This is a genomic window from Paenibacillus alba (genome assembly GCF_013204855.1).
Classification (GTDB): domain Bacteria; phylum Bacillota; class Bacilli; order Paenibacillales; family NBRC-103111; genus Paenibacillus_E; species Paenibacillus_E alba.
Genome location: NZ_JABMKZ010000032.1, coordinates 1 through 56540, shown reverse-complemented (window position 1 = coordinate 56540; position 56540 = coordinate 1). Strand labels below are relative to the sequence as shown.

General features: G+C 48.6%; 60 protein-coding genes and 1 riboswitch (1 of these 61 running past the window's edge). Of the genes, 39 read left to right on the top strand and 21 right to left on the bottom strand.

The features are described from left to right. Positions 1-514: the beginning of an NO-inducible flavohemoprotein gene (hmpA, locus tag HQN90_RS28750; RefSeq protein ID WP_173225405.1), read on the bottom strand. It extends 701 nt beyond the left edge of the window; only the first 514 of its 1215 coding nucleotides appear in the window; its start codon is at positions 512-514; the stop codon falls past the left edge of the window. A 182-nt stretch (positions 515-696) separates the two neighbouring features. Here hmpA and HQN90_RS28745 point away from each other — a divergent pair, with 182 nt between their 5' ends. Both HQN90_RS28745 and HQN90_RS28740 read left to right on the top strand, forming a co-directional pair. Beyond that, positions 697-2658, top strand: a complete 1962-nt coding sequence (locus HQN90_RS28745) for a dihydroorotate dehydrogenase (protein ID WP_173225402.1) — start codon at positions 697-699, stop codon at positions 2656-2658. A 20-nt stretch (positions 2659-2678) separates the two neighbouring features. Then, a complete protein-coding gene (locus tag HQN90_RS28740) occupies positions 2679-3413 on the top strand; it encodes a metallophosphoesterase family protein (protein ID WP_173225399.1) in 735 nt (244 codons plus the stop codon). A gap of 626 nt (positions 3414-4039) precedes the next feature. On the opposite strand, the gene HQN90_RS28735 is transcribed toward HQN90_RS28740, so the two are convergent. Further along, positions 4040-4675, bottom strand: coding sequence for an FMN-dependent NADH-azoreductase (locus HQN90_RS28735; protein ID WP_173225396.1), 636 nt, complete (start codon positions 4673-4675; stop codon positions 4040-4042). 233 nt (positions 4676-4908) lie between these two features. Here HQN90_RS28735 and HQN90_RS28730 point away from each other — a divergent pair, with 233 nt between their 5' ends. The 5 genes from HQN90_RS28730 (at position 4909) to HQN90_RS28710 (ending at position 8646) form a co-directional block, all read left to right on the top strand. Further along, a complete protein-coding gene (locus HQN90_RS28730; protein ID WP_173225510.1) occupies positions 4909-5943 on the top strand; it encodes an agmatine deiminase family protein in 1035 nt (344 codons plus the stop codon). A 10-nt stretch (positions 5944-5953) separates the two neighbouring features. Further along, complete coding sequence (gene aguB / locus HQN90_RS28725) at positions 5954-6829, top strand: N-carbamoylputrescine amidase (protein WP_079411061.1); 876 nt, start codon at positions 5954-5956, stop codon at positions 6827-6829. A 600-nt stretch (positions 6830-7429) separates the two neighbouring features. Next, positions 7430-7684, top strand: a complete 255-nt coding sequence (locus HQN90_RS28720; protein ID WP_173225393.1) for a hypothetical protein — start codon at positions 7430-7432, stop codon at positions 7682-7684. Positions 7685-7701: 17 nt separating this feature from the next. Continuing rightward, positions 7702-8070 carry a hypothetical protein gene (locus tag HQN90_RS28715; RefSeq protein ID WP_173225390.1) on the top strand — a complete coding sequence of 123 codons (369 nt, stop codon included), beginning with the start codon at positions 7702-7704 and terminating at the stop codon, positions 8068-8070. Positions 8071-8202: 132 nt separating this feature from the next. Further along, positions 8203-8646, top strand: coding sequence for a YkvA family protein (locus HQN90_RS28710; protein WP_173225387.1), 444 nt, complete (start codon positions 8203-8205; stop codon positions 8644-8646). A 98-nt stretch (positions 8647-8744) separates the two neighbouring features. Here the strand turns inward: HQN90_RS28710 and HQN90_RS28705 are convergent, their stop codons facing one another. Then, positions 8745-9815, bottom strand: coding sequence for a branched-chain amino acid aminotransferase (locus HQN90_RS28705; RefSeq protein WP_173225384.1), 1071 nt, complete (start codon positions 9813-9815; stop codon positions 8745-8747). Between the two features lie 115 nt (positions 9816-9930). Here HQN90_RS28705 and HQN90_RS28700 point away from each other — a divergent pair, with 115 nt between their 5' ends. Both HQN90_RS28700 and HQN90_RS28695 read left to right on the top strand, forming a co-directional pair. Next, positions 9931-10878 carry a LysR family transcriptional regulator gene (locus HQN90_RS28700; RefSeq protein WP_338042401.1) on the top strand — a complete coding sequence of 316 codons (948 nt, stop codon included), beginning with the start codon at positions 9931-9933 and terminating at the stop codon, positions 10876-10878. A gap of 10 nt (positions 10879-10888) precedes the next feature. Further along, complete coding sequence (locus tag HQN90_RS28695; RefSeq protein ID WP_173225377.1) at positions 10889-11914, top strand: TRM11 family SAM-dependent methyltransferase; 1026 nt, start codon at positions 10889-10891, stop codon at positions 11912-11914. On the opposite strand, the gene HQN90_RS28690 is transcribed toward HQN90_RS28695, so the two are convergent. Both HQN90_RS28690 and HQN90_RS28685 read right to left on the bottom strand, forming a co-directional pair. Continuing rightward, positions 11911-12519, bottom strand: coding sequence for a DUF3298 and DUF4163 domain-containing protein (locus tag HQN90_RS28690; protein ID WP_173225374.1), 609 nt, complete (start codon positions 12517-12519; stop codon positions 11911-11913). The genes HQN90_RS28695 and HQN90_RS28690 overlap by 4 nt on opposite strands. A 213-nt stretch (positions 12520-12732) precedes the next feature. Then, positions 12733-12897, bottom strand: coding sequence for a hypothetical protein (locus tag HQN90_RS28685; protein ID WP_173225371.1), 165 nt, complete (start codon positions 12895-12897; stop codon positions 12733-12735). 194 nt (positions 12898-13091) lie between these two features. On the opposite strand from HQN90_RS28685, the gene HQN90_RS28680 reads away from it, so the two are divergent. Next, complete coding sequence (locus tag HQN90_RS28680) at positions 13092-13667, top strand: pyridoxamine 5'-phosphate oxidase family protein (RefSeq protein WP_173225368.1); 576 nt, start codon at positions 13092-13094, stop codon at positions 13665-13667. Positions 13668-13679: 12 nt separating this feature from the next. Here the strand turns inward: HQN90_RS28680 and HQN90_RS28675 are convergent, their stop codons facing one another. After that, positions 13680-14072: an acyl-CoA thioesterase gene (locus HQN90_RS28675; protein WP_246362893.1), complete on the bottom strand. Its 393-nt coding sequence runs from the start codon at positions 14070-14072 to the stop codon at positions 13680-13682. Between the two features lie 195 nt (positions 14073-14267). Here HQN90_RS28675 and fumC point away from each other — a divergent pair, with 195 nt between their 5' ends. Next, complete coding sequence (fumC, locus tag HQN90_RS28670) at positions 14268-15653, top strand: class II fumarate hydratase (protein ID WP_338042399.1); 1386 nt, start codon at positions 14268-14270, stop codon at positions 15651-15653. A 653-nt stretch (positions 15654-16306) separates the two neighbouring features. Here the strand turns inward: fumC and HQN90_RS28665 are convergent. Both HQN90_RS28665 and HQN90_RS28660 read right to left on the bottom strand, forming a co-directional pair. After that, entirely contained in the window at positions 16307-16720 is a 414-nt protein-coding gene (locus tag HQN90_RS28665) for a hypothetical protein (protein ID WP_173225261.1), read from the bottom strand. A gap of 102 nt (positions 16721-16822) precedes the next feature. Continuing rightward, positions 16823-17239: a YtxH domain-containing protein gene (locus HQN90_RS28660; protein ID WP_173225361.1), complete on the bottom strand. Its 417-nt coding sequence runs from the start codon at positions 17237-17239 to the stop codon at positions 16823-16825. 258 nt (positions 17240-17497) lie between these two features. On the opposite strand from HQN90_RS28660, the gene HQN90_RS28655 reads away from it, so the two are divergent. From HQN90_RS28655 to rsbW (HQN90_RS28625), 7 genes are all read left to right on the top strand, one after another. Continuing rightward, a complete protein-coding gene (locus tag HQN90_RS28655) occupies positions 17498-18634 on the top strand; it encodes a SpoIIE family protein phosphatase (protein ID WP_173225358.1) in 1137 nt (378 codons plus the stop codon). Between the two features lie 139 nt (positions 18635-18773). Further along, a complete protein-coding gene (gene glgB / locus HQN90_RS28650) occupies positions 18774-20675 on the top strand; it encodes a 1,4-alpha-glucan branching protein GlgB (protein ID WP_246362892.1) in 1902 nt (633 codons plus the stop codon). Positions 20676-20682: 7 nt separating this feature from the next. Continuing rightward, positions 20683-21867 carry a glucose-1-phosphate adenylyltransferase gene (locus tag HQN90_RS28645; protein WP_173225352.1) on the top strand — a complete coding sequence of 395 codons (1185 nt, stop codon included), beginning with the start codon at positions 20683-20685 and terminating at the stop codon, positions 21865-21867. A 57-nt stretch (positions 21868-21924) separates the two neighbouring features. Then, positions 21925-23076, top strand: coding sequence for a glucose-1-phosphate adenylyltransferase subunit GlgD (gene glgD / locus HQN90_RS28640; RefSeq protein ID WP_173225349.1), 1152 nt, complete (start codon positions 21925-21927; stop codon positions 23074-23076). Between the two features lie 29 nt (positions 23077-23105). After that, complete coding sequence (locus HQN90_RS28635) at positions 23106-23792, top strand: hypothetical protein (protein ID WP_173225346.1); 687 nt, start codon at positions 23106-23108, stop codon at positions 23790-23792. Positions 23793-23922: 130 nt separating this feature from the next. Next, on the top strand, positions 23923-24255 hold the full coding sequence (locus HQN90_RS28630; RefSeq protein ID WP_173225343.1) for an STAS domain-containing protein: 333 nt from the start codon (positions 23923-23925) through the stop codon (positions 24253-24255). After that, positions 24252-24689 carry an anti-sigma B factor RsbW gene (gene rsbW, locus HQN90_RS28625; protein WP_173225340.1) on the top strand — a complete coding sequence of 146 codons (438 nt, stop codon included), beginning with the start codon at positions 24252-24254 and terminating at the stop codon, positions 24687-24689. Before HQN90_RS28630 ends, rsbW (HQN90_RS28625) begins: the two co-directional genes overlap by 4 nt. 34 nt (positions 24690-24723) lie before the next feature. Here rsbW (HQN90_RS28625) and HQN90_RS28620 read toward each other — a convergent pair whose 3' ends face one another. Continuing rightward, positions 24724-25182, bottom strand: a complete 459-nt coding sequence (locus tag HQN90_RS28620; RefSeq protein WP_246362891.1) for a Dps family protein — start codon at positions 25180-25182, stop codon at positions 24724-24726. Positions 25183-25348: 166 nt separating this feature from the next. On the opposite strand from HQN90_RS28620, the gene HQN90_RS28615 reads away from it, so the two are divergent. The 10 genes from HQN90_RS28615 (at position 25349) to HQN90_RS28570 (ending at position 33372) form a co-directional block, all read left to right on the top strand. Next, positions 25349-25804: a DUF948 domain-containing protein gene (locus tag HQN90_RS28615; RefSeq protein ID WP_158082025.1), complete on the top strand. Its 456-nt coding sequence runs from the start codon at positions 25349-25351 to the stop codon at positions 25802-25804. Between the two features lie 16 nt (positions 25805-25820). Next, entirely contained in the window at positions 25821-26192 is a 372-nt protein-coding gene (locus tag HQN90_RS28610) for an STAS domain-containing protein (RefSeq protein ID WP_173225335.1), read from the top strand. After that, positions 26189-26647, top strand: coding sequence for an anti-sigma B factor RsbW (rsbW, locus tag HQN90_RS28605; RefSeq protein WP_173225332.1), 459 nt, complete (start codon positions 26189-26191; stop codon positions 26645-26647). The genes HQN90_RS28610 and rsbW (HQN90_RS28605) overlap by 4 nt, the downstream gene beginning before the upstream one ends. Continuing rightward, on the top strand, positions 26644-27411 hold the full coding sequence (locus HQN90_RS28600; protein WP_173225328.1) for a sigma-70 family RNA polymerase sigma factor: 768 nt from the start codon (positions 26644-26646) through the stop codon (positions 27409-27411). Before rsbW (HQN90_RS28605) ends, HQN90_RS28600 begins: the two co-directional genes overlap by 4 nt. Before the next feature lie 12 nt (positions 27412-27423). Next, entirely contained in the window at positions 27424-28239 is an 816-nt protein-coding gene (locus HQN90_RS28595) for a PPK2 family polyphosphate kinase (RefSeq protein WP_173225325.1), read from the top strand. A 95-nt stretch (positions 28240-28334) separates the two neighbouring features. Next, complete coding sequence (locus HQN90_RS28590) at positions 28335-31118, top strand: CHASE3 domain-containing protein (protein WP_173225323.1); 2784 nt, start codon at positions 28335-28337, stop codon at positions 31116-31118. Beyond that, entirely contained in the window at positions 31088-31975 is an 888-nt protein-coding gene (locus HQN90_RS28585; RefSeq protein WP_173225503.1) for a CheR family methyltransferase, read from the top strand. Before HQN90_RS28590 ends, HQN90_RS28585 begins: the two co-directional genes overlap by 31 nt. Positions 31976-32105: 130 nt before the next feature. Beyond that, positions 32106-32669 (top strand): DUF1003 domain-containing protein, encoded by a 564-nt coding sequence (locus HQN90_RS28580; RefSeq protein WP_246362889.1) that lies wholly within the window; start codon positions 32106-32108, stop codon positions 32667-32669. A gap of 101 nt (positions 32670-32770) precedes the next feature. Continuing rightward, positions 32771-32935, top strand: a complete 165-nt coding sequence (locus tag HQN90_RS28575; protein WP_173225321.1) for a DUF1328 domain-containing protein — start codon at positions 32771-32773, stop codon at positions 32933-32935. A gap of 56 nt (positions 32936-32991) precedes the next feature. Next, entirely contained in the window at positions 32992-33372 is a 381-nt protein-coding gene (locus HQN90_RS28570; RefSeq protein ID WP_173225318.1) for a YflT domain-containing protein, read from the top strand. Between the two features lie 103 nt (positions 33373-33475). On the opposite strand, the gene HQN90_RS28565 is transcribed toward HQN90_RS28570, so the two are convergent. Further along, positions 33476-33676, bottom strand: a complete 201-nt coding sequence (locus HQN90_RS28565) for a cold-shock protein (RefSeq protein ID WP_079411000.1) — start codon at positions 33674-33676, stop codon at positions 33476-33478. A gap of 66 nt (positions 33677-33742) precedes the next feature. After that, positions 33743-33943: a cold-shock protein gene (locus tag HQN90_RS28560; protein ID WP_079410998.1), complete on the bottom strand. Its 201-nt coding sequence runs from the start codon at positions 33941-33943 to the stop codon at positions 33743-33745. Positions 33944-34179: 236 nt separating this feature from the next. Beyond that, positions 34180-34276, top strand: a riboswitch (purine riboswitch). A gap of 64 nt (positions 34277-34340) precedes the next feature. On the opposite strand from HQN90_RS28560, the gene HQN90_RS28555 reads away from it, so the two are divergent. Continuing rightward, a complete protein-coding gene (locus tag HQN90_RS28555; protein WP_173225315.1) occupies positions 34341-35696 on the top strand; it encodes an 8-oxoguanine deaminase in 1356 nt (451 codons plus the stop codon). Between the two features lie 61 nt (positions 35697-35757). Here the strand turns inward: HQN90_RS28555 and HQN90_RS28550 are convergent, their stop codons facing one another. From HQN90_RS28550 to HQN90_RS28540, 3 genes are all read right to left on the bottom strand, one after another. After that, positions 35758-37356: a copper amine oxidase N-terminal domain-containing protein gene (locus tag HQN90_RS28550; RefSeq protein WP_173225312.1), complete on the bottom strand. Its 1599-nt coding sequence runs from the start codon at positions 37354-37356 to the stop codon at positions 35758-35760. A gap of 180 nt (positions 37357-37536) precedes the next feature. Continuing rightward, positions 37537-37923, bottom strand: coding sequence for a hypothetical protein (locus tag HQN90_RS28545; RefSeq protein WP_173225309.1), 387 nt, complete (start codon positions 37921-37923; stop codon positions 37537-37539). Between the two features lie 126 nt (positions 37924-38049). Beyond that, entirely contained in the window at positions 38050-39600 is a 1551-nt protein-coding gene (locus tag HQN90_RS28540; protein WP_173225306.1) for a copper amine oxidase N-terminal domain-containing protein, read from the bottom strand. Positions 39601-39791: 191 nt separating this feature from the next. Between HQN90_RS28540 and HQN90_RS28535 the strand changes: the two genes are divergently transcribed. The 4 genes from HQN90_RS28535 to HQN90_RS28520 all read left to right on the top strand — a co-directional run bounded on the left by HQN90_RS28535 (position 39792) and on the right by HQN90_RS28520 (position 44496). Then, positions 39792-40319, top strand: a complete 528-nt coding sequence (locus HQN90_RS28535) for an NfeD family protein (protein ID WP_173225303.1) — start codon at positions 39792-39794, stop codon at positions 40317-40319. 39 nt (positions 40320-40358) lie between these two features. Then, a complete protein-coding gene (locus HQN90_RS28530; RefSeq protein WP_173225300.1) occupies positions 40359-41804 on the top strand; it encodes a flotillin family protein in 1446 nt (481 codons plus the stop codon). 153 nt (positions 41805-41957) lie between these two features. Continuing rightward, a complete protein-coding gene (locus tag HQN90_RS28525) occupies positions 41958-43442 on the top strand; it encodes an HD domain-containing phosphohydrolase (RefSeq protein ID WP_173225298.1) in 1485 nt (494 codons plus the stop codon). Positions 43443-43965: 523 nt separating this feature from the next. Further along, positions 43966-44496, top strand: coding sequence for a YfiT family bacillithiol transferase (locus HQN90_RS28520; protein WP_173225295.1), 531 nt, complete (start codon positions 43966-43968; stop codon positions 44494-44496). 120 nt (positions 44497-44616) lie between these two features. Here the strand turns inward: HQN90_RS28520 and HQN90_RS28515 are convergent, their stop codons facing one another. Beyond that, the gene (locus tag HQN90_RS28515) at positions 44617-45906 is read right to left on the bottom strand and encodes a hypothetical protein (protein ID WP_173225292.1); all 1290 of its coding nucleotides are present in this window, start codon (positions 45904-45906) and stop codon (positions 44617-44619) included. Then, on the bottom strand, positions 45893-46459 hold the full coding sequence (locus HQN90_RS28510; protein WP_079410974.1) for an RNA polymerase sigma factor: 567 nt from the start codon (positions 46457-46459) through the stop codon (positions 45893-45895). Before HQN90_RS28510 ends, HQN90_RS28515 begins: the two co-directional genes overlap by 14 nt. Positions 46460-46714: 255 nt before the next feature. Between HQN90_RS28510 and HQN90_RS28505 the strand changes: the two genes are divergently transcribed. Both HQN90_RS28505 and HQN90_RS28500 read left to right on the top strand, forming a co-directional pair. Continuing rightward, positions 46715-46924 carry a hypothetical protein gene (locus tag HQN90_RS28505; protein WP_173225289.1) on the top strand — a complete coding sequence of 70 codons (210 nt, stop codon included), beginning with the start codon at positions 46715-46717 and terminating at the stop codon, positions 46922-46924. Between the two features lie 178 nt (positions 46925-47102). Next, positions 47103-47552, top strand: a complete 450-nt coding sequence (locus HQN90_RS28500) for a hypothetical protein (RefSeq protein WP_246362888.1) — start codon at positions 47103-47105, stop codon at positions 47550-47552. Between the two features lie 1165 nt (positions 47553-48717). On the opposite strand, the gene HQN90_RS28495 is transcribed toward HQN90_RS28500, so the two are convergent. The 4 genes from HQN90_RS28495 to HQN90_RS28480 all read right to left on the bottom strand — a co-directional run bounded on the left by HQN90_RS28495 (position 48718) and on the right by HQN90_RS28480 (position 52614). Then, a complete protein-coding gene (locus HQN90_RS28495) occupies positions 48718-49653 on the bottom strand; it encodes a FecCD family ABC transporter permease (protein ID WP_420851094.1) in 936 nt (311 codons plus the stop codon). A 59-nt stretch (positions 49654-49712) separates the two neighbouring features. Beyond that, on the bottom strand, positions 49713-50726 hold the full coding sequence (locus HQN90_RS28490) for a FecCD family ABC transporter permease (RefSeq protein WP_173225283.1): 1014 nt from the start codon (positions 50724-50726) through the stop codon (positions 49713-49715). 4 nt (positions 50727-50730) lie between these two features. Continuing rightward, a complete protein-coding gene (locus HQN90_RS28485; protein WP_173225280.1) occupies positions 50731-51705 on the bottom strand; it encodes an ABC transporter substrate-binding protein in 975 nt (324 codons plus the stop codon). A gap of 105 nt (positions 51706-51810) precedes the next feature. Further along, positions 51811-52614, bottom strand: a complete 804-nt coding sequence (locus tag HQN90_RS28480; RefSeq protein WP_173225277.1) for a helix-turn-helix transcriptional regulator — start codon at positions 52612-52614, stop codon at positions 51811-51813. Positions 52615-52863: 249 nt separating this feature from the next. Between HQN90_RS28480 and HQN90_RS28475 the strand changes: the two genes are divergently transcribed. From HQN90_RS28475 to HQN90_RS28465, 3 genes are all read left to right on the top strand, one after another. Then, the gene (locus tag HQN90_RS28475) at positions 52864-54090 is read left to right on the top strand and encodes an S-layer homology domain-containing protein (RefSeq protein WP_173225274.1); all 1227 of its coding nucleotides are present in this window, start codon (positions 52864-52866) and stop codon (positions 54088-54090) included. Between the two features lie 127 nt (positions 54091-54217). Further along, complete coding sequence (araD, locus tag HQN90_RS28470; RefSeq protein WP_338042398.1) at positions 54218-54907, top strand: L-ribulose-5-phosphate 4-epimerase; 690 nt, start codon at positions 54218-54220, stop codon at positions 54905-54907. A 116-nt stretch (positions 54908-55023) separates the two neighbouring features. Further along, entirely contained in the window at positions 55024-55515 is a 492-nt protein-coding gene (locus HQN90_RS28465) for a GAF domain-containing protein (RefSeq protein WP_173225271.1), read from the top strand. On the opposite strand, the gene HQN90_RS28460 is transcribed toward HQN90_RS28465, so the two are convergent. Then, positions 55508-55957 (bottom strand): PilZ domain-containing protein, encoded by a 450-nt coding sequence (locus HQN90_RS28460; protein ID WP_173225267.1) that lies wholly within the window; start codon positions 55955-55957, stop codon positions 55508-55510. The two genes, HQN90_RS28465 and HQN90_RS28460, sit on opposite strands and share 8 nt — an antisense overlap. Positions 55958-55994: 37 nt before the next feature. Between HQN90_RS28460 and HQN90_RS28455 the strand changes: the two genes are divergently transcribed. Continuing rightward, positions 55995-56183 (top strand): hypothetical protein, encoded by a 189-nt coding sequence (locus HQN90_RS28455; protein WP_173225264.1) that lies wholly within the window; start codon positions 55995-55997, stop codon positions 56181-56183. Positions 56184-56540 lie beyond the last annotated feature (357 nt).

The following is a 56540-nucleotide window of genomic DNA, read 5'->3' as shown; positions in this document are numbered from 1 at the left end:
AAGAGGTGATAACATCGCTCTCTTTTACCTTTTGGATTATTCGGAATGGTCTGAAACCGGCCCAGCCTCCTGCCTGTGACTTCGCTTGTTCATACATATCTGCTTCAATACCGATGAAAGCATCTGCAATAACACCGTAAGCTTCTCCCCAAGCTTGTAAAATTTCTTCCGAAGCGGCATCTCCGAGTACATCTTTAATAGCCTCAAGGAGATACTTGCCGACAATCGGATAATGTTCGGCTTGCACGCCCAAGCTGCGATGTTTGTGAGCGATTTGTTTCACCACTGGCAGAATCATCTCTAGTTGATTGACGTGCAGGGCGGCTGCATAAACGGCGTTGGCTAAGGCAGCTTGCTGTTTGCCTTGTTTTTGGTTGGCGTGATTGAAAATATGCAGAAGTTCCGGATGCGCGGTAAAAAGCATGTTATAGAAGCGTGTAGTAATGGCCGTGCCATGGATTTCTAAAACGGGAACCGTAGATTTAATGACTTCAATTGTATGTTGACTCAGCATAGCTATTCGCCTCACTTCTGTACCAGATTCTGTTGATGAGCCAAGTATATCGAAAACAAAGCTTAACCTTTGTGATCGTAATCACAGGAAAAGCCAACAAACTGTGTCTGTTTGCACCTCGCGGTATTCGCGTTATACTAGAATCAAGAAATTTCCATTTTGTCAGGAACGGGAGTGTCTCGATGCCGGATTGGTCTTACCATGCGATATTTCGTCCGCTGCTGTTTCGATTGCCAGGGCGAATAGCTCGAAACTGGACGCTCCATGCCATTGGCGGGTTAAGCCGCATCCCGGGCGGAACGTTCGTGATCAAAACGATGGGGCATATGGAGCTGTCGCCTGTCTTGGAAGATCAACTGGCGGGCGTGCCGATCGCTTGCCCGATCGGCTTAAGCGGTTCCCTCGATCCTCATGGGAGGGCGCACAAGGCGCTGGCCCAATTCGGGATCGGCTTCATTGAGCTCGGACCTGTGACGGTCCGAGCCGTGCACAGCGATGCGCCTATCGTGCGCATCGCGGAAGAAGAAGCCATCGTCTACCCCGATGGCTATGTGAATGACGGCGCGGACGCGATTGTCGCGCGCCTGCGCAAGGGCACGGGGCATCGCCTGCCGCACTTCGTGCGGCTTACGCCGATGCCCGGCAGCTCGCCGCGCGAGGCGCTTCTTCAGCAGCAGGAGCTGCTGGAGAAGCTGGCGCCGTACGCGGCGGGCTTCTACATCGATGGCCTCGCCGAAGGCTGGCCATCGGAAGAGGCGTTGGCGTACCTCGGCGAGGTGCGCCAGCTCGGGCAGGCAGCGGCCCCAGGGAAGCCGCTGCTGCTGTACGTGCCGCAGCAATATCCCATCGGGATGCTGCGTGAACTTGTAGACACCGCTGCCGAAGGCTGCAGCGGTGTTGTCGTGGGCGAAGCGCAGCGCGAGGCGGGCACCGACGGCATGCGCGTCGGAGGTGCGGGCGCGCTCGCCGCGCAGCTCGAGCGGGTTCAGGTGCTCCGCGAGGCGCTTGGCGAGGCGAGCACCATCGTAGCGGCTGGCGGGGTGCACCAGCCGCAGGACGCTCTTGAGCTGTTGGCGGCCGGCGCGAATAGCGTTCAGCTGCACAGTGGGCTAGTCTATGCAGGGCCGGGATTGCCCAAGCGAATTAATGAAGCGATTATATATGATCGCATTCAGCACACAGAGGAGCAGATTCCGCCTTCGTTCTGGGCGAATTGGGGCTGGATGAACCTGCTTGGCATCGGCATGATGGTTGGCGGTGTGCTGGCGTGGCTGATTGCCTCAACGACTGTGCTCTTGCCTTATGATGAAACCTTTCTCGGCGTGAGCCGAAGTGTCATAAACCGATTTAACGGGCATATTATACATTTCATGTCTCATGACCGCATAACGTTGGCGGGGACGATGATCTCGATTGGCATCTTCTATTCGCAGCTGGCTCGGCATGGCTTGCGAAGCGGGCTGCACTGGGCCAGGACAGCGGTTATCACCTCATGCGCGGTGGGATTCAGCAGCTTTTTCCTTTATCTCGGCTATGGCTATTTCGATCCTCTTCATGCCACAGTCGCGGCGATACTTTTGCCGATGCTGCTGCTCACCATGCGCGGCTTGAAGGATTATCCCTCACGCAAGCCGCCTGGCTTGCTCAACGACGCTGTTTGGCGCAGAGCGCAGTGGGGGCAATGCTGCTTCGTTGTACTCGGTTTTGGCCTCGCCATCGGCGGTCTGACGATATCCTTCGTGGGGATTACGAATGTGTTTGTGGACACAGATTTAGTCTATATAGGCCTCACAGCCGAACAGCTAGGGGCTTGGAACAATCAACTTATTCCGCTTATTGCGCATGACAGAGCTGGTTTTGGCGGAGCCCTCTTTTCCCTCGCGGTAGCGATTACAGCCTCTGCGCTTTGGGGAGTAGGGCAAGGCAAAAGCTGGCTCTGGTGGACGTTTCTTTGGGGCGGATTGCCGGGATTTACGGCCGGTCTGCTGATTCATTTTCACATTGGCTATATGGATTTCATTCATTTGCTTCCAGTGTACATAGCTGTCATGCTATACGGGATTGGGTTGTACTTGTTGTATCCGTATCTGGTCAGCAGCGCAGGCCAGTATGCCCGCGTCACGAGAACGAACGAACAATTTTAACATAAAGGCAGGTGTGGCTTGTGGAAAAGCTAGCGATTATTTCCGATATCCATGGCAATATGCCTGCATATGAAGCCGTGATGAAGGATATTCAGCAGCGGGCTGTAACACAAATCATTTGTCTCGGAGACTTGATAGGCAAGGGACCCCATTCCGAAAAGGCCGTGGACCTTGTACGTGAAGATTGCGACGTGGTCATCATGGGGAATTGGGATGATTTCATCGGAAATCCAACGAAAGACGCTATACTCCTGTGGCAGCAGGATAGACTTGGCAAGGAACGGATTGCTTATTTAAAAGGGCTACCTTTCTGCTACGAATTTTGGATGAGCGGGAAATTTGTAAGGCTGTTTCATGCTTCGCCTAGAAGTGTGTATGAACGCATTCAGCCATGGGATTCGATGGAGAGCCGATTGTCGATGTTTGAAGCCTCGGAGTTTTGTGGAGAGCTGCGGCCTGCGGATGTAGCAGGCTATGGGGACGTTCACAACGCTTACCTGCAGATTCTGAATGGCAAAATGCTGTTTAACACAGGAAGCGTAGGTAATCCGTTGGATATTACGCAAGCCTCGTATGTTCTTCTTGAGGGGCATTATCACAGTAAGGAGCCTGGTGCTTTCAACCTTCAGCACGTCCGAATCCCTTATGATATCGAGCTGGCTGTACAGCAGGCTAAGGATGAGGGGATGCCTGATGCAGAAGCTTACATCCTGGAATTGCGCACAGGGCAATATCGCGGCAGGAAAAAAACGTAACCAGTGTTATTTGCCGTCAAACGCCCAAAGATGATATGCCTCAGGTAGAGAATAAGAGCCCCAAAAGACTTCTATCTACTTTAAAAGCGGCCGTATGAGCGAAATAGAAGTCTTTGGGGACCGCTATTTGGAGCTTAGGTGGCAAAATGGAGCTATCGGGGCTGAATAAGAGCCCTTAAAGACTTCTATCTACTCAAAAAGCGGCCGTATGAGCGAAATAGAAGTCTTTGGGGACCGCTATTTGGAGCTTAGGTAGCAAAATGGAGCTATCGGGGCTGGATAAGAGCCCTTAAAGACTGCTATCTACTCAAAAAGCGACCGTATGAGCGAAATAGAAGTCTTTAGGGACCGCTATTTGGAGCTTAGGCGGCAAAATGGAGCTATCGGGGCTGGATAAGAGCCCTTAAAGACTTCTATCTACTCAAAAAGCGGCCGTATGAGCGAAATAGAAGTCTTTGGGGACCGCTATTTAGAGCTTAGGCGGCAAAATGGAGCTATCGGGGCTGAATAAGAGCCTCTCAAATACTCGGAAATCTGCTCCCGTGGAGTGGAACGCATCAAGAAATCCAAAAAAGGGCTATCCCCAAGTAGATTGATCTACTAGGGAACAGCCCTTTTCTTTATGCTTAGAAGTTTTTTGCCAAATTCTTCGCGCGGCCAATGGCTTCTTCTTTAATTTGCGCTGCTTTGTCAGGGAATTGATTATGTCCCTCTACGAATAGTCCTTGGAAATCCGTGATGCCGAAGAATCCCATAATAATACCGATGTAGCGGTGCCCGGATTCCATCGCGGCTGCCGGTCCCTCTGAATAAATACCGCCTCTGGCTTGGATATGCAGTGCTTTTTTACCGGGCAATAGGCCGACTGGGCCTGCTTCCGTGTATTTAAATGTTTTGCCAGCCATGCACAGGGAGTCGAGATAAGCCTTCATAATCGGAGGAAAAGAAAAGTTCCACATCGGTGTGACAAAAACGTATTTATCCGCCGCGACGAATTGATCGGTTAATTCCCCAAGCCGGCTGACTTTGCTTTGTTCATCTTGGCTTAAGGTTGAAAAGTCTTGGCCGCCGCGCAGTTTCCCCCATCCGCTGAACACATCGGCATCAATGTGAGGGACAGCGATGCTGTACAAGTCGAGAGGGATAACTTCGTCGCTCGGATGGGCTTCCCGATAAGCGTCAATAAAAGCTTTACCTACGGCCATACTGTAGGAAGTTTGGTGATCATGCGGATGCGCTGTGATGTATAAAATCGTTGCCAAAGTTGATCTTCCTTTCTTATGGTGGGCTTTTGAACCTCTATAATGTTCATTAAAAGCCGGCAAACTATGCATCAAGACATTCGTCTTGATCCGCACATTTGCTAAATTTGTAAAGGGATTTGCATTGAGCCTAAGCTTCTTTTGGGTTATGATGAAAGACGGTGCATTTGGCACTATTCTTTGATGTCTACGAAAGTCTACCGACAAATTTATATAAAGCGAGATGGATGATGATGAAACCTACAGATGTAAACTATAAAATGCCAGCCGAATGGACAACTCATGAACGAACGTTCATCTCTTGGCCCGTGCAAGATTCCATGGTCTACCCTGAAGATCACGCAGTGGTGACGAAAGGCTATGAGGATTTGGTCAAAGCGATTGCTGAGTTTGAGCCTGTGACCGTGGTTGTGAACCCTGCGGAAGCGGAGCAGGTGAGAGCACGTTTTACCGAGAGCAATGTCGATTTTCTAGAAATCGAGCACAATGATGCTTGGTTCCGCGATAACGGGCCAACGTTCTTGCTGAATGAGCAGCAGGAGATCGCGGCTGTGAACTGGAAATTCAACGCTTGGGGCGGCAAATATGCGCCTTGGGATCTGGATGACAACGTTGCTCCGCAAATCCTTGAGCATCATGGTGTGAAGCGGTTTGACGCTCCGCTGGTCATGGAAGGCGGGTCCATTCATGTGGATGGAGAAGGCACGCTTCTGACGACGGAAGAATGTCTCCTGAACACGAACCGCAATCCGGACTTGAGCCGAGAGCAGATCGAAGCATATGTGAAAGATTTCGTGAACGTAGAGAAGATCATCTGGCTGAACAAAGGGCTGGACGGGGATGAAACAGACGGCCACGTCGATAACATCGCCTGCTTTGCAGCTCCCGGCAAGGTGATTATGCAAGTGTGCAACGACCCGTCGGATGCCAACTATGCGATCACACAGGAAAATTTAGAAATTTTGCGTCATGCGAAGGATGCCAAAGGACGCTCTTTGGAGATTATCCAAATCGAGCAACCCCCTTTAACCTTCTTTGAGGAGCAGCGGTTAACGCTCAGCTATTTAAACTTTTATTTCGTGAACGGCGGCATTATTTTGCCGGTGTTTGGCGGAACAGCGGAAGAAACAGACCGCAAGGCCGAAGAAGTGCTAAGCGCAGCTTTCCCGGATCGCCGAATCCGCAAAATCAACGGCATGTCCATCATCAAAGAGGGCGGCAATGTCCACTGCACAACGCAGCAAATGCCAGCTAGCCAGAAAGGGTAGGTGACTTTCATTGAGAAACGTCAAAGTAGCAGCGACACAAATGAGCTGTTCCGATAACATAGATGAAAACATTCGCAAGGCTGAGGCCTTGGTTCGTCAAGCAGCCGCTAAGGGTGCGCAAATTATTTTGATTCAAGAGCTCTTCGAGACGCCTTATTTCTGCCAAAAAGAGAAGGCCGATTACTACCGCTACGCAACCGAGCTTGAAAACAATAAAGCGATCAACCACTTCCGTGAGATCGCCAAAGAGCTTCAGGTCGTGCTGCCGATCAGCTTCTACGAGAAAAAGAACTATGCGCGCTACAACTCGCTTGCCGTTATTGATGCGGATGGCCAAGTGATGGGCACGTATCGCAAAAGCCATATTCCGGACGGTCCGGGATATGAAGAGAAGTTCTATTTCAATCCTGGTGACACCGGGTTCAAAGTTTGGAAAACCCGTTACGCCAAAATCGGCGTAGGCGTATGCTGGGACCAGTGGTACCCGGAAGCGGCCCGCGTTATGGCGCTTATGGGAGCTGAGCTGCTGTTCTATCCAACCGCAATCGGCTCCGAGCCGCAGGATGGATCGATCGATTCCAAGGATCATTGGCAAATGTGCATGCGCGGCCATGCGGCTTGCAATCTCATGCCGGTCATCGCATCCAACCGCATCGGCAAGGAAGTGGATGAGGATTCCAGCATCGACTTCTATGGTTCATCTTTCATTGCAGGCCCGCAGGGCAATTTGATCGAAGAAGCCGGCCGCGACGAAGAAACGGTACTTGTCGCCGAGTTCGATCTTGATCAGCTGGAAATTCAGCGGATTGAGTGGGGAATTTTCCGCGACCGTCGTCCGGATCTATACAAGAAGATTGGTACCTATGATGGAGATCAGGTGCTGTAATCGGCAATCTGGTGCATTTGCGGAACGATCACGTTAGGCAGGTTACTTGGGTTTCAGGTGTCATAGTAGTATTTTTGGCTTGGTTGTCATAATTGGAGCTGTCCCATAGTAGATCAACCTACTTGAGGCAGCTCTTTTTTACTTTCTCGTTACCTTAAGGCAGTCTTGTTCTAGCTCCAGTTGCTTGCTTGTAATAAACCTGCAAATAAGCATCTTTTTTGCTCTTGGGATAGTCTCTATCATGAAATTCCTGCGATTGTGCATCTTTTTTAGGCTTTTTCTGGATCAAAGGCTGAAAAAGATGAAAATACCTGCACAATTGCAGGAATTTCCACTTTTTAATCGAATTCGCCTGAAAATTCCTGCATATTCGCAGGTTTTTACAGTCAGTCGGTCAGTGCCACAGCCACTTTAACGCCGAAAAATGTGCTTTCAGCCTGGCAGCAGCTAGTAAGCAAGCAAGCTAGCAAGATCATATCTTCGCTAATTCTCTCGCCCTAATAGCAACAGCTCATACACGCGATGATTTAGCTCCTATCCGCTTAAAGTGGTATAATTGGTATATAATTGAAATGCTCGATAAAGGGGCTGCTGCTAATTATGAAGGAAACGGATAATAAGACTCTACACGATGAAATTTGGAATAAGCTCCAACATCATGACGAAGCGTATGTGCATGAATTTTTGCAGGAAAGCTTGCGTAAAGTAGGCAGCCATACAGCTGGGAATAGAGTATCTGATTTCCTAATGGAGCTGCTTCGCGCACCTTTATTTTTGGGAACTCTGTTGGCTATCATAATAGGGATTCCTGCGGTCCTTTTTCTGATTACGTGGATTCTGGGGATGGCGGACTGAGACGGGAGTTTGGTGGGATGAAGATAAGGTTATTGTTTGCTGGATTTGCGCTCTTGTTGTTTCTAACGGGCTGCGCCAAAGATATAGGTCAAGCCATTGAAGCGGATCTGTTAACCATCACGACGGATACCAAGTCGCAGGCTTCGAGCAATCCTGGTGTCTACATGGCCAATCAACAGAAAGCCTATGATGATATAATCAGCTATGGCGATGCTGGGCTTGAATATTTAGTCCAAACGCTTAAGTCTAGCGAAAGCAGCGGACTTAAGGAATGGATCATGGCCTATGCCTGTGCCGAAATTCTAGGCGAACAAAACCCTGTCAAACAGTGGGCGACCAGCGAAGAGTGGCTGTCAGGCTATGAATTAGCGAAATTGCAGAAATAATGAATCTGTCATGATGCATGGATGTATGTTTGCTTTTGGACTCATACTTCCAGTAGGAGTGGTCTAGGGTGCGTGATTTCTGCTGTAAATGGGTTATATATGCTAGCCAATAAAGATTGGAGTGATCGATAGATGGACCCGTCCAAATATGAAAAATATTTCTCGACCGACGGCTTCTGGTCCAAGCTCAAAAAAGGGGCCAAAAAAGCAGGCAGTAAAGTGATCTACAGCGGACTGCTGCTTTTCTATGCGGTGGAGAGTCCGAAAACTCCGCTCAGAGCCAAAGTGCAAGTCTATGGAGCGCTGGGCTATCTCATTCTGCCGCTGGATATCGTGCCTGATTTGCTGCCGATTATTGGCTATGTCGATGACTTAAGCGTGCTTGGGCTAGCTTTAGCTGCGGTTGCCAAAAGCATTGATGACGACGTGAAGCGCAAAGCGAAGAGCAAGCTGCGGGATTTTCTAGGTGATGAAGTGATGAGCAGCAAAGATATTATTGATATCGACGGGCAGCTCGTGACGGACAAAGACAAGGACAAGGACGCCGCGATGTCGGGCGTGGATCTTGGGAAGTAGCATTCACGTGATTTCGACTTCCGTTACAACGCCAAAAAGCTCCGTCTCCACAAGCAGTGGAAATGGAGCTTTTTGTTTATTTATGCTGTTTCGAGCATTTAGCAGGAAACTAACCAATTATGAGTATCTGAAGTACGGCCAAACTGGATGTCCGTAATCGTGTCGTAAAGGCGCTGAACGAGCTCGCCGATGTTCCCCTGATTAATGACCATCGATTTGCCCTGCCACAGCAGACTGCCAATCGGAGAGACAACCGCGGCAGTTCCCGTTCCGAAGGCTTCCTCCAGCGTTCCGTTCTCATAGGCGGCGACGATATCGTCTATGGCGATTTTTTGTTCTTTCACGGGAATGCCCCACTCGTTTAACAGGTGGATGATGCTCTTGCGAGTGATCCCCTCGAGAATGCTGCCGCTAAGGCTAGGGGTCACCACTTCCCCGTTAATTTTGAAAAAGACGTTCATGCTGCCCACTTCTTCGAGATATTTCTTCTCGATGGCATCAAGCCAGAGGACTTGTGCGCAGTTATTTTCCTTGGCAACGGCTTGCGCATTGAGGCTGGCTGCATAGTTTCCTGCTACTTTGGCGTTGCCTGTGCCGCCTTGGACAGCTCGGGCAAAATGGCCCTCGACCAAAATATTAACGGGCTGAAGCCCTTCTTCATAGTAAGCGCCAACGGGCGACATAATGATAATGAACGAGTAGCGTGACGAAGCCCGCACGCCCAATCCTGCTTCAGTCGCCATAACAAAAGGGCGAATATAGAGGGAGGATCCCTCTTTCCGAGGCACCCATTCGGCATCTAGGCGTACAAGATTTTGAATGGCATGAACGACGAATTCTTCATCTAGCGCGGGCATGCTCAGCCGTTCACAGGAACGGTTAAGGCGCTTCGCGTTTTGGTCGGGACGGAAAAGAACGATATCTTCTTGATCTGTGCGAAAAGCTTTGAGCCCCTCGAACACGGCTTGCCCGTAGTGAAAAACCATAGCAGCAGGGTCATGAGACAGGGGACCGTAAGGAATAATACGGGGGTCATGCCAGCCCTGACCTTCCTCGTAATCCATAATAAACATATGATCAGTAAAATGACGTCCGAATCCTAGGTTCTCTTCTTGTCCAGGCTTGGTTTTGCAGGAGGGATTGTGCTCGATCCGAATAGTTCCATACATCGTGAATAACCGCCTTTCGTTCCCATGAGAGTATTCCTTCTACTATAGAAAAATTTCAATCATTGATCAATTCCGATTTATCAATTACCATCATAGGTAATAGCTATGATCGGTGGTGGCAAGGTTGGAGTATCGATTATTAGAATATTTTATCGCAGTTTGCGAGGAATTGCATTTCACAAGAGCAGCGGAGAAATTGGGCATCAGTCAGCCCACGCTCAGCCAACAGATTCGTTTGATTGAGCATCGGGTAGGCTCTCCGCTTTTTCAGCGGATTGGCAAAAAGGTCTATATCACGGAAGCCGGAGAAATTCTCCTGAAGCATAGCAGAAACATCTTTCATGAATTGGATCAAGCACAAGCGGCGTTGAATGAGATTCAGGGGATGCAGCGGGGCAAGCTGCGGATTGGCTGTTCCGGGAATCACTTGCTGACCGCGACCATTATGGCCTTTCATGCCCAGTATCCGAAGATCGAGCTGTCCGTAACCGAGCTTGCCACGGAGGAAACCAAGGATGGTTTGCTGAATAACCAACTGGATATTGGCGTTGTTTTTTTGCCAGATGAAGATGAGCAGTTGGCTTGCATCCCCTTGTATAATGAGAAGCTGCTGTTTGTTGTTTCTGACAAGCATCCGCTTGCGGAGGCGCAAGCTATTCCACTGGAAGAGCTCGTTCAGCTTCCTGTCGCGATGATGCCTGGCAAATTCTATGTGCGGCAATTGATGGATGAATGCTGTAAGAAGAATGGCTTTGAATGGAAGCCGATACTTGAGCTCTCAACGCTGGAGTCTTTGCTTCAGATGGCTAAACAGAATGTGGTCGGGGTGATTTTGCCGGGCTCGTATGTGGATAGCATCCACAGCAGTGAGATCTGCTGCATTCCGATTGTAGATCCTGTTCCGCAGAAAGATGTAGGGATCGTATATCGTAAGGAAATGTACCTATGCAAGACGACGGATACGTTCATGAAGCAGTTGAAGCACCAATTTCTGGACGATGCCAAAATCGACGGAGAAACAAATTCCACTGAGAAACAACCAAGTAAGTCACATGTAAAATGAGGGATATGCCATGGAATATATTTATACCTATGTTTGTCACGAAGACGAGCAGGCGCTGTGTCAATTGGAACTGCGCTCATTATTAGGCGCAGATGCCGTTATCGGTGCGCGCTGCGCCGTTAGCGCGCGCAAGGTGGAGCCAAGCCGCAGCCCGTTCCTGAAGCTGCGGTTGGGTGTCTTGCTTGAGGCCGGCAGCTTATCGGAGCTGGCCTCGCAAGTAGAGACGTTGCCCCCGCAAGGGTCAACGTTCAAGGTCGTGTTCGCGGAGACGGAAGCTGCGGTCCCTACGGACCGCCAGCGTGAAGTCGCACGCGAAATAGGCCGGCAGCTCCGCGGCAAAGCGGAGCTGGAACGGCCGGAGCAGTGGTTCGCCGTGACGGAGCTGGAAGGCCGGTGGTTGTTCGGCGACTGCAGCTACGGCGAAGCCGTTTGGCTTCAGCATCAGCAGAAGCCGCAGAACTACTCCACCGCCCTGAACACGCGCGTAGCGCGGGCGGTGGTCAACATTGCCGTGCCGGATGCAGCCGGCACGAAAGTGATTGACCCGTGCTGCGGCATCGGCACGGTCCTGATCGAGGCGATGTCGATGGGCATCGACATCGTGGGCACAGACCTGAACCCGCTGGCGGTGCGCGGCGCGCGGGTGAATCTCGCCCACTTCGGCATGCCGGATGTGGTGCGCATCGCCGACATGCGGACGCTGGGCTTGGCAACGGCAGACGATCACGAGTCGCTGCCCCCGCTGCCGCACTCCTTCGCGGCTGCCTCTGCTCCTGATCAGGTTCAGGTTCCGCCGAACGACCTGCCAAGCCACTATGACGCGCTTATCCTCGACATGCCGTATAATCTCTGCTCGAAGCTGCCGGAGGATGAGCAGCTCGAAATGCTCCAGTCCGCTCGCCATTTGGCGGACCGCGCCGTAATCATTACGACGGAGCAGATTGATCCGCTTCTTGCGAAAGCAGGCTTCCGCATCGCAGAGCGCTGCCTCGTTCACAAAGGCAAGTTCAATAGGCAAATTATCGTTTGCCTTTAATAAAGCATTTTACCCAGAGGGCTATCCTCTTCAATGATATCTTGCAGGGCATACACGGATATAGGAAAATAAAGAAAACCGTACACATAAGCAGCCAGTTCATAGACCTGGAAGAAAATGACCAAAGACTTATCTGCGATGTAGAAATCCTGATCCGGACGTATGGCTTTGAAATCAACTAACAGGGGGATATCCCGCGTTTTGAGCTCGGCTTGAATAAGGGCACTGAGCTTGCCGATATAATCGCTGTTTGGTTTAAACAATTCTTTCAGAGCGTAGTCCTTGCCAGTTTCTGTATTGAACGTTAACCCGTGTTGAATCGTCAGTCCATGAGCCCCGCCCGAAAAGGCGTAATTCCACAAAGTCAAACTAAGCACATTGCGCTCATTCGTTTTGAGCTCGAAGTAAGCGGTCACGTCTGTTAGCGGGTTTTTCGGGTAGCCTTGCTCGCGGAGCTGCTTGTTGACCGCATTGACGATAGTTGTGTTCATGGCATGTTGCGCTGCTTGAGGTGTGTGGTTTACAACTGCGGGGTATAACAATTTCAATTTATTGCGCTGCACTTGATAGGTTTGTATACTAACGGGGTGATCCAATCCGTCCATGTTATCATCCATCCCAATGTTTTTACTATAATTTATTCGGTGGATGGGCGTTTTGTTCATTATGTGCGAAGTGATTTAGAAGGGGAGCCCCTTACACGAATAAAAAGAGCCTTTCCACGGTCGTTGAAGACCAAGCGGAAAAGCTCTTTTTTTACGCTGGCTTCCACAAAGCTATTGGAGCCGGCGAGGCGATTGTAAAAGGAATAATCCGAATTACGCTTGTTCAGATGAATCTTCATCGACAGCGGAGTTCGTTGTTTCATTCTGAAGCAAGGAACTTAGTTCCTCCACTTGCTGTTTGGACTGGCTGTCTTCTGCATTCGCCTCAGCGGCATTAATGGCATGGCTCACCACATCATCACTGTTGTTCGTTGACATGTAAGATCACCTCCTCTAAGTTTCAACTAACTAAGTATGTCTCGCAATCCCCCAAAGTATGCAGATTATTTTAACGATGGATAAAGCGGAAATCTTCATAGGTAAAAACTATAAGCGAAGTCTGTTTTAGGTATTTCACAAATGTCGTTAGGAAGAGCATAATAGAAGAAATTGGGAATGGAGGCGGATGGCAGATGGGCAAATCTTTCGAGGCGCTATTGCCGGATCATGAGCAGTTTATCGCTAAGCAGCACATTTTTTTCGTAGGCTCTGCCCCCTTGTCGGGGGAAGGTCATGTTAATCTTTCACCGAAGGGTCACGATGTTTTTCGGATTTTATCGAAGAATGAGGTGGCCTATCTCGATTTAACCGGGAGCGGGAATGAGACGAGCGCGCATCTGGAAGAGAGCGGGAATGGACGGATTACCGTGATGTTTATGGCTTTTGAGGGACCGCCCATGATTCTGCGCCTCTATGGAGAAGGGCGGGTTGTGCTGCCAGGTACGCAGGAGTGGGAGGCAATCGCGCCTAGGTTCACACTTTTGCCAGGAGCGCGTCAAATGATTGTTGTTGATGTGCATGAGGTCAAAACTTCCTGCGGCTATAGCGTCCCTTTTTACAATTACGAGGGAGAACGCACGACACTGCAGAAATGGGCGACGCAAAAAGGCGAGCAAGGATTAACGGACTATTGGCAGGAGAAAAATAGGGTCAGCATGGATGGACTGCCAACGCCGCTGGGCCAGAAGTTATCCACAGGGACTGTGTAAATGACTTTTTCTTTAGCTAAAATGCTTTCGTAATGCCTCAGGGGCCTCTACACTTTTGCGTGTTGTACTGTCCATCGTCACACTGGTTACAAGGGCGTCGGCACACAATTCGCCTTGCTGGTTGATAATTTCTTGCTTCAGCACATAGCTGGAGCGTCCCATTTTGTCAGGCCGGCAAGTGACGGTCAGGTGCTCACCTTGTTTGCACTCTTTTTTATAATTAATGTTGATGTTCACTGTAACGGTTTGAATGCCCATCGCGCCAAACGTATCGTAAAACAACTCGGATTGCTCGTACCATTCTTCTCTTCCCCATTCGAGGTATTCCAAATATTTGGCATTGTTGACGTGGCCATTCACATCAATTTCGGTGGATCGGACGATAATGTCTAGTCTAGTTTCCATGAGGCATTGCTCCTTCGGCAGCACCTGCCTTGGCGGGTGTTTTTTGTTCATTATATCTCTTCGCTGGAGGAGAAAACCAGCAAATGGCTCATAGGCTGCCATGATCTGGGTAAAATAAGATTTATGTGTTTGGTGATTGGTTAATACATTCTAGCGGGTTATGTCAGCATAACGAAGCAATAGGAGGTGGTTCGAGTGACGCAAGAGTATCGGATTGAAAAGGATACAATGGGGGAAATCAGAGTACCTGTGGATAAGTTGTGGGGGGCTCAAACACAGCGCAGCTATGAGAATTTCAAAATCGGCACGGAGCGGATGCCGGAACGGTTGATAGGGGCTTTTGCTTTGTTGAAAAAAGCGGCCGCTCAGGTGAACCGCGAGCTTGGCGGGTTGACGCCGGAGAAAGCGGAGGCGATCGCTCAGGCGGCAGACGAAATCGTACAAGGCCGCTGGCACGACGAGTTCCCGCTTGTTGTCTGGCAGACAGGCAGCGGCACGCAGTCAAACATGAACGTGAACGAGGTGATTGCTCACCGAGGCAGCGAGCTGATGGGGGATGGTACTCGCATCCATCCCAATGATGATGTGAATCGTTCGCAGAGCTCGAACGATACATTTCCAACCGCGATGCATGTAGCCGGCGTCATCGCGGTGGAGCAAGAGCTTCTGCCTGCGCTCGAGCTTCTGCAGGCGACACTGCACAGCAAGATGGAGGCTTATGCCTCCATCGTCAAGATCGGCCGCACCCATCTGCAGGATGCTACCCCGCTGACGCTGGGGCAAGAAATCAGCGGCTGGTGGGCCATGCTGGAGCAGACGGCGCGCATGGTGCGCAGCAGCGTCGATACGATGCGCGAGCTGGCTATTGGCGGCACCGCGGTCGGCACGGGGCTGAACGCGCATCCCGAGTTCGGCGCGCGCGTCGCCGAAGCGTTGACTCGCGAGACGGGCACGCGCTTCGTCTCGGCGGCGAACAAGTTTCATGCGCTGACCAGCCATGATCAGATTGTTTACGCCCACGGCGCGCTGAAGGCGCTGGCGGCGAACTTAATGAAGATAGCCAACGATGTGCGCTGGCTATCGAGCGGTCCCCGCTGCGGGATCGGGGAGATCACGATCCCTGAGAACGAGCCCGGCAGCTCGATCATGCCGGGCAAGGTCAACCCCACGCAGAGCGAAGCGATGACGATGGTCGTTTGCCAGGTGATGGGCAACGATGCGGCCATCGGCTTCGCCGCCAGCCAAGGCAACTTCGAGCTGAACGTGTTCAAGCCCGTTATCATTCACAACTTCCTGCAGTCGGTGCGGCTGCTGGCCGATAGTATGCGCTCGTTCAACGACCATTGCCTCGCAGGCATGGAGCCGAATCGCGCTGTCATTCAGCGCAATCTGGAACAATCCCTCATGCTGGTCACGGCGCTCAACCCGTATATCGGGTATGAGAAAGCAGCCAGCATTGCGAAGCAAGCCCACAAAGAAGGGCTGACGCTGAAGGAGTCAGCCCTGCGCAGCGGCTACCTGACGGCTGAGCAGTTCGACAGCTACGTCAAGCCGGAAGACATGGTGCATCCGAAGGCATAAAGACCGAGTCTGTCTCGGTTAAGCAAACAAATAAATCCTACAGAAGCGGCAAGCCGCGAATCTGTAGGATTTTGTATGTTCAAAGTGGTGGAATCCGTCAGTCCACCCAACTGAGCAGCAAATAGCGGTCCCCAAAGACTCCTATTTCGCTTAAACGGCCGCTTTTAAAGTAGATAGAAGTCTTTAGGGGCTCTTAATCAGCCCCGATAGCTCCATTTTGCCGCCTGAGCAGCAAATAGCGGTCCCCAAAGACTTCTATTTCGCTCAAACGGTCGCTTTTAAAGTAGATAGAAGTCTTTAGGAGCTCTTAATCAGCCACGATAGCTACCAGATCCACCAAATCCGCCATCCGTAAGGCTGCATTCCCAGCCCTAAAGTCCCCAACACACACATCTCACCCACCATAAGGTCGAAAAACAAGCTTAAAGTGGTGGAATCCGTCAGAATCCACCGATGCTCTCATCCGTAAGGCTGTTTTCCAGCCCTAAAGTCCCCAAAACACGCCCCCCACCCACCATAAGGCCGAAAAACAACCTTAAACTCGTGGAATCCCCAGGCCCCGCCAATCCGTCCTCGCCTCCCCGTACCCAACCAACATGGAAAAAACCTCCAACCCCACAAAGTGGTGTTAGAGGCTCCTTCTTCATCCTTGCTTACTGAATCGGATCCGGAATCAGATTCTTCTCCAGTAATTCACTGTTTGTTTTCATGTGCTTCATCTCGTTGCCGAGCTTTTTGATTTCGCCCATGTCTTGGGCCATGGAGCTATTGTTGGCTTCTTCCAAGGATTTGCTGGCGGAACCGTTGCATAGCCGCTCGAGCTCGATAAGTTTATCCAGCGCAGCCCGCCGGACTTGAAGAGGAACGAATTCGTTCTCTTGAAAGTCGGCTTCGTGGAAGTGAACGGTGGTGTTCCCATGCTCGGTCGTCAGTGTTGTCAACGTAAGCGGGTATCCGACGGAGGTAGCTTCGTTGTAGATTTTGATTTGGTATACCGATTTCTCTGTATATTCAATACGTTCTAATCCCAAATTGGTGAGTTGTTGATGCAAGGCGTTTTTATCCATAGTCCAAACGCTCCTTTCGAGCTTGCGGCTAAACAAATTTGTTCTACCAGCCCGAAACGGGCTCTCTCTGTTCTAATGTTTGTTCTACCAGCTCTCCCTGTTCTAATGCTGGTTGTTATTGCTGCCATGGGAGCTGTTGCTAGTAGCGGCGTGCAAGGATTCAGCTACCAGTTGTTTGCTCTCTTTGGCTTTATCGATCACGTCGGAAGCTTTGCTGCCGATTTCTTGTGATTTCTCACTGACCGTGGAAACGATGTCTTTGGCTTTTTCGCTGGCTGTTGCCGCGATATCTTGGGTTGTCTCGCAAACACTGGAGACAATTTCTTGTGTTTTTTGACCAACTGTTGAAGCCAATTTGCTTGTTTTATCGTTTAAAGTACGGTACGTATTAGAAAGGTCTTCGCGCAGTTCTGACCCAGCTTTAGGGGCAAATAACAGGGAAGCTACTGCACCAACCGCTCCGCCGATAACTAAACCTAATAATAGTCCGCCTTTGTTTGTTCCGACTGCTTCACTCATGAGTCATCTCTCCTTCAAATTGGGTTATGGTTTGTCTTGCTTCATAGTAGGAAGTAACCGTATTTCACGCATCTGAAACAGCAAAAGTTTATTTAGATTTCCGTTTCATTATATAAACGCGCAAGGAATGCCCGTATTCTGATTGAAATTTTCAAATGCGGGTAGTAAATAGAAGAACTCTAGCGATTTTTATTTTTAAACTATGCTAAACTATGGTGAGGGTTACTGTTTAACTTTTGCCCGAGAGGGGTTTGAACCATGAGTATTGTGATTGTCGACGATAACGCGACGAATTTACTTATAATCGAAAAAATTCTGCTTAAAGCCGGATACACGGATCTGACAATGGTCTCTTCAGCCAAAGAGCTGTATCAATTATTAGAGATGAATTCGCCAACTACGGGAGAAGTACCCGTGGACTTGATCTTGATGGATATGATGATGCCGGAAATTGATGGGGTTGAAGCCTGTCGAACGGTTCAAGCGGATGAACGGTTCCGGGATATCCCGATTATCTTCGTAACGGCTATGGGAGATTCCAATAAATTGGCGGAAGCACTGGATGCAGGGGCGCTGGATTATGTGATGAAGCCTATTAATAAAGTAGAGCTGCTGGCTCGTATACGCTCCACGCTTCGTCTCAAATTCGAGAAGGATTGGCACAAAGAGCGGGATAAGCGAATCAAGTATGAGCTTGATTTGGCCAAACAAGTGCAGCGCAGCGTACTTAGCAGCCCGATTCAGGATGAGCATATCAACATATCGGCTGTCTATAAGCCTTCATCAGAGCTGGCTGGCGACTTCTATGCGTGGTACCCGATCGGACCGAATCGGTATGGCATTATTTTGCTGGATATGATGGGGCACGGTATTTCATCTTCGCTTGTATGTATGTACATTTACTCTGCCTTGAAGGATACGATTACGAATATTTGTGATCCGGAAGGCGTCATCCGAGAATTGAATGGACGTATGAATCAGCTGCATATAGCGGATAATTTGATCAATTATTACTTTACGTCGATTTATATGGTGCTCGATACGGAGCATCGTACGATTGAGTATGTGAATGCCGGGCATCCTACCGGAATTGCCATTTTGGATGGCGAGGTGAAGCTGTTGACGGAAGGCTGCTGCGCTATTGGCTTTTTTGAAGGCATTGAGATTACGAAGGGTGTTATTCCTTATAAGAAGGATGCCCGGATTGTTCTGTTCACGGATGGCCTCTCCGAATGGCTTGATGATGAGCAGGAGGAAGGCATCAGCAAGATCCAAAGGGGTTTGGAGGCTATGCAGACGCATGATCCTGACGGCTTAATCGAACGGATTTATCCATACGCCAAAAGCGGCTCACCCCAAGACGATATGTGCTTGGTTTTGATTACAGCAGAGTAATACGGGCCTTATTATTTATCACATACGAGAGAGCACAAGTTTATCCCAAGTGGGAATAAAACTTGTGCTTTTTTTGTTTCAATAGGCACAAAGAGGTGTAATAAGGAATATCAATCCAAACAGGATGGGAGGAAATGGGATGACGATGGCATCTGCACCGGATTCAGACGCTACCTATTTATTGCATGAGGGCACACAGTATCAAAGCTATCAATTTCTGGGTTCCCACCTGGAAGAACGACATGGCCTGAGGGGGATCAACTTCGCCGTTTGGGCACCAAATGCGAAGCAAGTGAATGTATCGGGCAGCTTCAATGGCTGGGATGGCAGCAATCATAAGATGACGATGTCAGACGGTGTATGGACGCTTTTCATTCCGAAGCTGGAGGAAGGTATTCTGTATAAATACGAGATCATCACTTTGGATGATGAGTGTTATCTGAAATCAGACCCGTACGCTTTTCATACGGAGCTTCGTCCCGGAACGGCATCCATTGTAACCTCTTTGGAAGGTTATGAATGGCAGGATGAGGAATGGCTGGCTACGAAAACCTCGAATCAATTTCTGCAGCAGCCTCTTTTGATCTATGAGGTGCATCTGGGCAGCTGGAAGCGCAAGGAAGATGGAGATTTCTACACGTACTTGGAATTGGCTGATGAGCTGGTTGATTATGTGCTGGAGCGCGGCTATACCCATATCGAGTTGATGCCATTAGAGGAGCACCCGTTGGATGCATCTTGGGGCTATCAGGTGACAAGCTATTTCTCAGTGACGAGCCGATTTGGATCGCCGAAGGACTTCATGGTCTTCGTTGATCGCTGCCATCAGAAGGGGATTGGCGTCATTATGGACTGGGTGCCGGCGCATTTCTGCAAAGATGCTCATGGTTTGACTCGCTTCGATGGGACGCCGCTTTATGAATATGCAGACAGCCGGAAGGGAGAAAATCCGACCTGGGGGACCCAAATCTTCGATTATGGGAAGCCGGAGGTAATGAGCTTCTTAATCTCCAACGCGCTGTTTTGGATGGACGTGTATCATATTGACGGATTAAGAGTGGATGCCGTTTATAGCATTTTGACACTTAATTTCGACAGAGAAGATGGGGACCGTATTACGAACGAATTCGGAGGCGACGAGAATCTGGAAGGCATCGCTTTTCTGCAGAAGCTGAATGCGGTTGTGTTCTCCAGGTATCCGAATGCGCTGATGATGGCGGAGGATTCAAGCTCATATCCTGGCGTAACGGCGTCGGTTGATCATGGCGGACTCGGGTTTAACTATAAATGGAACTTAGGCTATACGTGGAACACCTTGGAATATATGAAGAAAACGCAAGAAGAGCGCGGCGCAGCGGAGGATCAATTAACGAATTCCCTGCTGAACGCTTGGGAAGAGAATTATATTCTGCCTTATGCGCATGATGAAGTGGTTCATTCAACCAAATCGCTTCTGGGTAAAATGTCTGGTGATGATAACTGGCAGCGTTTCGCCAATCTGCGTGTGTTGTATAGCTATATGATCGGGCATCCCGGCAAAAAACTGTTGTTCATGGGCAATGAATTCGGCCAGATGGACGATTGGAATTCGGAAAGTGCTTTGGAATGGAACCTGCTGGAGTTCGAGGAGCATCAGCAATTCGAGAGCTTCGTGAAGACGATGAATCATTTCTATAAAGCAGAGAAAGCGTTATGGGAACTCGACTATGACCCAAGCGGCTTCGAAGCCATTGGCGCTGAGGACCAAAGTGATGGTCTGGTCATGTTCATTCGCAAAGCGGAGAATACGGATGAGCATCTCGTGATTGTTTGCAATTTTAAGACAGAGGTTCATGAAAACTATCGCTTAGGGGTCATGAAGCAGGGCACTTATCAGGAAGTGTTTAACAGCGATAAGCCGGAATTCGGCGGATCGGGTGTAGGGAACGAAAGTCATTTAATTGCAGAGGAATTCGCCTGTCAGGACCGTCCTTATAGCATAACGATTCATATACCACCACTTGCAGCTGTGATCTTCAAATATACCCCTTCGGAAGGATGAGAATGTCATGAAAAAACAAGAATGTGTAGCGATGCTTTTAGCTGGCGGTGAGGGGACTAGACTTAGCCCATTAACGAAAAATATAGCAAAACCAGCCGTTCATTTTGGCGGAAAATATAGAATTATCGATTTTACGTTGAGCAATTGCCGCAATTCCGGCATTGATACGGTGGGTGTGCTCACGCAGTATAAACCAGCCGTTTTGCATGCTCATATCGGCAATGGGGAAGCTTGGGGGATGGAGAGTGAGTCCGGCGGCATTTCTATTCTGGAAAGACAAGTTGGCGCGCCTAACGCTTATTCCGGTACAGCAGATGCCATCTATCAAAATCTATCCTATCTGCGGGCACATAATCCAAGCTATGTGTTGGTTATTTCCGGTGACCACATTTATAACATGGACTATCAAAAGATGCTGGAGCATCACAAAGCCTCGGGCGCCGATGCCACGCTTTCTGTGATTCCCGTGAAATGGGAGGAAGCGAGCCGCTTCGGGATTATGAGCACGGACGACGCTCACCGGGTCACCGGCTTTGCCGAGAAACCGGCTAAACCGACGAGCAACCTGGCTTCCATGGGGATTTATATTTTTAACTGGGAAGTGCTTCGCTCCTCACTGGAGATTGATGCGATGGATGAAGCCTCTACGCATGATTTTGGCAAAGATATTATCCCTGCGCTGCTGGATGCGGGTGCTTATTTGTCTGCATATCCTTTTGAAGGCTATTGGAAGGATGTTGGTACGATCGAGAGTCTCTGGGAGTCTCATATGGATCTGCTTGGCTATACGCCAAGGCTGCAGTTGGATCATGAGAATTGGCCGGTTTTCACCAAGGAACGTGGTGACGCCAAAAGTCATGTATCGCTCAGCGCTAGGGTAAATAACGCAGTTGTTGGCGATGGCACTTCTATTTATGGCAGTGTGAGTCATTCTGTGCTTTTTGATGGCGTGAGAGTGGGAGAGAACAGCAGGGTCTTGAACAGCGTAATTATGCCAGGTGTTCAGATCGGCAAAAATGCTCTTGTTCTGAATGCGATTGTCGGCGAAGGTACGATTATCAAAGATGGGGCCATTGTTGGCAAACCAGGCGGCTCGGAGCTGACTGTCATTGGGGAGAAAGCGATTATTGGTCGTCACTATCCTGCTTCGATTCCTGCGAAGCTGACGGGTACAAGGGTGAATTTCGGATAAGGCGAAATGCTTACGAAGCCAGTTTTGCTAAAGCAAAACTCTTAGGAGGAGTGAATCATGAAAAATGTTCTCGGTATGATCAATCTTATGGATGAACAGGATGATTTGTCGACGCTTACACGTAATCGCTGTGTGGCTGCGGTACCTTTTGCAGGCAAGTATAGGCTCGTTGACTTCGCACTTTCCAATATGAGCAATTCGGGCATTCAGAAGGTCGTTGTGTTGGCGAATTCCAAAGCAGAATCTTTGCTTGAGCATGTTGGCGATGGGCAGGATTGGGGGCTGGATGCGTCGCAGGAAGGGGGAGTATCCATTCTCCCGCCTGTTTCCTTGCGGATTGGTGACGCGGATCATCTACGCACGCTTGAGCATGGTGACCTCCTTCATCTGTACAGTCACTTGGATTATTTGAAGTCCTGTACGGAAACGTATATTTTGCTGGCTCCGAGCAGTGTAATTTACCGTTCTAATTTTGAAAATATGGTTGATTATCACCTCAGCAGCGGAGCGGAAATTACGGTTCTCTACAAAAATTTAACGGAGATCGACCGCCACGCGCATATTGGTCATGCGTACAATTTGGAAATGAATGACCATGGCCGTGTCATCCGGGCTGTTCCGACCTATCATGCCCTGCCAAGCTTAACGCTGCAGAATATTGACCTGGATACGATGGTGATCGAGCGTAAATTATTGATTGATCTTATCGAGAAGAGCATGAAGAGCGGCACGGAAATTTATTTGAAAAATGTGATTTGGGCCCATTTGGATGATATTTATGTGCAGGGCTATGCCAATCATGGCTATGTCGCGATCATGGATTCTGTGGATAGTTATTACGCGCATAGTATGCATCTGCTGCAGCCTCAGGGGTGGAAGCAGTTCATGATTAATCAGGAATCTGTCTACACGCGGAAAGAGGAAGAACAACAAATCGCTTGCCATCATCAAGCATTGGTCCGCAATTCCTTCGTCGCTCCAGGCTGCCGTATTGAAGGGTATGTGGAGAACAGCATCCTGTTCCCCGGTGTGACGATCGGCAGCGGTGCCAGCGTGAAAAATAGCGTGATCATGCACGATTGCACGATCGAAGCCAGCGCGTATTTGGATCGGGTCATTTTGGACAAGCAGGTCATTGTGGAGCGAGGGGCAGTCTTATGCGGACAGTATGCGCATCCCTTCGTGGCGGAGAAAAGCGGAATACTTTAATCCAAAGGTGAGAGTAGGGAGGATCGGATATGAACGTAATGATACGTGAGAAAGAAGCCCAGATGCTGACACACGTAACGGGCTATCACCGCCGCTTTTATAGACTAGCCTTGTTCGCTCTGGTGGTTACATTGATTTTGCTGGTGCTAAAAGGGACAAGCTCAGGGCGTATCGTTGAACCTGAAGCTGTTCTCTCGCCAGCGGTTATCAGCATGCTGCCAGAGGGATCAGACGATTCCTTCCTGCCCGTCTCACCGCCTAAACTTGCTGCGCAAGATGATGCCGGGGCTGGGGCCTATAATCTGAGCCAGGCTGCTAGCAGCAGCTCGATCCTGACGTCTTTGGTTAGTCTGGAAGGCATTTCATTGGAGGATAATACAGCAGATGTGACGGCTAAAAAGGGGGCTCCGCTTACAACAGTTGAGGACCCTCAATTCATAGGAGAAACCATTTATCAATATCCGGATGTCAATGTAGGCTTCTATGAAGATGTCGTTGCTTTTGTGCAAGTACCGGCACGGGCGGGCCGCATTCAAATTAATGATCAAGAAATCCCTTTAACGCTGACTGATGTCAAGCAACTGCTTGGCGAGCCTGATTTTGTAGCGGAGGATGGGGTTGTTTTTCAAAGGAAGGAAGCGCTGATTAAACTTTTTATGCAGCCTGATACGCAGGATCTTATCTCCATTGATTATTATCATCTTTCGAGCACCTAACCGCGACAGCTGGCCACTTTGGCCAGCTTGAACTTGTTTGCGGGAGATCGTGCTGTTGTAAACATAACTTGTGAAACGCCAAGGGTATTGTTACTATTTAGAAGAAGAATAACTTAAAGGAGTGTGGCTCATGTCAGCGGAAAAGTTCCAGGTTGATCAACAAGAATCGGAAGAATCCATACAGCTTCATATCAGAGGGGAGCTGGATTTGGCGGCAGCTCTAACTTTCCGGCATGCACTCGAAGAGGTTGTCCATCGGGCGGATAAAGCGTTAATTCTAGATGTAGGGCAGTTAAGGTATATTGATAGCACAGGCATCGGGATTGTGGTATCAGCGCTGAAAATTAGGGATGAGCTGAAAGCGCCTTTCAGTGTTCGCAATATTCCGGCCAGCATCAGAAAGCTCTTTGATCTGACGGGAATTTCCGGATTCTTAAACGAAGGGATCGAAGGCAGAGCATGAATGTCGTTCGCTTAAAGATACCCGCTACAGCGGAATACTTAGATATCGTCCGACTCAGCCTGTATGGCGTTGCCACTAAATTAGGATTTTCCTATGAAGATATTGAAGATATGAAAGTTGCCGTTTCCGAAGCTTGCAACAATGCGGTGCTGCACGGGGAACCGGAGAGCGGCCATGCCGGGCAAATTGAGATTAGCTATGAGTCCGGTGACGGGAAATTGGTTGTGAAAGTGAAGGATGACGGTACAGGTTTCAATTATCAAGAACACAGTGAGAATGCGGCACCGCTAGCAGGAGCTTCACCCAGTGAACTTCAGCCCGGTGGCCTTGGTATTTATTTGATGCAGGCGTTGATGGACGAAGTTGTCGTCAATACCGATGCGGGTACCGAAGTTACACTCGTGAAATATGTGCAAACACAAATAACGGATTGACGGGAAACCGTCAATCCGTTATTTTGTTCATCTCTTATTTTCCCAGAAAAGCTTCCAGCATCCAGCTGTGTTTCTCCAGGGATGAGCGAATGCCGATGAGGAGATCTGCCGTGGGCTGATCTTTATTCTCTTCAGCGAGCTCAATGCCTTCCGTCAGTTCGGAGCAGACGAGCGAGAAGTCATTGGCCAACTGCTTCACCATCTGTTCAGCCGTCTCATCATTTTTGGCTTCTTTGACGGAAGCCTTCTCCAGATGCTGCGTCAAGGTTGCCGTAGGGATCGCGCGAAGCGACAGCATTCTTTCGGCAATTACATCGAGATGCAAGCCAGCTTCGGTATACAATTCTTCGAATTTGATATGTAAGGTGAAGAAGTTTTCGCCTTTTACGTACCAGTGGTAATTATGAATTTTCATATACAGAACAGAGAAGTTAGCGACTTGCTTGTCCAGAATTTCTGTAATCGGATTAGCTTTGGTTGCGACTTTTACCATGTGAAATCCCTCCATTTAATTCGTATAGGTGTGTATAGAATAACAATACCCAACTATAGAAAGCTTGAAACAAAAGAAAAGTAAAGTGAAATTTTCTTGGCTAACCTGTTTCATTTTTAGACAAGGGGGGTAACTATAAGTAATTAAGCAGACAGGGGTGATGGAAATGTTAATACAAATTAGTGCGATAATTGTTGCCGTTGCGTTTGTATTTCTCGTCTTTTACTTAATACAAACCTTGAAATCACTGAAGCATTCCTTGGATGAGATCACATCCACCATGGGCCAAATGAAAAATGAAGTGACACAAATCAGTTCAGAAGTACAGGATGTTATTCTCAATACGAATGAGATGGCGATAGATGTACGCGTTAAGTTGGCTAAACTTAATCATCTTTTCGGCTCCGTTAACGATGTTGGCCAAGTCATTCATGAATTAACAACGTCCGTGAAACAATCGGCAACAAGCTTGATTTCAGCTGTGAAGCAAACGAGTATAATGAAAGAAGGAGCAAAGCCAAGCCCCAAATGGCAAGCGATTATTCAAGGCGCAGCGATTTCCTTCGATATGTGGCAAAAAATGAAAACCAAAAAATCACCGCATACAGGTGTTATGAAATAGTGAGAGGGGTCATCTTGTGAACGCAATACGGAAATTTACAGTCTACAAACAATCCAATGGCAAAGAGAACATTATTTATTTAAGTGGGGAGTTGGATTTGTCCGCGGCATCCGAGCTGGCGGCGGTGCTTGATTCCGTCGTTAATCAAGAGAATCAGAGTCTTACGCTGGATTTAAGAGAGCTGCGTTATATTGATAGCACCGGGATCGGCATGTTCGTTTCTGTGCTCAAAGTGAGAGCATCCATGAAAGCAGCCTTCCATATTCAGCATATTCCGGCCAAAATTCAGCGGTTGTTTGATTTAACAGGCGTGTCACGATATTTCGTGAATAGCAATTCGCCAACGGCAAATCAGCGTGCGACAGAAAGGAAAGAAGAAATCATATGACGACCCCATACATTGGCCTTACCATACCGGCAAAAGCGGAGTATTTAGATATCGTTCGCTTAACGCTTTACGGCGTTGCCACCAAAGCTGGTTTCTCCTTTGAAGATATTGAAGATATGAAGGTAGCCGTGGCAGAAGCCTGCAATAATGCGATTCTTCATGCTTATGAAGATCAGATTGGGACCGTTGAGGTTCAGTTTGAGCATAGTGAGGGCTATTTGAGAATATCGGTAAAAGACGAGGGCAATAGTTTTAATTATGTCCAAACAGACCCTGATGAAGCTACCCTGCATCACAAGTCAATTAGCGAAGCGACAGTTGGCGGTTTAGGTCTCTTCCTGATGCAAGCCCTGATGGATGATGTTCAGGTTCGTACGAACAGCGGTAAAGGGACTGAGGTTATTTTGTTGAAACATTTGGCAGGGCAGCTGAATAGAAAAGAGGAAATGGTATGAATGCCAATGCATCGTCCTCAAAGCCTATATATGAAATGTATTTGAAAATGAAAATCTACAGAGAAACTGCTTGCCAAGAGACGGCTACGGCACTGCTGCTGCATTATGAACCTATTGTTCGTATGGCAGTCGGCAAGATGTCGCGAAGCCGTCCTGATTTGTATGAAGATCTATTTCAAGTTGGGCAGATGTCGATGCTCCGGCTTTTCGCCAATTACGATAGCTCAATGGAAATTCCATTCGAAGCCTATGCGATGAAAAGCCTGATTGGTCATCTCAAAAATTATTTGCGTGACAAGTCATGGTACATACAGGTTCCAAGGCGCATTAAAGAAAAAGGTTCAATGGTTCAACGGGCATTGGATGAATTGACGGTCAAATTCGAACGTTCGCCAAGCATTGATGAAATTGCTGCTTACTTAGAGCTGAGCTCGGAAGAAACGATTGAGATTCTGGCGGGCCGTGATTATTATAATTATACGTCCCTGGATACGCCGCTCACGAGCGAAGGCGACAGTGCCACGATCGGGGATATGATTGCAGGTCCGACCGACGATTATACCACTTTGGAAAGACGAATGGATCTTGAGGAAGCCATGACGTGCTTGAAGGAAGAAGAGCGCACTGTTATTGGCCTCATCTACCATGAAGGGCAATCGCAGCGGCAAATTGCCGATCAGTTGGGAATTTCTCAGATGAGTGTATCACGTATACAGAAACGGGCAATAGATAAGCTAAAGACAGTTATGATTGAGAACTCATAGGGGGGCACGTTGATGCAAGGCAGCCAATTTCGTTTGGAACACGGGAAAAAAGTGCGTTTAGCCAATATGGATCCGAATGAAACTGGATCGCTTCACGATCGAGAAGAGGCTGAACCCAATATCGAACGGTTGAAGGAACGATTAGAAGGTTTGCAAAATATGCTGTACGCCGAGAAGAAGCAATCTGTTCTCTTTGTGATTCAGGGCATGGACTGCAGCGGCAAAGACGGGGTTGTGAAGCGAGCGCTGGGAGGCTTGCATCCGCAAGGCTTTCAAGTCCATAGCTTCCGGACGCCAACAGAAGAAGAAGAAGCGCATGATTTCTTATGGCGGGCCCACAGAATTGTGCCGGCCAAAGGCATGATAGGTGCATTTATTCGTTCTTATTACGAAGATGTTCTGATCACTAGAACACATAAGTGGATCAGTGAGGCGGAAGTGAAGAAACGGCTCAAACATATCAATCGTTTCGAGAAACTGCTGGAGAGCAGTGGTGTGAAGATCGTGAAGATTTTCTTGCACATCTCCAAGGATTTCCAACTTGCGAAGCTGCGCAACCGCTTAACGGACGAGACGAAGCGATGGAAATTCGATAAGAACGATCTTGTGGAGCGCGAATCATGGAGCGCTTATGAGGAAGCGTATGAAGACGTATTCAAACAATGCAGCACGGAGTCGGCTCCTTGGTATGTTGTGCCGGCCAATCATCGTTGGTACCGAGATCTAGCTGTTTTGCAAATTGCTGTGGAGGCGTTAGAAAGCATGCGATTAGCTTATCCGGTTTCTGATCCCGAGTTGGATCAATTGCTTGAACAACTGCAAGAATAATGGGGAATCTTCTCTATTAGCTCCTTGAATATGGTATAGTGAGAGTAGTAGAATGTTAACATAACATTCGGTGCGAACTATACTAGGAGGCAATCATGCTTAAATCTTTGCAGGTGAATATACGGGCCAAAATTATAGTTGGATATGTATTTATTATCATATGCTTGGGGCTCTCACTTCTTGTTGTAAGTGACCGCGTCAATTCCCTTCAGAAGGAAGTTGATTTCGTATCCAAACATGATATCGAAGTACATGATCTGCTGAATCTAGTTCAGAAAAATATGCTGGATATGGAAACAGGTATGCGCGGTTATATCATTACGGGTGACTCGCAGTATTTAGAGCCTTATGACAGCGGGAGCCGAACATGGCTTGATAACTATAATAAACTTCATCAATTGCTGGATGACAATCCCGCGCAGCAAAAAAACTTAGAGCAGATCAAGCCTACGATTCAAAACTGGGTTAAGAATGCCGGGGAAGCTATGATTAAGGCGAAAACGGATAATAATCAGAAAGCGATCAATGATTTTTTTAGCCAAAACAATGGTAAAAAGGTGATGGATCAACTTCGTACGATGTTTGAGTCCTTTCTAATAACTGAGAATAAATTAACCGTTGCTAGAGTTAACCAATTAGCTGATAGCAATACTAATCTTCGTATTGTTCTTTTTTCCGTTTTGGGCATCATTTCAATTTTTGCTATTGTTGTGGCCTTATTGTTATCTAGTTCGATTACCAATACGATTAAACAAGTCATTCGAACCATTAAAGACATTACGGCCTCAGAAGGCAATTTGAATACTAGAATCGAAGTGAAAACCAATGATGAGATCAAAGAGCTGGCCGAAGCCACCAATGAGTTGTTGGCAAGCTTGGAGAAGCAGAGTTGGGTTCAGATACATTTAACCGAAGTTGCTACCTTGTATCAAGGAATCAACGAAATTAAACTATTGAGCGAAACCTTCGTAAGCAAGCTTGCTCCGCTGCTCAATAGCGTGTATGGCGTTGTTTATTTGCGTGAGAATATCGACGGTCATTCGCATTTTGTGAGAATAGCGAGCTATGCGGCGGCGGGGGAAGACCCGTCGGCGAACAGCTTCCGATTAGGTGAAGGGATCGTTGGCCAATGCGCCTTGGATCAACGAATTTTCCTGATGGATAACCTGCCGGAGAATCATGTGAAAATGACGTCCGGCTTAGGGGTTTCCGTACCGCGTGCTTTGCTTGTCGCGCCCATCATGGTCGATGGTCATACCGAGGCTGTCATTGAATTAGCTTCGATGCAGCCATTTCAATCCCAGCACCTTACCTTGATGGATTCACTTCAAGAAAAATTCGGTTCAGCGATTGTCAACGTTCGCAGCCGAATGGAAGTCGAGCGTTTGCTATCGGAATCACAGATGTTGACCGAAGAGCTTCAAGCGCAGTCTGAGGAGCTTCAGGCGCAGTCGGAAGAGCTTCAGATGCAGCAGGAAGAGCTGCGTATGACCAATGAGTTCTTGGAGGAGCAGAATCATTTCTCTGAGCAAAGAGCGCTGGAGTTGAAGAAAGCCAAGGACGAATTGGAAGAATTCTCACTGAAACTGCAAACGAGCTCGCAGTACAAATCCGATTTCCTCGCCAATATGTCCCACGAGCTTCGCACACCGCTCAACAGCATTATGATTCTATCGCAAATGCTGGCCGAAAATAACGGGGACATGCAAATGTCCGAGGTTGTTGATTATTCGCGTGTTGTTTATGCAGCAGGGAATGATCTGTTGGCGCTCATTGATGATATCCTTGATTTATCCAAGGTAGAAGCGGGCAAAATTGAAATCATGACCGATGAGTTCAATGTGACCGAAATGCCGCAGTTGATGAAATTAATGTTTGATCCTGTAGCGGAAAAGAAAGGCTTGGAATTCGCTGTTCTTTTGGAAGAAGATGTGCCGAACGTCATGCTGACGGATGGCCAGCGATTGCAGCAAATCGTTAAAAATCTGCTTTCCAATGCGTTCAAATTCACGGAGCAAGGCTCCGTAACGATGCGCATTGCGCTGGCTGATCCGTCTCGTGTGCAAGAGCTTCTTCATCGAGATCCGGAAGAGCCAGTACTCGCTATCTCTATTACGGATACAGGCATAGGGATTCCAATCGATAAGCAGCAGGTAATCTTTGAAGCGTTCCGTCAGGTGGATGGCACAACGAACCGTCAATACGGCGGAACTGGACTTGGTTTATCCATTTGCCGTGAATTTACACGACTGTTGGGTGGATCGATTGTTGTCAAAAGCGAAGTGAATAAAGGCAGTACGTTCACGCTTTACATTCCTAACGCTCCGGAATCCGATCAAGAGGAACATATGACGGGATATCCAGCTGGCGAAATTGCCGCGGCAGGCGAACATACCGAAATCGTGACGATAGAGGCGCTATCTTCGGAATTCCTCGATCTGACGGATGAGTCTCCAGTGTCAGAAGCGATTAAATCGGATGCTCAGCTGTTCCAAGGCAAAAAAATCCTGCTGGTAGATGATGATGCGCGCAACGTATTCGCACTGGTCACAGCGCTTGAGATGAAAGGCGTGACCGTGGATGTGGCGGATCACGGCAAACAGGCGCTGGAGATTTTGCAAGGGCAAACGGAATATGATCTCGTGTTGATGGACATCATGATGCCTGTTATGGGCGGTTACGAAGCGATGCAGGCTATTCGAGGTCAATTATTGATGAATGATCTTCCTATTATTGCTTTGACAGCCAAGGCAATGAAAAGTGAGAAGGAGAAATGCCTCGAGGCCGGCGCATCCGACTATATTACGAAACCGTTGAATATGGATCAATTGTTCTCGCTCATGCGGGTATGGTTGACGAAGCAGGTGAAGAAGCGTTGAATCACACGGATGAGCCCGGCGAATTGAACGAGCTGTCTTACAATGAAGAACTGCAAAATGTTGAAATAAACTTGCTGTTGGAAGGCATGTATCAAATGTATGGCTTCGATTTTCGCCATTATGTGCGCTCCTCGCTGCGCAGGCGAATTATCAATCGGATGAGAGCAGAGAAGCTGCCGACGGTTACGGCTGTTTTAGAAAAAATATTGCATGAACCCGGTTTTGTGGATCTGCTGTTGAATGACTTGTCGATCCGAGTGACCGAAATGTTCAGAGATCCTAGCTTCTTTCGTGCTTTCCGTACGTATGTGGTTCCCGAGTTGCGGCAGTATCCCGAGATTCGAATCTGGCATGCTGGCTGCGCAACGGGTGAGGAAGTGTACTCGATGGCCATCCTTATGCAGGAGGAGGGATTGGCGGAGAAAACGCGGATTTATGCGACGGATATGAATGAGAAAGCGATTGAATCCGCGCAAAAGGGAGCTTTCCCGCTGAAGCAGATGCAAGCCTTCACCAAGAATTATCTGGATTCCGGCGGCGAAAAAGCGTTCTCCGAGTACTACATGACGGACCATCAATATGCCTATTTCCAGCCATTGATGAAGGAAAATCTTATTTTTGCTCAGCATAATCTGGTGACAGACGGCTCGTTCAATGAGTTCCATGTCATCCTCTGCCGCAATGTGATGATCTATTTCGACAACAAGCTGCAGAAGAAGGTACACAGCCTCTTCTATGACAGCTTAACGTCGGGAGGCTTTCTGGGATTAGGCAATAAGGAATCCATTCTGTTCATACCGGAAGGCGTGAACTATGATGAGTTCGCCCCTCAGGAACGCATTTATCGGAAGAAATAACGCACCGCTTTTGATGATAGTAATCATCAAAGGCGGTTTTTTGTTCTGAATATAAGGTTGTTTCACAAGCTGGCGGAAGGTTTAAGTAAGAAGTAGCGCGTACCTTGGACATAGAAAGAAGGGAATTGAAATGAGCGAAGAGCTGGATCGAGAGGAAATAAGCGGAGCTTGCACACCGGAGCAGCTGGTGCAGGAATTGGAGCAGGATCAGAGCACCCAGCTGGACATGGAACAGCTAGACCGAATTAAGCTGATGGTTAGAGAGTATCAAGGCAACATCAAATCGCATTTGACGCAGCAGCAAGAGAAGAAAGCATCATGGGCGGATCGTCTAGCTGACAATATCGCGACTTTCGGCGGGAGCTGGACATTTATTGTGCTATTCAGCTTATTCCTACTGGGTTGGATGGCTATTAATCTTACGGCAATCGCTTATGATAAGCCGCCATTCATTCTGCTCAATTTGATTTTGTCCTGTATTGCGGCCTTCCAAGCCCCTGTCATTCTAATGAGCCAGAACCGCCAAGCAGCGAGGGATAAGCAGGAGGCCATCCTTGATTTTGCCATTAACTATCGCGCCGAACAGGAGAATATCGAGTTGAAAACTCTGCTGGAACGTCTCGATCAAAGAATGGAAAGGCTGGAGCAGCAAGGCTTAGAACGAAGTTCAGATAGAAGCCCAGAAGAAGAATAGCCTCATTATTTGAATAAGACATGTTTCACAGCGGGGCCAAGCGGGTAATAAAAGACATAGCAAGATCAACACAAATTGAAAGTAAAGAGAGGGTGTTTCCTATGTTGGGTTGGGCCATTATGTTTCTCATCATTGCGCTCGTAGCTGGTGTTTTCGGATTTTTTGGGATTGTCTCAGCAGCAGTAGGGATTGCCAAAGTTTTATTCTTTGTCTTCTTGATTATGTTCGTGGTATCCCTGATTTTCGGCAGACGCAGCCGTATTTAGTTCCGTTGACCACCGCTTCAACCTTATAAATAAGATGCGAAAGAGGAGGAATAATCATGAATACTTATACTAGAGTGAGTGTGACGGCGAATCTTCAAGAAGCGCAGAGCAAGGTGCAGCAGTTGTACAGGGAAGGCTTTGAACGGGATCACATCTATGTGCTGACGCATAGTGCCGAAGGTACAGACTTCGTAGCGAATTACACAGGTGCCGAGAAGATCACGATGGCTGAGGAAGGTGTGATTACCTCTATCGCGAATCTCTTCCGTTCTCGCGGCGATGAGCTGCGGGCCAAGATGAAAGCACTTGGCGTGCCCGAGGTAGAGGCTAGCCGGCTGGAGGGTGAGCTGGATAAGGGGAAAATCCTTGTGTTGGCTACACCAACAACAGAAGTGAATTCGTACAGCACCGAAGATTTTCAACGGACTATTTTATAAAAGTGAGTAAAAGGACTCCTTCTGGGAGTCCTTTTACGGTTTGCAACCGAAGAGAAGCCCTCACGACTCCATGTAGGAGAAGTAAGGGCTTCGGATACAACGTTCATCGCCTGCTGCTTGTGTTCGATAAGGTTGGGAGCATCTTTAAATCCTTGACCATGGATGAATGACAAATTGGACATTCCGGACTATCCGCGAATGAAAAGTTATCCCTCATCCAACATGAGCACTGTTCCGTGCTGCAGGTCCAGATGCTGGTTTGCTCTTCAGGAACAGGTTCCAACGATTTCTTTGAAAAGTACAATCGAACTCCTCCTTGTCATATTAGACTCAGACTCGCAAGCAGTTTATAGCAATATGTGGTGAAGGACTACAGCTTGACTACATTTTCAGCTTGCGGTCCGCGGTTACCTTGCGTAACTTCAAATTGTACGCGTTCGCCTTCATCCAGGCTCTTGAAGCCTTCTCCCGTAATGGCGCTGAAGTGAACGAATACATCCTTACCGCCTTCCATTTCAATAAAACCAAAACCTTTTTCTGCATTAAACCATTTCACTGTACCTGTTTCCATGTAGACATAAACCTCCAACAATAATTTGTGCCTGCGCGTCTGTTCTTCGGAATCACATGGATCCGGACAGCTTGTTAACGCAGCTTTGTTAATATATCCATTTAGTGGGAAGCTTATTCCATTTTCACCAAAAATTCATTTCTTATCAAAAATGCCGAAGATGAAGCGTTTTTTTGTCATCGGAAACGATTGACGGACAGCCGTTAAATCCTCTATACTGGGGCTACTTATTTGCAGCAAGATATAATTTCATAGTTCGTATAACCTCGATAATTTGGTTCGGGGGCTCTACTGGGAACCTAAATCCTAACTACGAACACAGTATATGTTTTCATATATTGTGTTTGTTGGTTGGGATTTTTTTGGTTCCTTTATTTGTATGAAGGAGGAAGATAGGATGGGTTCATTACTAATACGCAATGCCAAGGCGATTGTAACCGTAGACGCAGAGGACCGGGTGCTGGAAGGGGCTAATATCCTTATTGAGGGGAATCGGATAACGAAGATAGGGCCTGATGCAGATGAGGCCGATCAAGTTATCGATGCCTCTCAGATGTTCGTTTACCCTGGTCTGATTAATGTACATCATCATCTGTACCAAACGTTCACACGCAACCTGCCGCAGGTGCAGAAGCTGGAGCTATTCGACTGGCTCCGTTATCTGTACGAGATATGGAAGGGACTTACGCCGGATGCGGTGTACCACAGCTCACTCACAGGGATTGCCGATCTGATGAAAAACGGCTGTACAACCGTGTTCGACCACCATTATGTGTTTCCTCAGGCAAACAGCGCACATTTCATCGACAGGCAGTTCGAGGCTGCCGAGCGGTTGGGCATTCGATTCATCGCTTCCCGAGGCTCTATGACGCTGGGGAAAGATCATGGAGGGCTGCCGCCGATGAGCGTGGTGCAGGATCTGACTACGATTCTAGCCGATAGTGAGCGGCTTATTGATCTTTTCCATGATCCGGGTGCAGGCTCCATGAGGCAGGTGGTGCTGGCGCCATGTTCGCCGTTCAGCGTATCCGCAGATATCATGCGGGAGTCAGCGAAGCTCGCGAGAGCCAAAGGAGTGCGGCTTCACACGCATCTGGCGGAGACGAAGAACGAAGAAGCCTACACGCTGGAGCGGTACGGTATGAGGCCCTTGGCTTATATGGAAAGTCTGGGCTGGCTAGGTCCAGATGTGTGGTATGCGCACGGGATTCATTTCAACGACGAGGAGTTGAAGCTGCTCGCTCAGACCCGAACCGGCATCGCCCATTGCCCGATTTCGAATATGAAGCTTTCATCCGGTATCGCGCGAGTCCCGGAAATGCTGGCAATGGGCATTCCCGTTGGCTTAGCGGTAGATGGCAGTGCTTCTAATGACGGGTCCAACCTGCTGGAGGAGCTGCGGGTGTCTTACCTTTTGCATAGACTGCAGTCTAGTAGTCAAGCACCAACAGGCTATGATCTACTGAAGGTAGCCACGCGTGGCGGGGCCGCAATTCTAGGCAGAACCGATATCGGCTCCCTTGAGGTAGGCAAAGCAGCGGACCTGTTCATGGTGCGCGTCGACCAGATGGATGCGGTGGGCACTCTGACGGATCCGAAGTCCTGGCTAGGGACCGTAGGGCTCAAACGGCCAGTGGATTATACTCTTATCAATGGGCAGGTCGTCGTCGAGAACGGCAGGCTGACCCGTACCGATGAGGAAGATCTGGCACTTGCCTGCCAGGATTCCTACGAGAGATTCATCCATTCATGAAAAAAGCTCGCTCCGTCTTGGTCGGATAGACCACACGAGAGCGAGCTTAGAAGGAAAATAATTAGTGCCTAGTCAACGTGACACTGTGCGTATTGTTGTCAAATTCAATCTTGCAGCCTAGCTGCTCAGCTATGAAACGAAGCGGAACGAAGGTTGCGCCATTCTTCAGAACCGGAGCGCTGTCTAGGGCAACGGCCACACCGTTCACTTGGGCAGACTGGCTGTTCAGCTCGAGAATAATCGTTTTCTCTGTCAGCGCATCCGTGACCGTTATTTGCTTGGTTTCTTTGTTCCATTTCACTTCCGCACCGAGTCTCTCCGTAATGAAACGGACAGGCAGCATGGACACATTATCGGCATTAATATAGGGATGGCTGGCATCATAGGAGGAGTTGTCATCCTCGGACGGACTCATCAGCAAATGAACTTCCCTCTTGGCCACTTGCAAATCGTTTCTCAAAAAAGAATAAGCTTGCGAATCCTTTTTGAAAAAGCTGAGAATCGAGGTGCTTTCGGCTTTTGCCTCGATAAGATCCACGGCGTCGCTAGCGGGCGTAATCAGGTGTGCTTTTACAGGCTTATTGATATTCCATATGTCATTGACATAAGTGAGTTTAACTTCACTTATCCCCGTGCTTGCATCGGTAATTGGGAACGAAAGCTCTGCCCGTACTTTGCGAATCTGCTTATCACTGTCCACGAACAAGTCAGTTTTCAGCACTGTTTTATCGCTCAGGAAGGCTTGGGCTTGGGGATCCTTTGAGGAAGAAATCGCAGACGCTACCGTTGTATCCCAGTCCTTGAGCCATTTCTGCAGACCTTGTTGGATCGTTGTAAAAGCAAATTCGACAGCTAATGTTTTATTATCGAGATAAGCCCTCATTAAATCAGGGAACGGAGAGGAGAACTCATCATCTTCATCTTCATCTGAAGCTTTCATCTGCTCCTTGATAATCGGAACCAGAACATCATAGAGCTGCCCGAGCAATTCCTTCATGCCCTTCTCATCGGCGAGGATGCTGGTCAGGAATTCTTTTAAGAGCTGGACAAGCTCGCTGCCCTTAATCTCCACATGCAGCTTCTGCAAGGAAAGTGTCTCGGAATAAACTTGCTCAGAAACCGATGAGACGGAAATTTGTTTCGGATTTGGCGCATTGGCGATAATGAATTTCGTCAAGGCTGGTGCAAGAACGTCTCTTGTATCCATCAGCTGTTTTTGAACGCTGGATGTAAGCTCAGTAGGAAAAGAGCCTCCTTGTGCTTTGGCCAAATCAAAGAAAATTTGCTTTTTGGCCCCTTCAATTTGGAGCGCGAACTTCGTTTCATTCAAGCTTGCCTGAAAAGGAATCGAACCCTTGCTGTAAGTGAGGGCACCGTCAACGGATATAATCCGTTTGTCCTGCATGCTAACGTTGTTTAACTCTAATTTCACATCTTTCAGGACTTCCAATATCGCTTTATCGCCTGCTGTCAGCGAACTTGTATGGTTGGGGACAAGCTCCAGACGAAGCGACCCTTTGGACTCAGCGGATTGAACAAGGGCGTTGTTCTGAATCGCTTGTGTCACATCCAGCCCTTGTATGGTTTGGCAACCCGTTAAGGCAAACAGCATCAGAACTAATGTGGCGGCGATCCACCAAGTCAATTTCTTTTTTTGCATCTCTCAAATCTACTCCTTATCTATTACTATAATAGCTAGTGAAAATAGCAGTGATAGATTATACGCAGGCGAAGGGTAAAAGATGCGCTTAAACCAGTAAAATTAACCAAATGGTGGGAGAAACAATAAAAAAGCTCGCCGCTCGCCGGTGTAGAGGACCGGACGAGGGCGAGCTTTCCATTAGGAAAGCAAAACAATAACCAAAAGCTCGAACAGAACGAGCGTCATAATTTGATTATACTGGGCAGGTGTATAAAGGGGTCTGTGCTGACCGTCATATTGATTATACGGTGTTGCTTGGAGGTAAGCATGGTGGCCATCGACGTTTAGCAGAACACCTTCATACGTATGTCCATCTAGGGTTGTGACATGAATGGTCCGGCCAACATGAGGGTGCAGGCTGCCCATCACCATATCTCTCTTTTGCCTTAACATGTGATGCCAGTTTGGCTCAGCTTGGTAGATGACATGATGTCCTTGATGCTCATGGCCTTGGTAGTCTTGCCCCTGCTGACTATGACCTGGATAACCCTGATGACCTTGCTGATGCATGGGATTCGTATACATAACGTTAGCTCCTTTACCGTGCGGCTGCTCTGGGCAGCAGGCTGTTTGCCTAGGTTCCCTAATAGACTATTCAGCCGCACGTAAAGGGTGTATACACGAAAGCCCATCAGCTTCAAATTGTGTGGGCTAGTCGCGCTTAATCGTAACGACACGGGTGTCGTCGTTGAAGGATACGACGCCGCCCAACTGCTCGGCAATGAAACGAATCGGCACAAACGTTGAGCCGTTATGGAGCGTTGCCGCGCTATCCAGCTTAGTGGACGTGCCGTTGACACTGGCATTGGTGCTGTCCAGCTTTAGAACAATCGTCGCGCCGGATAACAAGTCCTTGATCGTTACTTGCTGCAGTTCGCCGCTCCAGATGACCTCAGCGCCAAGCGTTTCAGAAACGAATCGGACCGGAACCATCGTGAAGCCATCGGAATTAATAAATGGCTGAGGAGTATCCGTGGCAGGTCCTGTCGTATTCAAGCTAACTTGCTTCTTGGTGACCTTCAAATCATTTTTAAGCAAGGTGTAGATCAGCGATTGTTTATCCAAGTTATTCAGGAAGCTGTAGATCACTGAAGCTTCCGTCCCTACTTGCAGTGCTCCTCCTGAAATATCGACGGATGCCGCTGTAACTGGCTTATTTATATTCCAGGTTTCACTAACGTAAGAAAGCTTAAGGCCGGAGGCACCTGACGTATTCGGAAGCGGTAAGCTCATGGAAAGGGCTTGCTTGCGAACTTGCTTGTCGGCATCAGCATAAATATCCATTTGCACGGCGGATTTATTGTTGAATAAGGCTTGAATGGGCAGATGACCTTGCTCCAAGGAACCAGCTCCAGCCAACATGGCATCTAGGGAAGCCGAGATTTCCTCCAGAAATTCGCGAACGCGTGGATACACGAGCCCAACAGCCAATTGTTTGTTGCTCAAGATTTTCAAAGTGAAATCCGCAGCGCCATTGTTGATTTGTTCTTGAATAACCGGAGAAAGTACGTCGTACAATTGATTAATAAGCTCTTTCAGTCCAGCTTCATCAGATAGAATGTTGCTGAACAGCTTTTTGAGAAGCGAGGCCAGTTCTGTGCCGGTAAGCTGGAAATGAGCCTTTTGCAAAGACAGGGATTCGCCGTTAACTGTATCTGTGACGGATTCAACAGTAACGTTCGACGGATTTGCCGTATTTGCCAAAATAAGCCCAATAATCGCTGGCTTAATTTCTGTGATTTTGTTGCCGAATGGCTCTTGCAGCGCTTCAGGCAGCAATTGCAGGAAGGATAATTGGGAACCGCCCAACAGATCGAACACGACCGGTTTCTTAGCGCCATCGATGCTGAGCAGGAGCTTGGTCCCTTCCGTTGAGAGCTTGAAAGGAATTGTCCCTTTGCTGTATGTAATCGTACCATCGGCCGATAGATGAGTGGCATTTTGTGTCTTCACGTTGGTGAGGTCGATTTTCACGTTTTGCAGAGCGCTGAGCGCTTCTTGCTCATCCGCAGATAACCTGGAGATATCGCCAGGCAGAAACTCTACTTGGAGCGAGCCTTTGGATTCGGAGGATGTCACAGACCAATCATTTTTGATGACTCCAGCGATGTCTAAACCTTGTACCGTCTGGCAGCCTGTTAGCGTAATAAGCATAAGAGCAAGCAGTGAGGATACCCACCAAGTCCATTTCTTTTTGTGCATGCGATGATCTACTCCTTAGTTTTTATTAGAAATTTAGTCGAAAGTTTATACGCTCATAAAAGGGGAACGATTCGGTGCAAGAAGTAAATTTTTCAGAACGAAACCTTTTATTCCCAGAAACGTCTATATTTATGGGTGTGTATGACTTGCGATGCAAGCTTTCTGAAAAAAACTAGGAGGAGGTGAAGTCTATGATGACTTTGTTTGCCATATGTTTTTTCGTGGGTCTTGCGCTTACCCTGTTGAATACATTTTTCGGCGGTGATTTCTTCGAGTTTCATGCCGATCATGGTTCAGCTCAAGGCCATGGGGGGCCGTCCTTTTTTAATTTATCTTCCATTTTGGCCAGCTTAACGGTGTTCGGCGGTATCGGCTTTATTCTGAATAAAGTGGGGATGACCAGCAGTTTACTCATTCTGCTTATTGCGATTGGTGCAGGTATCTTCATGGGTTGGCTCTTCTTCCTGCTTTTCGCCAAAGTCATCTATAAGCACGATGATAGTATGAAAGAGAGTGATTTCAACCTAAGCGGTCAGCTGGGGAAGCTCTCTGTGCCCATTCACGGAACAGGGACAGGGGAAATGATGTTTGTTATGCAGGGAACGACACGCACGATCAGTGCCCGCTCTGAGCAGGGCGAATCCATTCCCAAAGGGGCGAAGGTCCTCATTTTGCAGATGAACAAAGGTGTTGCTACTGTCACGAGGTTTACCGAATAAACTAGCTTAGATGATGGATTAACAGGAGGTTATACGGTTATGATGACAGTTTTGTATGCAGTGGTCGCAATTGTTCTTGTCGTTTTTATCTTACTGGCTTCAATTGTCAAAGCCTACAAGAAAGTGCCGCCGAATGAAGCGATGATCGTGTTTGGTTTGGGTGGCAAAAGAGTTGTGCAGGGCGGAGGCACATTCGTTATCCCCGGTTTTCAGAGCTATAAAACGATTTCGATGATGCTGATGAGCTTCGATGTGAAGCCGGATCAGCCGATGTTCTCCCAGCAGGGAATTCGTCTCAAAATTGAAGCGGTGGCTCAGATCAAAATTCAAAGTGACCCCGTGGCAATTGGAACCGCCTCCGAGCAGTTTCTGGACCATACGCTGCTGGAGCGGGAAATGATGATTCTGCATTCCGTTGAAGGGCATCTTCGCGGATTAGTGGGACAATTGACCGTTGAATCCATCCTGAAGAATCCAGATGAATTGAACAGCAAGATGAGAGAAACGTGCTCAGAGGATTTGGATAAAATGGGGCTGAGCCTCATTTCCTTCGTGCTCAAACGTGTAGCCGATGATCAAGGGTACATTGAGAATCTGGGCGTTCCTGAGGTAGAGCGCATTCGCAAAAGCGCCAGCATTGCCAGAGCCGAGGTCGAACGCGATATCCAAATCCGCCAAGCGGATACGGAGAAGGAATCGGCGATTCGCAGGGCGGAAGCGCATCAGCTGAAGATTGAAGCCGAAAGCGCCGCTTCTGCGAAGGAAGCGCAGTACCGCAAAGAACTCAGCATGAAAGAAGCGGAGTTCAAGCAGGAGACGACGAGCCGGCAAGCGGAAGCGGATTTGGCCTATGAATTGAAGCAAAAGCAAATTCAACAATCTCTCGTGACGGAGCAGGTAAAGATCCGGCAGATGGAAGCAGAAGCGAACAAGACCGTTCGCCAGATTGAAGTTGAGCTGAAGCAGAAGGAACTCGAAGCGTCTGTGATTAAGCCGGCGGAAGCGGAGAAGCTGGCGGCGATTATGCGCGCTGAGGTGAACAAGCAGCGGCAAATTCTTGAAGCGGAGGCTGATGCGGAGTCGACGAGAAAACGCGGCCAAGCGACGGCCGAGGCGGAGCTGGCCAAAGGGAAAGCGAACGCGGAAGTCGTTCGCTTGGCGGGACTTGCGGAAGCGGAAGCGCTGGAGAAGAAAGCGGAAGCCTACAAGCAGTACACGCAGGCAGCCGTTACCGTGGAAATCCTGCGGATTTTACCGGAATTGGCGGAGAAAATTGCCGCTCCACTTAGCAACGTGGATAAAATCACGGTCATTTCGCAAGACGGCGCGACTTCGGGCGTCAATCGAATTACAGGCGATATCGCCAAAATGATTGCACAGGTTCCGGAAATTACGCAGACACTGACAGGCAAAAGCGTCACAGATCTAGCCCGCGCTTTTCTAGGCAAGGATAATGAACTCATTGTTGCGAAGGAACCCGAATAGTGTGAGAGAAAATGTCTTCAGCCTTGAGCTGAAGACATTTTTTTGTTAGAAAAGCGTGAGATGTAAGGCGGAACTTGCCGGATTGCTATACAATAGGAATATTAATTCGTATTTTGGCGGGATGGCAGGCTGGTTGGAAATGAGGATCGCATCATGCAGATTTACAAGAAATTTCTACGAGATTTAATTCGTAACTATATAATAGGTTCGGGCATCGCGGTTATCGTGGTGGGCGGTGTGATTATTTCGACGACATTAACGATTTCGAATGCGGAATTGGTACGTGTTTTCTTCATCATGTTCAGCTCGCTTTGCGTGATGATGCTGGCAGAGTTCATGGTGTTTCGTAGACACATGAAGCCGATCCGCGAGATGCTGGAGCAGGAGCATCCAGATTTGGTCGTGATTCGTGACGCCTACTTGCAAACCCATCGTTTTCCCGCACTGTCGGTGAAACGGATTCTTGGCCCGCATTTCTTGGGATTGTCCCTCCCTGCAATGACGTTGGCTTATGTAGGGATTGTGATGGGATGGCTGTCTCTGCCCGCGTACTACATTGGGCTCGCGGGCATTGGTGCGGTGCTGGTGGCGAGCATGCATGCGCTGTTGGAGTTTTTCTCGACGGCTCAGGCTATCCGCCCAGTGCTTGTGCATATACGCCAAGTCGGTCAGCGCCTATACGGCGAGAATGTCTCCCTGGATGGACGCGTGATCGTGTCGATTCAGCGGAAATTCCAACTCAGTGCGTTCCTGATTGGCACAATGCCGCTGTTTCTGTTCAGCTTGGCGACGCAAATTCGCCTGATTTCGCAGTCCTCCAGCCTCACAGCTGATTATTGGAAATGGGCGGGCATCATTCTCTTGCTGGGCGTTGGCTTCTCCTCGCTAGGGGCGCGGATGCTGACCAGGGACATTCAACAGCCCATCGAAGATTTGCACAGAGCAATGAAAGAAGTCCAGGCCGGAGATCTTCAGGTCCGCGCTTCCGATTTATATTCGGATGAATTTTCGCGGCTCGTTGCTGGTTTTAATCATATGGTTAAGGGGCTTGAAGCCCGCGAACAAATGAATAGTCAACTGCTGCAAAGCTACTATGCCACCTTAGCTGCGGCACTCGATGCGAGAGATGCTTATACAGCAGGGCATTCGACGCGAGTGGCCAAATACTCTTTAATCATTGGCCGGGCGGTTGCCTTGAATGAGCAGGAGCTCGATCTCTTGAACAAGACGGCGCTGCTGCACGACATTGGCAAAATCGGCGTGCGCGACGCTGTGCTTCTTAAGGAGAGTCGGCTTACGGACGAGGAGTTCGAGCAAATCAAGCTGCACCCGGTGCTAGGTGAGTCTATCTTGAAGCAAATTGAGCCTGCGGAAGCTATGGCTCCTCTGCTTCCCGGCGTGCGCTCCCATCATGAGCGCTACGATGGCGGCGGATATCCAGACGGCCTGAAAGGCCTGGATATCCCGGAGTTCGGTCGCATCATTGCGGTCGCGGATGCGTTCGATGCGATGACGTCCGATCGCCCGTATCGGAAGGGCATGGCGGTCGAGAAGGCCATGGCGATTCTCGCGGAAGGCAAGGGGACTCAGTGGGACCCCCAGTTTGCCCAAACGTTTATTGATGTTTATAAGCTTTAGGGGCGGAGCCTGATGCCTGTGTTAGGCGGGGGCGATAGCGATAGCGATGCGTGATGCGGCAGGCGAATGTTTGCTTGGAAGGTCAACTGGAGAAACGGGTTGGCTTTCTTTTTGTTGGGGAGAGTGCCTAGGGTTTGCGTGTGTGAGGGAGACGGATAAGGGAGAGCTTCGAAAGGGAAATAGGATCCGCTATTTGCCGGAAATCGATGGTTTTTGGTTGTGAGTGGGAACTACGATACGCTATTTTGAAGTTTTGCCCTCTATGGAGGCTCAATTGCTTGAAATAGAGGATCGTAGTTCCGTTTGCGCTTTGTTTGTGGTGAATCTGGGACAAATAGAGGATCATAGTTCCCATTGCTTCAAATAGGGCAACTCTGGCGAGCTGACACAAGTTAATCTGACTTCTGCTGGCTGGGGGCTGCTCATAGATCGAGTTGCCGGAACAACATCAGGCGGATGGGCAATTTATGTAGATGCCGCTATAATGGTAGCATGAGAAAAGAAACATACAGGAGGTGTTCCTATGGATGAGTTGCGCTACCCGATTGGATTGTTTGAACATGAGGGTGAAGTTACAGAAGAGCAGTTGGGCAAATGGATGGCCGATATTGCATCGACACCAGCTCGGCTGCGAGAGGCTGTCGCTGGGCTGTCTGACGAGCAGTTGGACACACCGTATCGCGCAGGCGGGTGGACGCTTCGCCAAGTCGTCCATCACGTCGCAGACAGCCATATAAACTGCTATACGCGGTTCAAGCTGGCGCTAACGGAGGAAGAACCGACGATCAGACCGTATTATGAGGAGCGGTGGGCTGAGCTAAGCGATGGCAGGTCAGCTCCGGTGGAGCTGTCGCTTGTTTTGCTGGAGTCGCTGCACAGCCGCTGGATGATCCTGCTGCAGGAGATGCAGCAAGATCAATTTGCCCGCGCCTTTGTACATCCGGAATCAGGAAAGACCATTCGTCTGGATTGGAATGTCGGTAATTATGCATGGCATGGCAATCATCATATTGCCCACATCACGCGTTTGCGGGATCGCAAAGGCTGGCAGTAGATAGGAAAGTCAAAAAAGGAGCAATCCACAAGTACAAAAACTACTTGTGGATTGCTCCTTTGCATTCACTTACGGGACGTATACTTTGTGGCAAGTGTTCCACTCCCGTCGACCTCGTACTTACTCGCTTGCAGAGGCGCGCTTCCCTGTGTTGTCCGATAAATATCGGTCAACTTTGTCGATCCATTCCTGCACATAATGATCTGTTGCCCATTGTGCCATAACGAGCTGCTCACCAGGCAGCAGGTCCAATGCTAATTGCGGTGCATTGCCCGGCGCTTGAGCGTAGGGGTAGAATTTCAGTTGGTCTCCCTCGAAGATAACGACCATATCGTTCAGCGGAGAGGTTAGGGCATCGGTCGCCTGCGGCCAAGCCGCTTTAATGTCGTTCCAGGAGCAGCAGAGATCGTCGTGATTGACGACTTTGTCAGGCAGCTGGCGTGGCAAGTCATGCAGCACATAGCTGTCAGGTGCAGTACTGCCAACTCGCGGGGTTTCGGCAATCTTGCCGACCCAGCGGCCAGGTTCGCGTTTCACGGTCCAGCTTTGACCTGTGAGCTCACTTTTGGGCGCCACAGGACCGCTCATAACTCTGGGAAGCGTTGAATTGTCGCCAGTGCCAAACAGTTCGGACAAGGACACATGGTTCTTGTCCACTGGTTTGTTATAGAACTGTAAGGTATGGCCTTCCTTCAATTGCGGCAGGGTACGCACCCAGATGCGATCTGCTTGGTAAGGCGTATTGCCACGAAGGGCTTGCTCTGATTCTGCTATGGACACATATTGATTCCCTGCAAACAACAGAGTTTCTACGCGATTCAGCTGTTCATCAAGTTGATCGACGAATGTTTCCGGTTTCACTGGCTGGTCAGCTAGATGGGCAGATAAATAATGGAATTCGCCTGTTTTGGTTTGTTGGACAAGGGAGTCGATTTTCCAGAAATTTTGCTTATAAGGCATCAGGATTCCTGGGCCCTCAGACGTCTTCTGCAGCTGCCCGCGAACGGGAGCAATCAGCATAGTTCGATAAGTACTGTATGGCATACCTTTGAGGCCGCGCCCTGCCGTACTGCTGGTCGGTTCATGCTCGGTCCTTAAGCCGATAAGGAGTGCTGTGCTTATCGGTGAAGGCACGGAGCTGGCGGATGCTGTCGTCGTCATGACCGAGGCATCCATGGCAGGGGCTGCATCACTTTGGGTGTGAATGGAACGCCAAGGGAAGATCAGTAACGCTGCAGCGATAACCCCAACCCCGGCGAAGCAAAGAAAGGGTTTGAACCTCGGCTTCGCTCGTTCCTTTTGCTCAATCGCTTCCTCGATGTTGCGTTGAAGCTTGGAAGTAAAGCCGGGCTGCTCAAGCGGTCCTGATTCCAACTCCTTATGTAAGTCATCTGGATCAGGATTGTTCAAGCGCTTCACGCTCCTTCAAACTGATCACCTTGAGTCTGGCATGGTGAAGTCGGGATTTAACGGTTCCCTCCGAAATCTTGAGAATGGCGGCCATTTCTTTCGTTGAAAGCTGATAATGGGCATGCAGAATTAGAATCTCCCGATATTTTGGCGGAAGAGAAATCACTTTTTTCCATATATCACTGGCGTATAATTTCTCCATGGCTTCTGTTTCTGCCGAGTGAGATGTGCCTGCGGATTGAATAAAGCCGACAAGCGTAACTTTGCGCCAGAATGCTTTGCGTAGATAATCGTAAGTCGTATTTCGTGTAATGGTCAGCAGCCAGGTTTTCACCGAGGCTTCACCGCGGAATGTAGTAAGATTGCGATAAACTTTTAGGAAGGCATCTTGCGTAATATCATCGGCTAAGTCTGAGTTCCGGCATATACTGAAGGCATAATTCCATACGTCGCTTCCATAAGCTTCCATTAAATTGCGTAAAATTGCTTTTTGATCCGTTGTTTCGGATACATACTTTAAATAATCAAATACATGGACACCGGTCGTCTCCATTCTCTCACCTCTCTGAATTAGACGTTGCAAGTTCAAAATAAGTTCTTTATTTGCAAAACTTTTTTTGGTTTCCGCACCTCAAGCTGGTGCTATATGATTCGCGAACAGATCGGCATTTAAGTCGGATTATCCTGTTGAAATTGGAAATCGTAAAAAGGTCGAAATGCGAAGGACTTTGGATGCCGGGCAGAGAATCGAAGAGATAACTTCTTTCCGTAGCTGTAGAGAAGCGAATACGCAGCTTAGTATATCATTGTGGATCGGGTAGGAGCATCAGCCCAAACGGATGAAAAACGACAGTGGGTTGATGAAATTAAGAAACAGAGCCAACAGTATGTTGCAATGTTCGACAAGTTTGTCATGCTATATAACCATCAGAATAAGTATACGGCAGAACAGCGCAAGACGGAATACAAAAATGTAGATGACGAAATGGATGAGGACAAAAGTCGAATTACGAACTGACCGACAAGCTTGGGTTGCGCCGCTGCAGCTTTAAGACTAGTAGGTGATAATTGGATTTTAATGTGCGGGTGCGGGCAAGAAGTTTGTCCATTGTATGTCTTGACATAGTAGGGCTTAACACGCAATATGAAGATAGGATACTGCATCTAGATCAGGTCCTTCGGAGAGGAAGAGCATCATGAATTTTGTTGAGCATATCATGGATCACTTACGATCTGGACACGTTAACAATTATCCGCAGCCGATTGCTCTGAATTTGGGCTTAGCCTATACGGTTAAACTCGAAGACAGAAAGACGAACCTAATTTGGCTGCCTTTCGAATATACAGGACTTGCTTATATCGATATGGGTCAACTGGTCAATGTACATCCCTATTATAGAGGTGTGATTATTGAAGAAATTGAGCTTTCCCGCGGATCGGACCTGCATAAGCCACAAACAGAGGAAGCTTTCATTAAAGCAATTTTCCTGAAAAGCCTAGAGTTTCATCAACTGCTGCAGAATGGCAAATATGCCGAGTTGCAAGGAAGTTCACCGGATTTCTTGGCCAAAATGCTATATATTGCTGATTGGCTGCGCTACTATAATTCAGCGATAACAGTTGGCGCTGGTAAACGGCTTTGTTAACTAAAAATAGGGGCTGTTCCACAAGTAGAAAGACTGCTTGTGGAACAGCCCTTATTTTTTGCTGGGTAACGCTTGCCCAGTGAGTGTAAGTGCAATGCTGAGAGTATGGATACCTGGGAGTAACTATGAAGGATTTGGTGCGTCTGTTGGAATGTTTGGGCAACTGGATATAGGGAGCGGAAGGAGTATTGGGAGTGAAAGGAGTAACAGGAGTGCAAGGAGCGTAGAAAGTATAAGGAGTTTAGAAAGTAGAAGTAGCACAGAAGGCATAAGTGTGTAAGGAGAGTAGAGTGTAAAAGGAGTATAGAAAGCATAAGTAGCATAGAAGGCATATGTATGCAAAGAGCGCAGAGTGTATAAAGAGTATATAAAGCACAAGCAGCACAGAAGGCATAAGTTTGCAAGGAGCGTAGAGAGTATAGGGAGTGTAGAAAGCATAAGTAGCGCTGAAGGCATAAGTGTGCAAAGGGCATAGAGTGTATGAGGAGTGTAGGAAGCATAAGTAGCACAGAAGGCATAAGTTTGCAAGGAGCGTAGAGAGTATAGGGAGTGTAGAAAGCATAAGTAGCGCTGAAGGCATAAGTGTGCAAAGGGCATAGAGTGTATGAGGAGTGTAGGAAACATAAGTAGCACAGAAGGCATAAGTGTGTAAGGAGCGTAGAGAGTATAGGGAGTATATAAAGTATAAGTACCACAGAAGGCATAAGTTTGCAAGGAGCATAGAGATATAGGGAGTGTAGAAAGCATAAGTAGCGTTGAAGGCATAAGTGTGCAAAGGGAATAGAGTGTATAATGAGTACAAAGCTCCAACAAGCATTCAATCATTTGCTGAAACAGCGCTAGCAAGAGCTATGTTTGCGGGTGCGTCTATGTTCTGCTTGGTTCTGTATGCTCCTTAAAAACCTGCGATTATGCATCTTTTTACTTGTTAAATTAACCTCCAGCCGTGAATTCCTGCGATTATGCAGGCTTTTAAGGCTTTTTCGCGATGAGAGGGGAAAAAGACCTGAAATACCTGCATAATTGCAGGTATTTCATCTTTTCAAGCGGTTTAGATGAAAAAAACCTGCACTTTCGCAGGTTTTCACAAGGTAACCCGGAATTCACCAGATTTCCGGGTGTCCGTAGAGCCGGCGAACCGCCCCACGCCAACTCGCAGACCCCGTCACCTTCGGCGTTCCTTCCGAAGCAGGTAGAGGAAATAAGGCGCGCCGATGACGGCGGTCATAATGCCCACGGGCACTTCGCGCGGGATGATGATGATGCGCCCAAGCAGGTCGCCCAGCAGCATCAGATCCGCGCCGATCAGAGCCGCCAGCGGGATGAGCCACTGATGCCGGCCGCCGACGATGCTCCGCGCAATGTGCGGGGCGATCAGGCCGATGAAGCCGATCGCGCCCACGGCGGACACGGAGATGCCCGCAAGGGCAACGGCGAGCAGCAGCAGCCAGAAGCGCTGCCTCGCGATGTGAAGCCCAAGCGAAGCGGTGATGTCATCGCCAAGCTGGAAGACATTCAGCTTGGCATAGCTCGCCCACACGATGGGGAGCAGCACGGCGATCCACGGCAGCAGCGAGTACACATCGTGCCAGCTGCGACTCCACAAGCTGCCGGACAGCCAGAGCAGCGCCATGTTAATATCGCTGGGATGCCTAACGATCAGGTACTGTGTGCCAGCCTGAAACACCGTTCCAATGGCAACGCCAACCAAAGCAAGGGAGGAAGGGCGGAGCGTTAACCGTCTGCTGAGCATCAGGAGCAGAAGAAAGGCCAGCACGGCCCCGGCAAATGCTGCGATAGGCAGCAGATAGCTTGGCGACTTCGGGAAGAGAAAGATGACCGCTGCGGCCATGAATCCGGCTCCTTTGGTAATGCCGATAACATCAGGGCTTGCCAGTGGATTTCTGACGATACCTTGCAGAATCGCTCCGCCAACAGCTAACCCGAAGCCAGCTAGAATGCCCACCAAGAGACGGGGCAAACGTACCTGATGAATAATGAAATAAGAAGGATGCTTCGCATCTGTAAGTCCCGCCCAGACATCGCCATACGGGATACGAACAGCCCCTACATGGGCATAAATAAGTGCCAACATTAGCATAACGGCGAAGGTGATGACTAAAGGGAGAGCTCTTTTCCACACTCCGTGAGAGGTCGGTTTCATCGTGCACCTCCTTGCTTGCGCGCCAAATAGATAAAGTAGGGCGCACCCACAGCAGCTGTCACGATACCGACAGGCGATTCGAAGGGGAAAGCAATAAACCGACTGAGGAAGTCTGCATATAGCAGTAAAATGCCCCCAAGAACGGCGGTGAATGGCCCGAGAATCGTTAGATTCGAGCCAACCAAAGCACGCGCAATGTGCGGAACGATAAGGCAGACGAAGCCAATAGGTCCGCACAAAGCAACAGCAGAGCCAGCCAGAACAATCACCAGCAGGATGCTGATGCCGCGAACGATATTGATGCGTTGGCCCAGTCCGGCAGCAATTTCATCATCAAGAAGAAGCAGCCGCAAAGAGGGGAGCATCAAGCTGAATAGCAATGCGCCGCCTATAAAAAAGGGCAGGATCAGCCGGACATCACTCCAAGCCGCTTGATTTAACGAACCCACAAGCCAGAAAATCATGCTGTCAGTAGCCTGTTGATTCATGAGGATGAAGCCTTCCGTAAGAGAAGACAGCAGGAAGTGAATGGTGATCCCCGCCAAGGCCAGCCGTACATATTGTTTGTTCCCCGTACCTGCCAAGGACCAGACCAATAAAGCCCCGAGCGCTGCGCCAACAAAGGCAAATCCGATCAAGCCGAAATTCCCGAAATGAGGCAAAGCGACTAACCCTACCACGACGGCCAAGGCAGCTCCGGCATTAATGCCAAAAATGTGCGGCGAAGCCAGCGGATTCTTAGTCGTAAGCTGGGTAAGCAGTCCTGCCAACGCTAGTTGAATGCCAACGATACACGCCATTAGTGCGCGGGGCAGACGCAAGGTTTGGATATATAAGTGAGCCTTGTCACTGCCTTGGAAGGTGATGGCTTCCCATAGTGTTCGCCACGAAACGTGCGACTGGCCCCATTTTAAGCTGCACACAATTCCCACTAGCATAATAAGCACGGACGCAGAAAAAAGGAAGAGCAGAGGCCAGGTTCGGCTCTGCTTCTTATAGGCATGTTCCATTGGATTATTGCCCCATATTCTTCACAAGATCTTCAAGGATTTTCTCGGATCCGAGCATCCCCCGGGAAAGAGACCAGTCACGTCGTTCAACGGTGTAGACTTTTTTGTTCGCTACAGCGTCGATTTTTTGCCAAAGCGGATTCGTTTCCCACTGCTTAACAATCGTTTCTTTTTCGGTTGGCAGCAAGAACAGAACTTGAGGATTCGCTTCAGCCAACTGCTCTAACGTAATTTGCGGATAAGCTGTTGCATTCTTAATCGGGTCAGTGTAACCCAGCATGGCCAAAAATGAACCGCTATAAGCGTGATCGGAATGTGCAAAAAATCCTTTAGGATTTACTACAGCTGGAAGCACACGCAAATTGGTCGAACCGAGTTTCTTTTTCAACGTTTCAACGGTTGCTTGGTGCTCGGCCATACGTTTCTTGCCTTCTTCTTCTTTGCCAACAGCTTTGGAAATAATAGCTACGTTCTTCAACATTTGATTGTAGTCTGCTTGGAAATCATCCAAGACAAGAACGGGGGCGATGCCTTTGAGTTGTTCGATCGCATTTTTATGCTTATTAATGTCAACGATGATCAAGTCAGGCTTCAGGGAGCTGATCAACTCGATGTTAGGCTCATAACGGGAACCAACGGACTTGTAGGCACCTAGTTTGCTTTTAACAGAATCCATGAATAAGTCAGGGCTTCCATCATCGGCAACGCCAACAGGCTGCACGCCAATGGATACTAAGATATCCGTGAAACCGAACTCCATAGCAACCACTCGCTCTGGTTTTTTAGGCAATTCCAGGGTTCCTGTCGCATCTTGAACGGTAATTTTGCCGCTTGCCGGGGTAGCGGGCTGTTGACTCGCCGCAGGCGTTGTTGTGGAGGCAGCTGATTCATTATTGGTCGTTTTGCCACAAGCGACAAGGCTTATAGCAAACACGCTAATCAGTGCGATAAAGCAAAGACGTGTTATTCGGTTCTTCATGTGGATGATTCCCTCCGTGACAATGATTATTATTCTCATTAGGGATCATACCGAATAATTGTAGGTAAGAACATGTCTGTGATGTAGAATAGACATGTCTTATTACTAGATTTCTTTTTGGCGTTGGAGATAGACACGAGGCGAAAAGCCTGTTTTCTTTTTGAAAACTTTGCTGAAATGAAAATAATCAATAAAACCTACGCGCTGCGCGACCTCTTTGGCCAGCAAATCGGTCTGTTGGAACATTTTTTTCGCTTTCTCAATGCGCAGGTCGTACAAGTAGTCCATGAGGGTAGTACCGGTTTTCTTTTTAAAAAGAACCGTAAAATAGCCTACGCTCATCGCCGCACGCCTAGCCAGCATGGGGAGGGTGAGCTCGACCATATAATGTTCATTAATATAGGAAAGTGTCTCTTCGATGGATACGGCAGCCGATTTCTTTTCTTCTGAGAGGTGGGATTCGTAAAGGTATATGAACAGGATGCGCTCCAGCATCATCCGTTTGCGAAACTGATGAGCTGCTTCCTCCTCCAAATTCAGGGGATGAATATCATGAGTTGTACGTATAAGCTCGTCGATCATGTAATGAATTTTAAATTCACTCAGGGTAGTCAGAGGACCGCGAAGTGTCCAAGGATAGTCCTCGGGCAGCATGCGATAGGTGATGAGAATGTACTCGGCAGCTCTTGTCTTGGGTACTTGGATGGCATAAGTCCCTTGCTCGGGATGGAAAGCGTAAGCTTGGGCGCAAACGATCGGTGCCTGCTGCAGCAAATGGATCTGGATATGGCCGCTGCGAACAATGATTAACTGGTGATGCTTGGGCGGACATTCAAACGTATGTGAAGAAGCATGTACTTCGATATGCGCCATAAGCGGAATAAGTGATATAAGTTGTTGGAAATCCATTGTCCAGCACTCCTTTCCTTAACAGCCTTTTATTTGATAGTGACACACGAATCTGGATAGCGTCAATGGATCAAAGTGGTAAGAATCCTTGATTAGCAGCGTCTATGCGGCAATAGTCCCGAATTCGGTAGTGCTTGGACGTGCTCATGACTAGGCTTTAAGCCTGTTCTCAAAGCATATTAGAAGGCTTATCCTAGAGGATGGCACAGTTTAATGTCCAAAAAATCATGGAGAAGCGGAGAATGAAAGATGCGGTATTGGAAGAAATGGATGGCAATTGCAACGATTTGTTGCGTAATGACAATAGGTGTCGGATTAGGGAAGAGTGAGGCCGCAGGTTTGACGGATATAAGAGGACACTGGGCGGAGCAGACAATTAGCCAAATGGCCCAGCAAGGGCTGCTGGACGGGTTTCCGGATGGAACTTTCCGACCAGATGATTCGGTCACGGCTGACCAATTCGTGAAAATTGTGCTGCTCGCTTTTACAGATAAATATCCAAATGGCGAGCGCAAATGGAAATCCAGCTTTCTGCAAGCTTTAAGCGCAGGCAATCAGAGCATTTTGCAGCAGGATTATCGGGATTTTACGTTCAAGCCAAGCATGGTTGGCTATTGGGCGAAGCCTTACTTGGATTTGGCTAGTGATCTTCATTTTATAAGCAAAGGTCAATTCAGTGACTATAAGGCGAAGCTGAAACGTGAAGACGTAGCGGAGATTTTATATTATTTGCTTAAGGAAACCGAGTATTTGGAAGATGAAGTCTATAGTCTCAAAGCTGCTTCCAAGTTCGGCGATCTGCAAAGCGCAACGTCCAGACAGCAGAGATTCATCGGGGAAGTTATGACAAAAGGCATTATGGAGGGATATCCGAACGGCTATTTCGGTGTGGGGCGTGATGTGACACGTGCGGAAGCGCTGCAAATTATTACCAGATTACAGACGAAGTCCAAGCGCCTCAGCGTAGATAGTGGAAGCGATTTCATTAAAGTGGTCCCTACGAAGGATGGCAGCTATAAGAAGCTTATCTTCCCTGACCAGCGGATGCTGCAGGCTTATGAGGTAATGGAGGAAGCCGGCAAGCTGCGGGGGACGAATTATGATCTGGAAGAAACCACGCTGCGTCTTTTCAAAAATGCGGAAGCCAAAGGGCTTGCGATGAGTGGAGCAACGCTTGAACAGCGCAATAGTAATGAAGCGTCGTTATGGCTGGATCCGCAATTTCTAACGTATGGGGTCACGCTTCGTTTGGATGAGGGAACCATCGCACGCAATATGGAGAGCATCCGCAAGTTTACAGATTTCCTTTTTGGCTATGATGCTGATATTTTCTATCGCCAATTTACGGACGCTTGTGAGCGTGCAGCTGCCAAAGGTGAGCTGGAGACTACAACGAAGCAAATTGGCAGTTATTCTGTTGAAACTAGGCTGGAATCGGACGGGAAGACGATTATTTTCTCCCTTATTCATACGTAATTTGATACAAGCTGTACATACAAGTCGAAGCTAATGAACTTTATTTTCCCGCCATCTAGATAACATGTACGTACAAGCGTATAATGATTTATTATACGTACATTTTATCGGAAGGTGTTGAGATGGCGTGCTGGAGAGCTTGAAGCAGGCAGTACTGGAAGCAAATTTGGATTTGCCGACCTATCGGCTCGTTACCTTTACCTGGGGCAATGTGAGTGGAATTGACCGCGAGCAAGGCCTCGTCGTCATTAAGCCCAGCGGTGTTCCATACGAAGACTTGAAGGCGGAAGACCTTGTCGTTGTTGATTTGGATGGGAAAATCGTGGAAGGAAGGCTAAGGCCATCCTCGGATACACCCACGCATTTGGCGTTGTATCGCGCGTTCCCAGCCATTGGCGGCATTGTGCATACGCATTCTCCTTGGGCGACCAGTTGGGCACAGGCGGGAAGAGGCATTCCGGCACTCGGGACAACACATGCGGATTACTTCTACGGCGAGGTGCCCTGCACACGTCTGATGACAGAGACAGAGATTAAAGGCGCTTATGAGCTGGAGACAGGCAATGTCATCATCGAGACTTTCAAGGATTTGGACCCGGCGATGGTGCCGAGTGTTCTGGTGAATGGCCACGCTCCTTTCAGCTGGGGCCAAGATCCGCATAACGCGGTTCACAACGCGGTTGTGCTGGAAGAGGTTGCGAAGATCGGCTATCGCACCTTTACCTTGAATCCATCGTCTCAACCTATGGACCAGACGCTGCTTGATCGGCATTTTCTGAGAAAGCACGGAGCAAGCGCCTATTATGGGCAAAAATAAGGCAAAAGACAGCTGGCGCACAAGGCCTGCTGTCTTTTTTTGCATTTTGGCGAGAGGAGGCCGTTTTTGGTATGATAGAGAGGCTAACTATGTAAGAGGAAGAAGGATGATACTTGATGTTTGCTCAAGGAAGCTATGAAGGCACAAGGGAAGAACAATATGCCTTGCTGATTCAGCAAGTTGAAGCTTTGATACATGATGAACCGAATCGTATTGCCAATTTGGCGAATGCGGCAGCCCTGCTTGGGCAGTTTCTAAGCGAAGTGAATTGGGTAGGTTTCTATTTGATCGACCAGTCGAATGAGAAGAAGGAGCTTGTCCTTGGGCCCTTTCAAGGGCTTCCGGCATGTGTTCGGATTCCCTTGGGCAAAGGGGTATGTGGAACAGCTGCGGAACGCAGGGAAACGGTGCTGGTGCCGGATGTGCAAGCTTTCCCCGGTCATATTGCCTGTGACGCGGCTTCACAATCCGAGATTGTAGTGCCGATCCTGCTGGGCGACGAGCTTATCGGGGTGCTGGATATCGATAGCCCGAAGCTAAGCCGATTTGACGAAACAGATCAACGTTATTTAGAGCAGTTTGTTCAGAAGTTGGCTGCTGCTATGTAATTTCGTATGTCGTAGATAAAATATCCGCCATATCTTCATCCGAACAGAAGCTGCAGTTGGCCAACATATTCGTGTCTTTGAGCCGGGTACTCAATTGAATCAGGTGCCGGATCAACTGCTGTTCCACGAGGGGATCTGCAATGCTGAATTCGATGCCGTACTCATAGAGCGTTGTTTCCAGCGTCATTTTTCGCTTGATGATACCAAGCACTTTCATTTCTTGATGAAAAAGTAGAAAAGTGAACTCCAACAGCAGATTCATATCCATCGGCAAATTCAGCGGTGTATGGATGCGAATGCCGCCAGCGCTGATATCCTTGATCATGATTTTGGAGTGTTTCGTGTCTGCTGCCTTATTTTTGATACCGATAATTTTGAATAGAGCAGATAAAGGAATTTGAAGATTTAATCGGAAGCTGGAGCGCTTATTTAAGTGTGACATGCGGAGTGCTCCTTGATGTTTGTAGGTCTATTGTACTATGTCAATGGTTATTCAGAACTACTATTTGATCTTTTTTATGAAAAAATTAAAAATAGGGGCTGTCTTGGAGGGTGGCAGCATCGAACCCGCGCTGAGCCTGCCGAAAAAGCAGTCTCAATGCGCGAAGAAGGCTGCATCCCCGCGAAAGTACGCTGAGCCTGCCAAAAAGGCCGTCTCCGGCGGGTAACAGCATCGAACCCGCGCTGAGCCTGCCGAAAAAGCAGTCTCAACGCGCGAAGAAGGCTGCATCCCCGCGAAAGTACGCTGAGCCTGCCAAAAAGGCTGTCTCCGGAGGGTAACAGCATCGAACCCGCGTTGAGCCTGCCGAAAAAGCAGTCTCAACGTGCGAAGAAGGCTGCATCCCCGCGAAAGTACGCTGAGCCTGCCAAAAAGGCCGTCTCCGGAGGGTGGCAGCATCGAACCCGCTCTGAGCCTGCCGAAAAGAGACTGTCGAACAACTCGAATTCCTCCCCTATAATATTGAATTTTTAGTATAATAAAGAAAAACCATGTAGCGAGGGATGGAAAGTGTCCATACAAAATG

Bases quoted from the DNA above. Each gene is read 5' to 3' on its own strand.
- HQN90_RS28745 (WP_173225402.1), top strand. From the start codon at position 697: ATGCCGGATTGGTCTTACCATGCGATATTTCGTCCGCTGCTGTTTCGA.
- HQN90_RS28730 (WP_173225510.1), top strand. From the start codon at position 4,909: ATGAAACCTACAGATGTAAACTATAAAATGCCAGCCGAATGGACAACT.
- HQN90_RS28720 (WP_173225393.1), top strand. From the start codon at position 7,430: ATGAAGGAAACGGATAATAAGACTCTACACGATGAAATTTGGAATAAG.
- HQN90_RS28715 (WP_173225390.1), top strand. From the start codon at position 7,702: ATGAAGATAAGGTTATTGTTTGCTGGATTTGCGCTCTTGTTGTTTCTA.
- HQN90_RS28710 (WP_173225387.1), top strand. From the start codon at position 8,203: ATGGACCCGTCCAAATATGAAAAATATTTCTCGACCGACGGCTTCTGG.
- HQN90_RS28705 (WP_173225384.1), bottom strand. From the start codon at position 9,815: ATGTATGGAACTATTCGGATCGAGCACAATCCCTCCTGCAAAACCAAG.
- HQN90_RS28695 (WP_173225377.1), top strand. From the start codon at position 10,889: ATGGAATATATTTATACCTATGTTTGTCACGAAGACGAGCAGGCGCTG.
- HQN90_RS28690 (WP_173225374.1), bottom strand. From the start codon at position 12,519: ATGGACGGATTGGATCACCCCGTTAGTATACAAACCTATCAAGTGCAG.
- HQN90_RS28685 (WP_173225371.1), bottom strand. From the start codon at position 12,897: ATGTCAACGAACAACAGTGATGATGTGGTGAGCCATGCCATTAATGCC.
- HQN90_RS28680 (WP_173225368.1), top strand. From the start codon at position 13,092: ATGGGCAAATCTTTCGAGGCGCTATTGCCGGATCATGAGCAGTTTATC.
- HQN90_RS28675 (WP_246362893.1), bottom strand. From the start codon at position 14,072: ATGGAAACTAGACTAGACATTATCGTCCGATCCACCGAAATTGATGTG.
- HQN90_RS28665 (WP_173225261.1), bottom strand. From the start codon at position 16,720: ATGGATAAAAACGCCTTGCATCAACAACTCACCAATTTGGGATTAGAA.
- HQN90_RS28660 (WP_173225361.1), bottom strand. From the start codon at position 17,239: ATGAGTGAAGCAGTCGGAACAAACAAAGGCGGACTATTATTAGGTTTA.
- HQN90_RS28655 (WP_173225358.1), top strand. From the start codon at position 17,498: ATGAGTATTGTGATTGTCGACGATAACGCGACGAATTTACTTATAATC.
- glgB (WP_246362892.1), top strand. From the start codon at position 18,774: ATGACGATGGCATCTGCACCGGATTCAGACGCTACCTATTTATTGCAT.
- HQN90_RS28645 (WP_173225352.1), top strand. From the start codon at position 20,683: ATGAAAAAACAAGAATGTGTAGCGATGCTTTTAGCTGGCGGTGAGGGG.
- glgD (WP_173225349.1), top strand. From the start codon at position 21,925: ATGAAAAATGTTCTCGGTATGATCAATCTTATGGATGAACAGGATGAT.
- HQN90_RS28635 (WP_173225346.1), top strand. From the start codon at position 23,106: ATGAACGTAATGATACGTGAGAAAGAAGCCCAGATGCTGACACACGTA.
- HQN90_RS28630 (WP_173225343.1), top strand. From the start codon at position 23,923: ATGTCAGCGGAAAAGTTCCAGGTTGATCAACAAGAATCGGAAGAATCC.
- rsbW (WP_173225340.1), top strand. From the start codon at position 24,252: ATGAATGTCGTTCGCTTAAAGATACCCGCTACAGCGGAATACTTAGAT.
- HQN90_RS28620 (WP_246362891.1), bottom strand. From the start codon at position 25,182: ATGGTAAAAGTCGCAACCAAAGCTAATCCGATTACAGAAATTCTGGAC.
- HQN90_RS28615 (WP_158082025.1), top strand. From the start codon at position 25,349: ATGTTAATACAAATTAGTGCGATAATTGTTGCCGTTGCGTTTGTATTT.
- rsbW (WP_173225332.1), top strand. From the start codon at position 26,189: ATGACGACCCCATACATTGGCCTTACCATACCGGCAAAAGCGGAGTAT.
- HQN90_RS28600 (WP_173225328.1), top strand. From the start codon at position 26,644: ATGAATGCCAATGCATCGTCCTCAAAGCCTATATATGAAATGTATTTG.
- HQN90_RS28595 (WP_173225325.1), top strand. From the start codon at position 27,424: ATGCAAGGCAGCCAATTTCGTTTGGAACACGGGAAAAAAGTGCGTTTA.
- HQN90_RS28590 (WP_173225323.1), top strand. From the start codon at position 28,335: ATGCTTAAATCTTTGCAGGTGAATATACGGGCCAAAATTATAGTTGGA.
- HQN90_RS28585 (WP_173225503.1), top strand. From the start codon at position 31,088: ATGGTTGACGAAGCAGGTGAAGAAGCGTTGAATCACACGGATGAGCCC.
- HQN90_RS28580 (WP_246362889.1), top strand. From the start codon at position 32,106: ATGAGCGAAGAGCTGGATCGAGAGGAAATAAGCGGAGCTTGCACACCG.
- HQN90_RS28575 (WP_173225321.1), top strand. From the start codon at position 32,771: ATGTTGGGTTGGGCCATTATGTTTCTCATCATTGCGCTCGTAGCTGGT.
- HQN90_RS28570 (WP_173225318.1), top strand. From the start codon at position 32,992: ATGAATACTTATACTAGAGTGAGTGTGACGGCGAATCTTCAAGAAGCG.
- HQN90_RS28560 (WP_079410998.1), bottom strand. From the start codon at position 33,943: ATGGAAACAGGTACAGTGAAATGGTTTAATGCAGAAAAAGGTTTTGGT.
- HQN90_RS28555 (WP_173225315.1), top strand. From the start codon at position 34,341: ATGGGTTCATTACTAATACGCAATGCCAAGGCGATTGTAACCGTAGAC.
- HQN90_RS28550 (WP_173225312.1), bottom strand. From the start codon at position 37,356: ATGCAAAAAAAGAAATTGACTTGGTGGATCGCCGCCACATTAGTTCTG.
- HQN90_RS28545 (WP_173225309.1), bottom strand. From the start codon at position 37,923: ATGTATACGAATCCCATGCATCAGCAAGGTCATCAGGGTTATCCAGGT.
- HQN90_RS28540 (WP_173225306.1), bottom strand. From the start codon at position 39,600: ATGCACAAAAAGAAATGGACTTGGTGGGTATCCTCACTGCTTGCTCTT.
- HQN90_RS28535 (WP_173225303.1), top strand. From the start codon at position 39,792: ATGATGACTTTGTTTGCCATATGTTTTTTCGTGGGTCTTGCGCTTACC.
- HQN90_RS28530 (WP_173225300.1), top strand. From the start codon at position 40,359: ATGATGACAGTTTTGTATGCAGTGGTCGCAATTGTTCTTGTCGTTTTT.
- HQN90_RS28525 (WP_173225298.1), top strand. From the start codon at position 41,958: ATGCAGATTTACAAGAAATTTCTACGAGATTTAATTCGTAACTATATA.
- HQN90_RS28520 (WP_173225295.1), top strand. From the start codon at position 43,966: ATGGATGAGTTGCGCTACCCGATTGGATTGTTTGAACATGAGGGTGAA.
- HQN90_RS28510 (WP_079410974.1), bottom strand. From the start codon at position 46,459: ATGGAGACGACCGGTGTCCATGTATTTGATTATTTAAAGTATGTATCC.
- HQN90_RS28500 (WP_246362888.1), top strand. From the start codon at position 47,103: ATGAATTTTGTTGAGCATATCATGGATCACTTACGATCTGGACACGTT.
- HQN90_RS28495 (WP_420851094.1), bottom strand. From the start codon at position 49,653: ATGCTAATGTTGGCACTTATTTATGCCCATGTAGGGGCTGTTCGTATC.
- HQN90_RS28490 (WP_173225283.1), bottom strand. From the start codon at position 50,726: ATGGAACATGCCTATAAGAAGCAGAGCCGAACCTGGCCTCTGCTCTTC.
- HQN90_RS28485 (WP_173225280.1), bottom strand. From the start codon at position 51,705: ATGAAGAACCGAATAACACGTCTTTGCTTTATCGCACTGATTAGCGTG.
- HQN90_RS28480 (WP_173225277.1), bottom strand. From the start codon at position 52,614: ATGGATTTCCAACAACTTATATCACTTATTCCGCTTATGGCGCATATC.
- HQN90_RS28475 (WP_173225274.1), top strand. From the start codon at position 52,864: ATGCGGTATTGGAAGAAATGGATGGCAATTGCAACGATTTGTTGCGTA.
- HQN90_RS28465 (WP_173225271.1), top strand. From the start codon at position 55,024: ATGTTTGCTCAAGGAAGCTATGAAGGCACAAGGGAAGAACAATATGCC.
- HQN90_RS28460 (WP_173225267.1), bottom strand. From the start codon at position 55,957: ATGTCACACTTAAATAAGCGCTCCAGCTTCCGATTAAATCTTCAAATT.
- HQN90_RS28455 (WP_173225264.1), top strand. From the start codon at position 55,995: ATGTCAATGGTTATTCAGAACTACTATTTGATCTTTTTTATGAAAAAA.